The sequence below is a fragment of the Nocardia pseudovaccinii genome (genome assembly GCF_050942345.1).
Classification (GTDB): Bacteria; Actinomycetota; Actinomycetes; order Mycobacteriales; family Mycobacteriaceae; genus Nocardia; species Nocardia pseudovaccinii.
This window is the reverse complement of record NZ_CP192074.1, coordinates 1,722,741-1,779,120: the sequence shown is the minus strand read 5'-3', so window position 1 is coordinate 1,779,120 and position 56,380 is coordinate 1,722,741. Positions and strand designations below refer to the sequence as shown.

Below are 56,380 nucleotides of genomic sequence, written 5' to 3'. Positions count from 1 at the left end.
GTCGCGGCCTCGATGCTCTCGCACCTGGCCGCACACAACAGTGCGGCGGTGACGGTGGCCCTGTTCACCCTCGGCGCACTGCAATCGGCCGGATTCACCTTCCTGATCGTCGACCGGCTTATCCGCCCCACCATTCCGGTGGTGTCCGGGGTGCTCGGCCCGACCGCGCACTGGAGTTCCTCGGTGCTGATGCGGGTCGTGATGACCTGGGCGGTGGCAGGTGCGATGCCGCTGCTCATGCTGATCACGGTGCTCGCCGATCCGGCCTCCGGGGCACCGGACCGCGTCCGCGCCGCCATCTACCTCTCCATTGTCGGCATCGGATCCGGTGTGCTGGCGACCGCGATCCTGGCCCGTTCGGTCGCAACGCCGATGCGCACACTGCGGCGGGCGCTCGATCGGATCACCAAGGGCGAGTTCGATGTTCGGGTTCCCGTCGGCAGCACCAGCGAGATCGGGCGGCTGGAGAATTCGGTCAATGAACTCGCTGCCAACCTGTGTGAACGTGAGCGGATGCGGGTGGTATTCGGCCGTCACGTCGGCACGGAAGTCGCCGAGCGGGCATTGGCGGGCGGGGTCGATCTGACCGGCGATGTGCGCGAGGTGTCGGCGCTGTTCGTCGATGTCACCGGATCCGTCGAGCTGTCCAGCGGTCTGACGCCGCACGATTTCGTGGCCAAGCTCAATCGACTGCTCGCGATCGTGGTTGCGGCGACCGAGGAGAACAACGGCCTGGTCAACAAGTTCGAGGGCGATGCGGCGCTGTGCATCTTCGGTGCGCCGATCGCGTTGCGCGACAATGCGACCCCTGCGCTGCGGGCCGCGCGGCGCATTCGCGACGAGGTCACGGCCACCGGCGAACTCGATATCGGCATCGGCGTCGCACGTGGGCGGGTGTTCGCCGGTGATATCGGCTCCGATACGCGGTTGGAGTACACGGTGATCGGCGATGCGGTCAACGAGGCGGCCCGGCTGACCACCGAAGCGAAAGAGGTGCCGCGCCGAATCCTGGTGAGCGGTGCGATCATCGAGGCGGCGGCCGAGCACGAGCGCGCCAAATGGGTTCGCTACGACAGCATTCTGCTGCGTGGCATGCCCGAACCCACCGTCTGCTGGACCGACGTGGCGGCCACCCCGACTCCCAAAGGGATGGAACCCGATACCGATGCGGCGGCCATCAGCGCGATCGCCGAAGTACGAACTGCGACAACCGAATCCCCGTCGCAGAAGCATTGAGCGCCGGGGCGCCTCGGCAGGATTGAGAGCGATCAGCCGGTCAGATGACGATCGAATCCTGTCGCAAAATTCGCTGATCGCCGTCTCGCGGTGCCTTCAGCCGGAGTGCAGAACAATCAGGCCGTCAGCGCGACAATCGAATCCGCGTCCCAGAATCGCTGAGCGCCGGACCGCGACACGTTCCAGGGTTCAGAGCAGCCAGCCGGTCAGCGCGACAACCTCCGCGGCGATATCGGTGACCTCGCGGCCATCGGTGTCGACCCGATGCACCCACACCGGGGCCTCGGCATCCAGTTTCGCCGCCATCACCCGGCCACGCTCGACGTGCTCATCCAGCGCACTACCGATCTCCCGGCTTGCGAGCCGCTCGGCCGCTGTCGCGTCCGCACAGGTCAGGAGGACCGCGGTGACCTCCGGCTGCTCCCCCATCGCCGTGACGAGTTCACCGAGCACCCCCTCGAACACACTCGCGACATTAGTGTAGACCATCCGCCGATACCCGAGTGCACGGTAATTCGCCCACATCGCAGCAAGATTCCGCTCCGCCAGACCGTGCTCCCAAGGTGCGGGATACGCCAGATCCAGATTGTCCCCCTCGATCAAACAATGCCGCACCCGCGCCGCCGAAAGCCGCGCATGAACCTCGAACGCCACCGTCGTCTTCCCGACCCCGGACCGACCACCGATGAACAAAGCCTGACTGCGCAAGGTCACCCACCAACTCTGCCGCAAGCAGCCCGCCCACCGTGGGCGCATTGCCGCACCTCGCCCCCAACTGACGCATACTCGCCGATGTCCTCGCACAATGTGCATCCCGCGCACGCAATGGAGCCTGTGCACGGCGGGCTCGCGTTCGACATGCACCTGCGCCTGGCAAACAACCTCCGCTCGGCGTGCAGGACTCTGCCCGGCATGCGACAGGCAAGCTGCGTTCGACATGCAATCAGTGCGCTGCCCACACCCGGCGCGGGTGTGCAATCTGCGTGCGGCATATGACCGGCGCGCTGCGTGCGGCGGGCGACCTGTGCCCGGTGCGCAGGGAACTCGGCACGTGGACTCGACTGGCGGTTGGGTGGGCCCAACCGAGCGGGTGCGGCGGGGCTACGGGCGGTTCAGGGAGGCACGCAGCTCGGGTGGGGTCGTTACGGGGAGGTCGCAGACTGAGCCGCGGCAGACGTAGGCGGAGGGCATTCCGTTCACTGGGGTGCGGTCGGTCAAGAGGGGGACCGAGTTGGTCGTAGCGGCGATGATGACGGTGCCGCCTGGGGCTTCGGCGCGGGCGGTGGCGATCAATTCTGTTGCCGCGGTTGAGGTGTCGGGTAAGGCGATGGCAACTTGGAGGGGGCCGCGCAGAGCGGGTTCGGCCACGGTGAGCCATTGGCCTGCCGAGCGTGGTACGCGGGCGAGGACGACGGCGCCGCGTTGGAGGGTCTGGTCGGCCAGTTCGCGGTAGCGCAGGGCCGGTTCCGGGGCGCTGGTGGTGGCGGCGGCGGTGAGGAGGGCTTCGGCCAAGGCGGATGCGCCTGCGGGGGTTGCGCCGTCGATGGGATCACGGGGGCGGGCGACGAGGGTTTCGGCGTCGTCGGCGGTGTCGAACCAGCTGCCGGGCGCAGTGTCGTCAGCGAAGTGTTGAATTGCCTTGTCCAGCAGTCGTTGTGCGTGTTCGAGCCAGTCGAGTCGGCCGGTGGCCTGATGTAGGGCGAGCAGGCCGGTGACCAGCCAGGCGTAGTCCTCCAAGACGCCCGGAGACGTGCCGACCACGCCACCGAGCGACGCGCGGCGAACCCGGCCCTCGACCACGTGCTCGGTAAGCAGGAAGCGGGCACAGCGAGCGGCGGCTTCCACCCAATCATCTTGCCGCAGAGCCGAACCCGCCTCGGCTAGTGCTGTAATCGCCATGCCGTTCCAGGCGGTCACCACTTTGTCGTCGCGGTCCGGCTGTGGGCGTCGCGCACGGGCCTCGCGCAGTGTGGCGCGGGCACGTTCGAAGCGTTCACGGGCAGTCCCGTTGTCGGACAACGCATCAGGATCGGCATAGAGGGTGAGCACCGAGGTGCCCTGTTCGAAATTCCCGGCCGTAGTCACCCCGAAAACCTCTGCCGCCCAGGCGCCTTCGATAGGGCCGAGTTCGCCGATCAGCTCGGCGGGCGTCCAGACATAGGTCGCGCCTTCGACACCCGGTCCGCCCGGCTCCAAGTGGGTGTCGGCGTCCAGCGCGGACGCGAACCCACCGTGCTCGGTGCCGAGGTCGTCGAGAATGAACTGCACCGTCTCGTGAGTGACCCGGTGCGCCAGTGACTCTCGCTCAGGGCTTCGGCGGGCGAGATGCGCATAGGCGCGCAGCAATTGCGCATTGTCATAGAGCATCTTCTCGAAATGCGGCACCAGCCAGGCGGCATCGACGGAGTAGCGCGCGAACCCGCCGCGCAACTGGTCGTAGATACCGCCGCGCGCCATGGCTTCGGCCGTCCGATTCACTACATCGAACGTCCCGGCATCGCCGGTGCGCTCCCAACTGCGCAGCAGCCCCTCCAACAAGGCCGATGGCGGAAACTTCGGCGCACCACCGAATCCACCGTGTTCGATATCTTCATCACGCAGCACCGTGACGACCGCATGATCGAGCAGTTCGGCCGAAATCGTCACATCGGCATCGGGCAGCCCGGCGGCCTGTGCCCGCAGTGCGTCGGCCACCTGCGCGGAAGCCTTGTCCACCTCATCGCGCCGGGTGTTCCAGGTATCGGTAACGGCCGTGAGCAGCTGGGTGAACGACGGCATCCCACCGCGCGGCACCTTCGGGTAGTAGGTACCGCAATAGAAGGGCTCGCCATCCGGCGTGAGGAAGCACGTCATCGGCCAGCCCCCCTGACCGGTCATCGCCACCGTGGCATTCATGTAGACCGCGTCCAGATCCGGACGCTCCTCACGATCCACCTTGATGCACACGAAGTTGTCGTTCATCTGCGCCGCCGTCCGCTCGTCCTCGAACGACTCGTGCGCCATCACATGGCACCAGTGACAACTCGCGTACCCGACGGACAGCAGGATCGGGACATCCCGCGCCCGCGCCGCGGCCAAGGCCGCGGGATCCCACTCCCGCCAATGCACCGGGTTATCCGCATGCTGTCGCAGATACGGTGAGGTCGCGCTACCCAGCAGGTTCACCATCTCAGCCTCTCACGTCCACTCGAACCGGCCACTCGAGGAGGTACCCGATTCACACCGGCAATCACACTCGCAATGGTCACGCAGGCGGGGACCTCCAGGGCCGCTGGAACCGAGCCCACCGAAATGGACCTCTCGGTACGCTTTCCGCAAGAACGAATCCCCTGGAATCCGCTCCCGGGGCCTTATTCGTTCAGCGCTGAATTCCCTAGCGCAGCGCCGGTTCCGGAACCTCTGAGCGGAGGCCACGTCCCCGAGCGTGGAGTCCGCATCCGAATGCATCGGATCGAGGGCGGTCGCGATGCCGATTGCTTGCGCTAAGCAACTACCGTGCGCATCGACATCGAAAGGCAGGTATCGACTCGAACAGGATCTCGGCGCGCCGCCGGTGACATATGCGGCATGCTCGCGGCAACCTCGCGCCGCGATCGCAGCCCGAGCTTGGCGAGGATGTTCGATACGTGAGACTGAACTGTGCGGCGCGACAAGAACATCTGCGCCGCGATATCGGAGTTGGTGCAGCCTTCGGCGACGAGCGCGGCTACCTTGCGCTCGGTATCGGTCAGCGCCGCCCAGCCGGATTTGGGCCGGTTGCGTCGACCGCGTACACCTCGCCGAATGTCGTACGGTCGCACACGTGCGACCGTACGGGCGGTGTCCCACGATGCGCCGAGGCGGCTATAGATCCCGATCGCGGTGTCCAGCGAACGGCGCGCATCGACATCCCGTCCCGCGGCGGCGAGCAGCACGGCGGCGTTCTCGTGAGCCTGCGCTTGGTAGAGCAGCCGCCCGGACCGCCGGAAGGCCCGGGCCGCCGCCAGCAAGCTATCGGAATCGCGCTCGGCCATACCTCGGCACAGTAGCGCTGTCCCGATCCTGGAGGCGGTCGGCTGTCGCGCCACGAGCTCGTCGGCGCCGACCACTACCGACCGCGCCGCATCCGTATCGCCGAGGTCCGCGGCCAGTCGGGCGATATCCGGGAAGATGTAGTACAGCGTCGCCGCGGCCGAATGGTCGGCGAGTCGCTCATGGGTGTCGACGAGCAGCTTCAAGGCGAGGTCCGGATGGCCGTGTGCCTCGTGCGTCAACGCCTTGGCCCACAGGTGTAAGTGCGCGTACCCGGTGGTGCCCGCGAGGTCGTCCGCGATGGGAATACTGTCCACGTCCGGCAGGAACGTGCCGCGGTGAATACCGATGAGCGCCGCGAGGCTACCCGCGACCGTCGAGTACCCGAGCACGTCCGGCGCCGCGCCGGCGCCGCATTCGGCCACCGCGTCATCCCAGCGACCGTTCAGCAGGCAGAGCCGTGCTTTGGCAACGAGGTTCGCGGACAGGGATATGCCAGGGACACGGTGGTTGCGCGCTATCGCCTGATTCAGCACGTCTTCGGCATCGGTCAGGCGATCGAGTTCGATCAGACAAAGTGCCCGTAGCGCGTATGGATCGAACTGGTCCGGTCTGGTACCGACGGTCGAGGCGATGGGTATCCGCGTGCTCAACTCCAGTGCCTCGATGAGATCGCCTCGGGTGTACCGCACCGCGCCAACGGCGCTGAGGCCGTACCCGATAGTGCGGGGATCCCCATTGGATTCCCCTATCGCGATCGCAATTCGACCCGCTCGCTCGGCCGCATCGAACCGGTCGAGGAATACATTGTCCACCGCACACATGCCGTGGAAGCGACCCACCGCCTCGATATCGAGATCCATTGTGCTCAGCGCTGTTTCGGCGATATCGACGGCATCGGCGATTCGGCCCCCGGCTCGGCAGGCCTGGGCGAGCAGCCAGTGCATTTCGATATCTTCGCCGTACTCCGACCGCGTCGACAGCGCAACGCGCACTTCGGCCTCCGCCTCGGCAGTTCGACCGCTCCACAGCAGCACCTCGATATACCGGCGGATCAGCGGTAGGTCATCGGACTCCGTCATCGCGCGCCGCAACAGTCGCACCGCCAGCTCGGGCGCTCTGAAAGCCAATTTGTCGGCTACCGCTACCAGCCAATCGACGCCGGTGTCATCCAGTTCGTAGTCGGCAACCGCCAGATAGTGTGCGATCCGCTCGATCGGCGCGTTGGTCGTCCGCAGTACCCGACCAGCCGTGTGCAGTAGACCAGCGCGCACCGTGACAGGTAGCTGATCCGACAGCACCCGCCGGATCAGGTCATGCCGGAACACCACTTCGGAGTCGACGAGTGCGAGCACTCCGGTCGCCATCACGTCACTGACGACGCTCCATACCTCGAGGAGGGGGCGGTCCAGAACCGCTGCCAGTTCCGTGACGTCCACGACCGGGCCGAGCGCGGCGGCAGTCGCCAGCACGTGCCGGGTCCGGCGCGGCAGAAAGTCCAACCTCCGTGAAATCGCCTGCGCGAGTGTGGTGGACGGGCGCTCCCCAGCGACTGCCACGGGGATGTCGGCGGCGTCGGCGATCACCGTGATCGCCTGCTCACGCAACAAGGCGGCCACCAATTCGGTGATGTAGCGCGGATTTCCGCTCGCACCCGCCACCTCACGCAACAACGCCGGGCCGGGGGTGGCACCGACGATGTGCGAAACCAATTCCGCCGCTGCACCGGCGGATAGCCCGCCGAGTCGTATCAGCGGAGCGCGGCAGGCGCGGAGTTCGGCCGACAGTGCGGTGAACGCGGAGTCCTGAGGCTGTGAGCGGGCACCGAGCAGCAGCAGTAGCGGTAGCTCATCGATGCGGGTGCACAACCGCTGCAACACCGACACGCTCGACGCGTCGGCCCAGTGGACGTCGTCCATGATCAGCGCGAGCGGGCCGGTAGCGCACCAGGTCTCGATGTGATCCAGGATCGCCTCGGCGATGACGATCTCATGCCTTGCCTCGGTGTCGCTCGCCCGAACATCGCGGTCGAGCAAGGCAGGGAACGGATCTGCGCCTGGCGTGTCGGGGTCGAGCCAGGAGCGCACCGCGGCGAACGAGACGGTCTGCCGTAGTTCGGTGGCGACCCCGAGTCGAATATGCAGGCCCGCCGCCGCGCACCGCAGCTTGGCCGCGTCCAACAGAGACGTCTTGCCGATACCTGGTTCGCCCTGCACCAGCACGACGGCTCCCCGCCCGGCGGCGGCCCGTGCCACGAGCGCCGCCAGCATCTCGATCTCGCCATCACGACCGATGACCACAGGCGCGCCGGATTTCGGGGAAGGCAGCGTCAACGAACCGGGCATGCCGGAGCCCGATCACCGATTCCGGCTGAATCCGGACCCACGTCGACATACCCGGAGGGGGATATGGCAATGGATGGCAAATCCCATTGTCGCGCCGATTTTTCCGCGCGGCAGGCGACATTCCATCCGAACGGCATCAGGTGGACGCGTTCCCCGTATTGCCCCAGTTGCGCGGCAAGGTCCGAAAGCACATCCAGTGTGTCGGCGACGCAGGTGAGGACATCCAGTGGATCGGCCTCCGGCGTGCACCGACTACCCGAGGTTGCGCAGTGCGGGGTTCCGGCGATAACGATATGGGCCGCCTCGCTGACGAGGCACAGGTACCGGATCGCGCGGACGGCCTCGGCGGTCAGGGGACAATCGCCCGGTTCGACGACGACTCGCACTACCAGGCAATCGACGAACCTCTGCGTCGCCCCCACTGCCGCCGGGTCGACGGCCACCGCGCAGGGACCAGCGGCCACCAGGGCGTATTCGAAACTGCGCCACCGACTTCCGACGCCCCTCATCCAAGGGACCTCCCCTGCGGACGCTGCTGAAGGTCGGTCATGGCTGCGTCGGCACCTTCTGGTCGGCGACGCCGCAGAGGGTGTAACAGAATACGAACGGCACCGCACCGTCGTTGAACCATGCGTGCGGGGTGCCGTGCTGGATCACGCAATCGCCTGCGCGCAGCGATACTTCGACGCCGTCGCCGAGACGCAGGCGGCCCTCGCCGCTGAGCACGACGATGAAATCGATGCTCACGGTGCTGTGCATGCCGGGCGCGGCGGGGTCGAAGGCCGCCATCATCCCCGGCAGTTTCGCCTCCGCTTCCGCGACGACGGCCGCCATCGCCTCCTCGGACAGGTCGGCATCGGGCTCATAGGTCAGCCCAGGCGGTACCGAGATGAATCCGAAACGCAGCCCGCCCGGACCGGGAAAATAGCTCGTGCCGGTCTGCGCGGGCGTCTTGTCGACCGGCAGTTCGGGAAGTTCGTCGAGTTCCCACATCCGATGGATCTCGGCGCCTGGGAGCAGCGCCAATGTCAGCGGGGCGACAGTGTCGTCCGCCAGCACCTGTCCCTGTCCGGTTCCGTTGTCGCCGATCACGATTCTGCGCATGTGAACTCCTGAATATCGTCCGCAACCAGCCGAATCGGGTCGGCACCGGTGGCCGCACCGGCCGATCCGGGCCTCAGCTATCGGCGACCGTATCCGCCGCCCACGCGGACCCGCTTGTCCCGAAGCGCATGAGCATTGTCCGGATGCGCAGACCTCGAAACCCGGCAATGCCTGCTCCACCGGTGCTCCGCACGGTTCTGCACTAGGCTTCTTCCGGAGTTGGGGCCGACGCCCGGGCCACCGATGATCGTCGAATCGGAGGCGATATTCATGAACCGAGCGGCTATCGCCGACTCCACCACGACAAGTGTGGTGGATCCACATGAGCGAGCCGAGTACTGGGCCGATCTGATCAGCACATACCACTGTCGGCTCGGCTACAGATTCCCGAGCAGCGCCGACTTCCAAGGGCACACGCAGCTGCGGCGAACCGACGCCTACCAGCTCGTCGGGTGGAAATCGGATGCCGTCACCTACCTTCGCAACCCGAGCCATATCCGCGCCGACCCCGATGACGACTACCGGCTGATCGTTCCGTTCACCGGGCGACTGTCCTTCCGCACCGAAGACGGGTACGGGATCCTTGCCCCGGGAACAATGGCTCTGGTTTCCGTCGACCGCCCTTACGCGATGTCCATGTCCGACGGCACGCGCGGGATGATCATCACCATTCCGCGCAAGGAGATAAAGCATCGCCTCAACCGGGTCGTTCCACCCGACCACCCGCTGGATCTCACGGCCGGGCTCGGGCGGGTGACCGACGGGATACTCGGCGGCCTGCACAGCGAATCCGCCGCACTCACCGACCTCCAATTCGACAGCGTCTCCGAACGGCTGGTGGATCTGCTCTGCATGCAGATCCTCGGCGAACCGGCGAGCTCGCCCACCCAGCTCGCCCATGTCGAAGCGACCGCTCGCCGGTATATCCACGACCATGCCGGAGATCCGGACCTCAACGGCACGCGCGTCGCCGTTGCGCTCGGCTGGTCACTGCGGCAAATTCAACTGGCGTTCAGCAATGCCGGAACCACGCCCAGCGATGTCATCCGGGAAGAACGCCTGCGACTGGCGCGCGACCGCTTGCGCAGCCCGGCCTACCAGCATCGAAGTATTACCGATATCGCATCGGACCTCGGCTTCGGTTCGGTGAGCAGCTTCAGCAAGGCCTTCCGCAGACGCTTCGGCGCCACACCCGGCCAGCTCCGCGAGGACCGGCGGGCCGCATCCGACGACTGATTTCAGCAGCGACCGGCAAGCACGATCACGCTATCGTCGCTGCGTGGACTCCCTGCGCCAGCTGCGGTACTTCGTCGCCGTCGCCGAAGAACTGCATTTCGGGCGGGCCGCCGAACGCCTCGGCATCGCGCAGCCGCCGCTGAGCCAGCGCATCCGCAAACTCGAACAGGATCTCGGGGCCCGGCTCTTCGACCGGGACAGCCGACGCGTCGAACTCACCGAGGCGGGTCAGATCCTGCTCGTGGAAGCCCGCGATCTGCTGGCCCGCTGGGACCGCGCGCAACGGCTGGTGGGCAAGGCCCATCGAGGTGAGATCGATGCGCTGCGGGTCGGTGTCCCACCCGAACTGGCCGGACGGGTGCTCGCGGCGATCCTCACCACATTCGAAAGCCGTGACGTCCGAGTCGATCTGCAGGAACTGACCACCGCCGAGCAGATCCGACTGCTCGCCGACCGTCAACTCGACGCCGGGCTGCTGCAACATCCGGTAGATGTGGTCGGACTCGAGCTCGGCCCCGAGGTGGAGACACCGCTCGGCGTGGTGCTGCCACGCGACTCGCCGCTGGCCACGCGCTCCGCGCTCACCCTCGCCGACCTGGCCGGACTCGGTCTGGTGATCTTTCCGCGGGCCGCAGCGCCCGGACTCTACGACGCGACGCTGCGCACCTGCTGGGAGCACGGCTTCCGGCCCACCCGCGTGCAGCACGCGCGCAATCCCGAATTCGTCCTCGGCATGGTGCTTTCCGGCCGCGGCGTCGCCTTCGACCAGGGCATGGTCGCGCAAAAGGAACCGCGTGTCGTCTGGCGACCGCTGACCGACGCACTGAGCTGGCGGCTCTCGCTGGCCTGGCCCGCCGCGGCACCGCATCCGCTTGTCCGCGAACTGGCCGAGCTGATCGTGACGGTCATCCAGGGCGACGGCGCGTCGCGGCCAGCGCCCGCTCAGGAGGTGGCGCAGCGGCCGTGGAATGTCGTATTCGGCAGATCGTGACGGATGCGGTGAATCGCCAGCCGCGCGGCCTCGCCGATCGCATGATCCACCTCGGGCAGTCGCTGGGCCAGCGTATCCGCCCTGGTGAATACCGCTACGGCATAACGACTTCCACCGGGATAGGCCACCACCCCGATCTCATTGCGAATCGCGGGCAGTGATCCGGTCTTGCCCCACACCGACACCTCCGACGGGAAGGCCGCGGCGAGCCGGTGCCAGTTGAGCTGCTGGCCCATGAGCTCGCGCACCCAACGGCAGGCGGCAGGATCGCCCGCGCGGTCCTGGCCGAGCAGGGTGAGCAGCCGGGTCATATCGCGCGGCGTGCTCGCGGTCGTGCGCAGCGGGTCCATGGCCCGGGTGGCAAGTACTTCCGACACACTCAGGGTCGGGAAGCGACGCGCGAATTCGGCGGTGTCGGATGCGCCGATATCCTCCGCCATGGTCTGGACGACATACCTGGGCGAGCCGACGATCCGCGTCTCGGTGAGCCCCAATTCGCGCACCAGCGAGCGCACATTGTCCAGGCCGACGCGATCGAAGAGCAGGTCGGCGGCAGTGTTGTCGCTCACGGTCAGTGCGAAGAACGCCGCATCGCGCAGGCTGAATTCGACATCGTCCAGACATCCGGCGGTGCCGACGCCACCGAGCCGGTCCGCGGCGCCCGCCCGCACCCGATCGGTCGGGTCCAGCTGGCCCGCGACCACCTGGCGGGCGAACTCCAGCACCAACGGCACCTTCACCACCGACGCCAAAACCACCGGTTCATCGGCGCCGAGCCCCGCCGCACCGGCGCAATCGAAGCATCGGGCATGCACCCAACCGCGCACACCGACCTTACGGAAGATCTCCTCCACGATTGCCAAGCTTCCACACGAGACAGCTCCGGGTCAGCTTGACTCTCCCGCCGATGGAGGGTTCACGCTCGTCACCGTCCGATATTTCGATACCGAAGGGCTCACGATGAAACTCGATCTGGCCAAGAGCGACCGGCACTACTACGACGCCACCCGGGAACCCGAACTGCGCACCTTCGACGCCTACGGCTATCTGACGGTCACCGGCTTCGGCGCACCCGGCGGCGAGCGGTACACCGAGGCGGTGCAGACGCTGTACCGAACCGCTTACGGCGCCAAGAAGATCGCCAAGGCGGACGGCGAGGATTTCGTGGTGCCGAAGCTGGAGGGCCAGTGGTGGGTGAACTCGGATGAACCGCCGCTGTCGGTGCCACGCGAGCAGTGGCAGTGGAAGCTGATGATCCGCATGCCTGAGGTGGTGACCGCCGAGATGGTGTCCGGGGCGACATTCGAGCGGCTGACCGAGGGCGAGGCGATCCAGGTCATGCATATCGGACCGTATGCCACCGAACCGGAGACGCTGGCCAGGATGGAAGCGTTCATGACCGCCGAGGGATTGCTCATGAACGGCCGCCATCACGAGATCTACCTCTCGGATCCGCGCAAAGTCCCCGGCGCGAATACCCGCACGATCCTGCGTCATCCCGTGCGTCGCGCCTGAGATCTACCGCGCGGCAAGCGGTTACCAGGCTCGTCCGAGATAGCCGAGCAGTCGACGGTGTGCGGGCGCGTCCGCCGGTACCGTGACCTCCTCGTCGAACATCCCCGGCTTGCGGAACCCGTCGAGTCCGCCCATGGCGTGCATGGTGGTCAGCAGTTCGGCGCACAATTCGTCATCGGCGAGATCGGGGCGATCGATGGCCACCGCGATATCGACGCCGTGCGCGACGACCTCGGTGAGATGGACCATGGCGGCCGCCGGACCGGGGAGGTCGCCGAGTGCGATGCGCACGGTGCCGGTCAGGGCGTCGGGGCGATGCCAGGCGGCGCGGTCCACCTCGGCGGCCGCGGCGAACGCGCCCTGCGGATCGATGCCGAGCCAGTCGTCCTCGAGTCCGGCGCCCGCATCGGTCCCGCTCACTCCGGCCGCGAACCGGTGCATATTGCCGACGGCGTGATTGAGCACCGCATGCACATCCCAATCCTGACACGGCGTCGGCGCCGCGAGCCGGTCGCCGTCGACGGCGGCGATCACGATCGCACCCGTCATATCCAGTGCGCGGTCGATCTGTCCGATCACGTTGTCCATGGGCATCCTTCGCTCGAAGCGTCAGCAGAAGAGTTAGCACAACCGGGTGACATCCAAACTCGATCCAACGCCGGCCAGATCACGGAATCCAGCACGACAAGGACCCAAAAGTGTTGCGCCGATTCCTTTCCGGATCGAATGCACCGAGATGTGCACAGCCCTATCGAATTCCGCCCAGCAGTGCGGACCGCCAGCCGATAGGGCCGACGGTCCGCAGTGACGTATGCGAAATCCGTTATCCGAGAACCGGGTAATTGGCGCGGATCACCGACCGTGGGTCGCGCGCCCGCTTGGTCTCCCGCAACCGCGCCAAGGTCGACGAGTCGAATGCGGCGGCGGCCGTCTCCTCCGGAGTGAGGAAGGTGTAGGGCTTGAGCCCGCTGATGTGCGCGCCGATCGCGTCGACGATCTCGGCGCGTCGGGCCTTGACCGCGTCGACGATATGCGGAAGTCCGAGTCCCAACGCGTAGAGCAGATAGGGCTCGGTGACCGGTCCGCGCGCGCCACCGTCCGCGCCCGCCCTGGCGAATGCGCCGCCGAGATGGCGGATCTGGATATCGACCAGCGGTGCGACCGGCTCGTCGAGCAGAGTCTTCACGACCGCGTCGCCGAGGTCGGTGAGCAGTTCGGCGCGGGACAGCGACGGGCTGGGATCGGTTGGCTCCGCGGTGATTTCGCCGAGATTCGCCACCGACAACGCGCCGCGATTATCGGCGAGCGGCCCGTCGATCGCGTCCAACCGGGTCAGCAGGGACCGGCCGACCTCGGGATCGCCGAGGTAGGTGACATCCAACGCGACCATCGGCGGCGCGTCCGGAAACTGGAACCGGTGGAACCACACCGACAGTTCGTCGGGTGCGTCGGCGGTGATCTCCTGGAATGTCTCGAAGACCTCCGCCGTGCGCGCACCGTGCCACATCACCCGCCCGCCGTAGAGCCCCGGCGCGGGGAAGAGGTCGAATTCGAGCGCGGTTACCACTGCGAAATCGCCGCCGCCACCACACAATGCCCAGAACAGCTCCGGATCGTTCGCGGCGGTCACCCGAGTTCGTGTGCCCTCGGCGTCGACGATCTCGAAGGCGCGCACCGCATCCGAGGCCCAACCGTGCTTGCGGCCGAACCAGCTGAGCCCGCCGCCGAGGGTGTATCCGGTGACGCCGACCACCGGATTGCTGCCTGCGAGCCCGGTGAGTCCGTGTGCCGCGGCCGCGGCCTGCACCGAGCCCCAGTTCGCGCCCGCGCCCACCTTCGCCACCCGCCGCTCGGCATCGATCTCGACGCTGCCCAGTCCCCCGGTGCGCAGCAGGATCGCGTCCGCCACCCCGCCCGCGGCGCCGTGCCCGGTCGGCTGCGCGATCACCGGCACCCCGGCTCGACGTGCGTGGTCCACGACCGCCGCGACGTCATCCGCATCGCAGGCCCGCACCACCGCTGCGACCGGCTGGGTGACCGTCAAGGTCCACGGCCCCGCCGCCGCCTCGAAGCCCGCGTCACCCGGCACCAGCACCCGGCCGGATAGTTCAGCGCGCAGATCCCCGAATGTCATTGGTATTTCCTCACTTCGCAGCTGTGCTCGAAAGCACCTGCGGCCCGTGGATCGCGCCGCGACTACCCCAATGACGAAACAGGAGCGGCAAATGTAACAGCGGCCGCCCGAGCTTCTCGGACGGCCGCTGCGAAATCAGGTTTTATCAGGCCCTTCATCGGACTCGACGTCCTTCTTGTCGAGCCGGGCGATACCGGGTTCGGTGCCCTCGTCCGCCGCCTGATCCGGTTCCGGATGCTCGGGCTCGAAGGTCGCGGGCAGGCCCTTGATGTGCCGGTTCATCGACCGCACCAGCAGCACGGTCCCGGCGAGCAACACGAGGATGATCACCAGTCCGAGCGGCGACGCCTTGCCGAATTCGGGTCCGGTGGGCGTGCCGGGAGATTGCGCGAGGAGAACCAACATCACTGGTGCTCGTCTTCGATACCGGCGAACAGATCGGTCTCCGGCCGCGTGGAGTCGACCCTGGACTTGGCCAGTTCGAACTCCTCGGTCGGCCACAGCCGCTGCTGCATTTCCATCGGAATCGCGAAGAACGCGCCGTTGGGATCGATCTGGGTGGCGTGCGCGCGCAGGGCGTCATCGCGCTGCGGGAAGTACTTGGCGCACTCGATCTGGGTGGTCACCCTGGTCATGCCGTCCGGACGGCCCTGCCGGTAGGCGCGCGTCCGTTCCAACCACTCCTGCAGCGGAAACGGCTCACCGATCCGCTCGTATTCGGCGGCGAAGACATCCAGGCGGGCCATGGTGAAACCGTGGTCGTAGTAGATCTTCAGCGGCTGCCACGGCTCGCCCACATCCGGAAAACGATCCGGATCGCCGGCCGCCTCGAACGCGGCCATCGACACCTCATGGCAGCGGATGTGATCGGGATGCGGGTAGCCGCCGTTCTCGTCATAGGTGGTCATCACATGCGGCTTGAATTCGCGCACCACGCGGACCAGCGCCTCGACGGCTTCGTCCAGCGGGACCAGCGCGAAGCAGCCCTCGGGTAGCGGCGGCAGCGGATCGCCCTCGGGTAGGCCGGAGTCGACGAAACCGAGCCAGGTCTGGCGCACACCGAGTGCGGCGGCCGCGGCCTCCATCTCCTCGCGCCGGATCTCGTCGATCCGCTCCAGCACGCCGGGGGTGTCCATCGCTGGGTTGAGGATGCTGCCGCGTTCGCCGCCGGTCAGCGTGACGATGAGGACATCGTGGCCCTCGTCGGCATACCGTGCGGTCGTCGCGGCACCCTTGCTGGATTCGTCGTCGGGGTGCGCATGAACCGCCATGAGCCGAAAGCCACTCACGTCTCGTTCACCTCATCAACCACCGTCATACCTCGTACTCTCCGCCGCCGGGGTCCGATCTGCCTGTCCCTATAGTTCCATTCGACAGACTTTTGTTCCGACGTACCCCCCGGAGTGAGACGGCATGAGTGAAACGCCCGGTGACACGCCGATCGACCGACGTGCCGACCGGTACGGAACCACGCCACGCCCGACGCGCCGCTGGATTCCGTTCGCACTCGGCGCGGTCGTGCTCGCCGCGGGTCTCGGGGTCGCCTACGTCGGCTTCCAGAAGTACGGACCGGAGGACATAGACGCCGAGCAGCTCGGATACACCGTCGTCGACGACTCGACCATCTCGGTCCATCTCAAGGTCACCCGCAAGGATCCGCAGCAGCCGGTGGTGTGTTTCGTCCGCGCGATGGCCAGGGACGGGTCCGAACTGGGCCGCCGCGAGGTGCTGATCGAGCCGTCCGGTAGCGGCACCATCGAGCTGACGACCACCGTCCGCGCCTCCGCCCGCCCGGTGTCGAGCAGCGTTTACGGCTGCAGCGATGACGTGCCGAAGTATCTGCGGGCGGGCTGATCCCGGGCAATAAACAACCGAGGCGTCCACAAAATGAACGCCGACCTGCATGTTTGTGATTCATGCTAAAATGGCGTGATACACGGTTCCGGGGCTCGGAGCCGTGTTTGCTGCATTGGCGGCCAGCGCTGTCAGTTCCGGGTTAGTGAGTTTGCCGGACCTGAGGCCTGTCGGGGTTCGATGAACTTCCCCAGGATGGCACTAGCCGTCGGCTGGTGCGTGCCCGCCCCCTGTGGGCACTGCAGCGGATCAGGGAACCCGGCCTCGGCCGGGAACAACTACTAGGGAGTGATCGAGATGACTGAGACGCAAGTGACTTGGCTGACCCCGGAGTCGCACGACAGGCTCAAGGGTGAACTCGACGCGCTCATCGCCAATCGTCCGGTCATCGCCGCCGAGATCAACGAGCGCCGCGAAGAGGGCGACCTCAAGGAAAACGGCGGATATCACGCCGCGCGTGAAGAGCAGGGTCAGCAGGAAGCGCGCATCCGGCAGCTGCAGGAGCTGCTGAACAACGCCAAGGTCGGCGTCGCGCCCACCAAGTCCGGCGTCGCATTGCCGGGTTCGGTCGTCAAGGTTTACTACGACGGTGACGAATCCGACACCGAGACCTTCCTCATCGCGACCCGCGAAGAGGGTCTCAACGATTCCAAGCTCGAGACCTACTCGCCGAATTCGCCGCTCGGTGGCGCGCTCATCGATGCGAAGGTCGGCGATACCCGTGAGTACACGCTGCCCAACGGCAAGACCATGAAGGTCACGCTGGTCAGCGCCGAGCCGTACCACAGCTGATCTCAGGCCAGAGGCCATGAAGAACGGCCGCATCCGGAAAGTACGGATGCGGCCGCTCTTCGTTTCCATATCTAGTTCGCCAGTGCCTGTTCGACGTCGGCCAGCAGATCGCTGACGTCCTCGATGCCCACCGAGAGCCGGACCAGATCGTCCGGCACTTCGAGCTGCGAGCCCGCGGTGGAGGCGTGCGTCATGGCGGCCGGGTGTTCGATCAGCGATTCCACGCCGCCGAGCGATTCGGCGAGGGTGAAGATCTTGGTGCGCGAGCAGAACTCGTGCGCCGCGTCTTTGCCGCCGTTGAGCCGCACCGAGATCATGCCGCCGAAGCGCTTCATCTGCTTGTCGGCGATGGCGTGGCCCGGGTGCTCGGCCAGGCCTGGGTAGATGACCTGTGAGATGGCCGGATGCCTGGTCAGGAATTCGGCAATGGTTTCGGCGTTGTCGCAGTGCCGATCCATCCGCACCGCGAGGGTCTTGGTGCCACGCAGGGTGAGGAAGGCGTCGAACGGGCCGGGCACCGCGCCCGCACCGTTCTGCAGAAAGGCGAATGCCGCATCGAGTTCCGGATCGTTGGTGATCAACGCACCGCCCACGACATCGGAGTGTCCACCAAGGTACTTGGTCGTCGAATGCGTGACGATGTCGGCGCCGAGCAGCAGCGGCTGCTGCAGGTACGGCGTCGCAAAGGTGTTGTCCACCACCAGTTTCGCGCCAGCGACGTGCGCGACCTCGGCGAGTGCCGGAATATCGCCGATGCTCAGCAGCGGGTTGGTGGGGGTTTCGATCCAGATCAGCTTGGTGTTCGGACGGATCGCGGCGCGCATCTCGTCGACATTGAATACATGCGCGGGCGAATGCTCGATGCCCCACTGGCTGAAGACCTTGTCGATCAGCCGGAAGGTGCCGCCGTAGGCGTCGTCGGGGATGACGATGTGGTCACCGGGGCGCAGCGTCGCCCGCAGCGCACAGTCGGTGGCGGCCATGCCGGAGGCGAATGCGCGTCCGTAGCGGCCCGATTCGAGCGCGGCGAGGTTCGCCTCGAGTGCGGTCCTGGTCGGGTTGCCGGTACGGCCGTATTCGTAGCCTTCGCGCAACCCGCCCACCCCGTCCTGGGCGAACGTCGAACTCGCGTAGATGGGCACGTTCACCGCACCGGTCCGCGCTTCGGGTTCATATCCGGCGTGCACGGCCCTGGTGGAGAATCCCAGCTCACTCATGGGATCAGCCTAAACCCGGGCGATCGGCGGGCTATCGGCCGGATCATCTGTTGTGACCCGATCCCGGCTTTCGCGGCGGCGACGGCGGTAGGTTGAGCTCATGCTGAGCGTTGATGAACTGTTCGCGATCGATGCCTTGTTGACCGAGGACGAGCGCGAGATCCGCGATACCGTCCGCACGTTCGCGAATCATCGGTTGCGGCCGCAGATCGCGGAATGGTTCGAGGCAGGGACGTTCCCGGCCCGTGAGCTTGCGCCGGAACTCGGCAATGTCGGGTTGCTCGGTATGCACCTGGAGGGCTACGGATGCGCGGGCCTTTCGGCGACCGCCTACGGTCTGGCCTGTCAGGAGCTCGAGGCGGTCGATTCGGGTGTGCGGAGCATGGTTTCGGTGCAGGGTTCGCTGGCCATGACCGCGATCCACAAGTTCGGTTCCGAGGAGCAGAAGCAGCAGTGGCTGCCGGATATGGCGGCCGGGCGCGCGCTCGGCTGTTTCGGTCTCACCGAGCCGGATTTCGGCTCGAATCCGGGTGGCATGCGAACCAGGGCCAAGCGCGACGGCACCGACTGGGTGCTCAACGGCTCCAAAATGTGGATCACCAACGGATCGGTGGCCGATATCGCGGTGGTGTGGGCGCAGACCGAGGACGAGGGCAGGCAGGTGGTGCGCGGCTTCCTGGTCCCGACGGACGCGCCCGGATTCACCGCGCGCGAGATGCATCACAAGTTGTCGTTGCGCGCGTCGGTGACCGCGGAGTTGGACTTCGACGACGTGCGGCTGCCCGCCGATGCGGTGCTGCCGCAGTCGCGCGGACTGAGTTCCCCGCTCGCGTGTCTGAGCGAGGCGCGGTTCGGCATCATCTTCGGCGCGCTCGGCGCGGCGCGCGACTGTCTGGCCGCGACCATCGAGTACGCGCGGACCAGGGAGGTCTTCGACAAGCCGCTGGCCGCCTACCAGCTGACCCAGGCGAAGCTCGCCGATATGGCGCTCGAATACGGCAAGGGCCAGCTGCTCGCGCTGCAGGTCGGCAGGTTGAAGGATCGTGGCGAAGTGCTGGCCGAGCAGATCAGCGCGGGCAAGTTGAACAGCACCCGGGAGGCCATCGCCATCGCCCGCGAATGCCGGACCATCCTCGGCGCCAACGGCATCACACTGGACTATCCGGTGCTGCGGCACGCGAACAACCTCGAGTCGGTACTCACCTATGAGGGCACGGCGGAGGTGCACCAATTGGTGCTCGGAAAAGCACTTACGGACTCGAACGCGTTTCGATGACAAACTCAGGAGTCAGCGCAGGTCGCGGGGGTCGTCGTAGCGCATGTATTCGCCGGTGTGGGAGAAGCCACCCTGATGGGAGTAGTCGTCTTGTATGGCGTCTGCCCAGCCCTGGCCGCGGGCGGCTTGCTGGTCCATCCAGATTTGTTCGCGGACGGCGTCTTCGCGGCCGCGATGGCAGGGCTGGCCGTGGCCCCTGACGGCGGGCATTTCGCTTTCGAGATCGCTCATCCAGCCCTCCCAGCGCCGCCGCATGGGGCGGATCAAGCCGCCGCCGACGCCGACCACCAGGATGCCGCCGATGGTGGCGAGCACGGTGATGAGGATCGGCATGGTCACCGAGGTCGCCACCCCGATTTGGTCGAGTGCGGCGACGATGCCGACACCCCAGATGAATACCGCCGCGATCCGGCCGATAATCGCGCCGTAGGACAGGCCACCGAGCATATTCGCGACCATGTCGCGCACGGCATGTGCGAGGGCGCCGACGATCACCACGATGACGATCGCGACGGCGGCCTTGGGTAGCCAGGAGATGATGCCGTTGAGCATCGCGCTGACCGGATTCGGGCCGAACACCCCGAAGCCGAGTTGCAATGCGATCAGCAGAATCGCGTAGTAGCCGAGTTTCGCGAGCAGATCCGAGGCGCCATAGCTGCTGCGCGCGAGCATCTGCTCGAGTCCGCCATGCTCGACCAGTCGGTCGAAGCCGACCCGATCCAGCGCGCGAACCACGATCGCCGCGACCATCTTCGCGATGATCCAGCCGATGAGCATGATGACCAGGAATCCGGCCAACTTGGGGACGAATGTCGCGATTGAGCTCCAAGCGTCGGAGAACCCTGTCTGGAAATCGATAGCCGAACTGGAGGTGTGCATAGCCCTTCCCTTCGCTATCCGATTACGCCGAGGCGGTTTGCCGAAGCGGCTTCGAGGCCGGTTATACCCCGCGCCCACCACCAGAATTGTCTAGTTTGCGAAGAATTTGCCAAATTCAGACAATCGGAGCACAACAGTCAGGGATTGTCCGATAAATTCCTAGCCACTCATAGTCCGAACCGGATCAGCCGCCCCGGACGCGCACCGCGATGACCGCCTGCGAAGTTCCGAATTCCGAAGAAGGATGCGGTAGTTGGGAGAACATTCGGTCAGGCCGGACTGCCGCAGCATGCCGACCCTCGCCACACCCCGATGCCACGAATCCTGGTGCACGACCGGCACATTCACCATCGCAGACTGGTCGGCCTACTTTCACAACGCGAATTGCACCGTGTAGAGAACATTGTTACTGCCTGTCATCGCTGTGCCATCTTGATGTCACCGAATCGGCAAGGGACGAGGCGCAAGCTTGATCGCATCGAAATGTCCGTGGAGGTACACGATGTACGCGCTCTCTTCCGACCCCGCCTGCCGGTTGCTCTCGATCCCGTTGGGAGCCAGCCATGTTCGTGCGTAGTAGCGGCCCGATCATCGAGGGCGCGCGAGCGCTGCCGGATCAACGTGAATTGGTCGCCGCCTTCGGCGGACATCCGGTCGAGCCGGGACAGGATCATCCGCTCATTCCGCTGGCACACGCGCTCGCCGACCTGCACCGGCAGCGGCACGGCGATCCGCTCGCCACCGCCGGAATCGATTGCCGCCGAGCCGAACTCGTCTCCGCCATCGATACCTGGGTGATCACGCGAGTGCCGCAGCGGCGCTCGACCGCACATATCCGCGCCGAATCCATCGGCGCGACCATGGATCGGATGGCCGCCGCCTACGTGCACGCCAGCCACCTATTGCATACCGCCGAGAAGGTCACCGACGATCGCGTGCACGCGGCCTGGTACCGCCTCGCTCTGCTCGCCGATCAATGGAGCGACCTCATTATCGGTGCCGCCCAAGTCAATTCGCGCCCCCGCCGAACCGCATGACGGGAACGCGAACGCTCAGATAGAGCCCGTGCTCAGGAATCCGAGCAGATCGTGGCGAGTGATCACACCGACGGGCTTGCCGTCCTCGACCACCATCAACGCATCGGTATCCGACAGCGCCTTGGTCGCTGCCGAAATGGGCTCGCCCGAGCCGATCAGCGGGAACGACGGGCTCATGTGCTTGGCGACCGAATCCGTCAGGTGCGCACGGCCTTCGAAGACCGCCGACAGCAGGTCACGCTCGGTCACGCTGCCCGCGACCTCGCCCGCCATCACCGGCGGCTCGGCGCCGACGACCGGCATCTGTGAAACCCCGTACTCGCGCAGGATCTCGATCGCATCGCGCAGGGTCTCCGACGGGTGGGTGTGCACCAGATCCGGCAGCGCACCCGACTTGCCGCGCAGCACATCGCCGACCAGCGGCTCCGCCGCGCCGTCCATCCGATCACGCAGGAAGCCGTAGGAGCTCATCCACTGGTCGTTGAAGATCTTCGACAGGTAGCCGCGGCCGCCGTCGGGCAGCAGTACGACCACGATTGCGTCCGGATCGCGCCGGGCGACCTCGATGGCCGCGATCACCGCCATACCGCAGGAGCCGCCGACCAGCAGCCCCTCCTCGCGCGCGAGCCTGCGGGTCATATCGAACGAGTCGGCATCGGAGACGGCGATGATCTCGTCCGGCACGGCCGGGTCATAGGCCGAGGGCCAGAAGTCCTCACCGACGCCCTCGACCAGATACGGCCGACCGGTGCCGCCCGAGTACACCGAACCCTCGGGATCGGCGCCGACGATCTGCACCTTGCCGCCGGAGACTTCCTTCAGATACCGACCGGCGCCGGTGATGGTGCCGCCGGTACCGACACCGGCCACGAAATGGGTGACCTTGCCGTCGGTATCGCGCCAGATCTCCGGGCCGGTGGTCTCGTAGTGGCTGTCCGGGCCGCCCGGGTTGGAGTACTGGTCCGGCTTCCACGCGCCATCGATCTCGCGGACCAGCCGGTCCGAGACGCTGTAGTAGCTGTCCGGGTGGTCCGGGGGCACCGCGGTCGGGCACACCACGACTTCGGCGCCATACGCGCGCAGCACGTTGCGCTTGTCCTCACTGACCTTGTCCGGGCAGACGAACACGCACTGGTAGCCGCGCTGCTGCGCGACCAGCGCGAGCCCGACACCGGTATTGCCGGAGGTCGGCTCGACAATGGTGCCGCCCGGCCGCAGCGCGCCGGAGGCCTCGGCCGCCTCGATCATCTTCACGGCGATGCGGTCCTTGGAGCTACCGCCCGGATTCAGATATTCGATCTTGGCCGCGACAATGCCTGCATTGGGGCCCACCACCGAGTTCAATCGAACCAGCGGCGTATTGCCGATGAGGTCAACGACGTGATCAGCGATGCGCATGCCCCTATCGTTGCAGAAGGGGTCGGTATCCGTGCGCGCGCGTCCAGCCCGACAAATCGCACATGACGGCGATCACTTCCCTAGGATCGCAAATATGAAGCAGCCGAACATCGCTCGCGCCGCGACAGTTCTGGCCGGAGCGGCAGTGGCCGCCGGAGTCGTCGGGGCCGCCCCCGCCCAGGCCGCGACAGTTCAGTTCCCGCAGGTGCCGACACTGGCGCACGGTGGCCTCTGCTGGACGACCATCCGCACCTGGGCCGACACCAGTGCGCAGTGGCCGGGCCGGGCCGTTCTCAATGTGCGCGCGGATCCTGCGCTGGGTCTCGGACCCGGTGACTATCCGCTCGCTCCGCTGTGTGAGGTCCGCACCACCGTCGCGTGGCGCAATCTGAATACCGGCGCGACGGGCAGCTACGACAACAACGTGGTCACCGGCCTCTACGGCAGCATTCAGTACGCCCTGTTCCAGGACACCGGTCCGGGACGCGTCGAGGTCACCGTCAGCACCGACACCGCGAGCGTCCCCGCGCACGGGTGGTTCGACGTTCCCGGCGACCCGCCCGCCTGAGCCGCGCAACAAGTCTGCTCCCTGGCTACTGCAGAGCCCGAGCGTGGCGGCTCATCTCATATTGCCTCCGAACGCAACAACTGATTTCGTATGTACATGGGTAACTCATCGGGCACGCCCAGAAGCTGTGGCGTACCGAACCGCCGGCCCGGAACGCAACTACCGTGACTCCCAACGACCGGCAAAAGGTGCGGGGAGGCGGGGCAGCATGGAAGACCGCGGCAGTGACGGGTGCCGCAACTGTATTGGCCGGTTCCGGCGCCGGGACCGCATGGTGGGCGACCTATCGGCTGCTCATGGCACAGGCCGGTGTCGCGCGCGGGGTCATCGGGCGTGATACGTCGAAACCGCCCGAAGCCGACGGGATCTACACCGCGGGCTGCCTCGCGCCGCAGCCGTGGCGCACCGGGCTGCATGCCGACGTACACCTGATGATCTTCGGCGATTCGACCGCGGCCGGAGTCGGCTGCGTATCACCTGAGGAAGTCCTCGGCGTGCGCATTGCACGCGGCCTCGCCGAGACCACCGGACAGCGAATCCGGTTGAGTACCAAGGCCATATCCGGTGCGACCTCGAAGGGGCTGGCCGGACAGGTCGACGCGATGTTCGTCGCCGGACCGCCGCCGGATGCCGCGGTCATCCTCATCGGGGCCAACGACGTCACCAAGAAGCACTCCATCCGCGCCTCCGCGCACCGGCTCGCCGCCGCGGTGGCCCGCCTGCGCCGTGCCGACAGCATCGTGGTGGTCGGCACCTGCCCGAATCTCGGCACCGTCGTGGCAATTCCGCAGCCGCTGCGGACGGTGGTCCGTAACTGGAGCATCCGCTTGGCGCGGGCCCAATCGGTCGCGACCACGATGGCCGGTGGCATCCCGGTGGCAATGGGTGACCGGCTCGCCTCGGAGTTCCGTGCGGCACCCGAGCAGCTGTTCTCCGAGGACGGATTCCACCCCTCGGCGGCGGGTTACGAACGGGCGGCCGCGCTGCTGCTCCCGGTCCTGATCGAGGCACTCGAGGAGACGACCCCCGGTTCCCGCCCAACAGGACGCGACGTAGATTCGATTCGAACGCACAAGTAACAAACGGTTCGAAGACCGCGTTTCGGACACCGTCCGGACGCACAATGACCGTCCAACAAAGGAGTCCTCATGCCCGAGGCCGTCATCGTTTCCTATGCTCGCTCGCCGATCGGCCGCGCCGGAAAGGGCTCGCTGGTGAGCATGCGGCCGGATGACCTCGCGGCCCAGATGGTCCGCGCGGCCCTGGACAAGGTTCCCGGCCTCGACCCCACCCAGATCGACGATCTGATCCTGGGCTGCGGCCAGCCCGCCGGTGAGGGCGGTTTCAACATGGCCCGCAACGTGGCCGTGCAACTCGGCTACGACACCCTGCCCGGCGTCACCCTGAACCGCTACTGCTCCTCCTCGCTGCAGACCACCCGGATGGCCTTCCACGCCATCAAGGCCGGTGAGGGCGACGTGTTCATCTCCGCCGGTGTCGAGACCGTGTCGCGGTTCCCGAAGGGCACCGCAGACGGCTGGCCGGACACCCACAACCCGGAGTTCGCCGAGGCCGAGGCCCGCACCGCCAAGCGCGCCGAAGGCGGCGCCGACCTGTGGACCGATCCGCGTGCGGCGGGCATCCTGCCCGACGTCTACATCGCCATGGGCCAGACCGCCGAGAACGTCGCCCAGTACACCGGCATCACCCGTGAAGACCAGGACCATTGGGGCGTGCGCTCGCAGAACCGCGCCGAGGAGGCCATCAAGGCCGGGTTCTTCGAACGGGAGATCACCCCGGTGACCCTGCCCGACGGCACCATCGTCACCACCGACGACGGCCCGCGCGCCGGCACAACCTACGAGAAGATCTCGCAGCTCAAGCCGGTGTTCCGCCCGGACGGCACCATTACCGCCGGTAACGCCTGTCCGCTCAACGACGGTGCTGCCGCGCTGGTCGTCATGAGCGACACCAAGGCCAAGGAACTGGGCCTGACCCCGCTGGCGCGCATTGTCGCCACCGGCGTCTCCGGGCTGTCCCCCGAGATCATGGGCCTCGGCCCGATCGAGGCAGTCCGCAAGACCCTGAAGACCGCCAAGATGACCATCGACGACCTCGACCTGTACGAGATCAACGAGGCATTCGCCGTCCAGGTCCTCGGTTCCGCCCGTGAGCTGAATATGGACCTCGACAAGCTGAACGTGTCCGGTGGCGCCATCGCCCTCGGCCACCCGTTCGGCATGACCGGCGCCCGCATCACCGCCACCCTCATCAACAACCTCCAGACCCACGACAAGCAGTTCGGCCTGGAGACCATGTGCGTCGGCGGCGGCCAGGGCATGGCCATGGTCATCGAGCGTCTCAGCTAGCTTCCGGGCCCTCGGGGCGACCCACGAAAACCGTTGACCGGCTCCCTATCCGGCCTGATAGGAAGCCGGTCGATGTTTCATCGGTTGAGCCTCGCAAAGAACGGCTCCCTTCCCGATCGGGAAGGGAGCCGTTCTCGGTCGAATCACTAATCGTTGTTGAAGTAGCTCAGCAGGCGCAGGATTTCGGTGTAGAGCCAGACCAGGGTGACTGTCAGGCCGAGGGCGACGCCCCAGGCGGCCTTCTCCGGGGCCTGGGCGCGGATGAGCTGGTCGGCGGCGTCGAAGTCGACCAGGAAGCTGAAGGCCGCGACCGCGATCACGACCAGACTGAAGATGATGGCGAGGGGGCCGCCGTCACGCAGGCCGAGGCCGCCGTCGATGAAGAAGCTTGCGATCAGGTTGCCGACGATCAGGACCAGAATGCCGACGATCGCGCCGAAGATCATCCGGGTGAAGCGCGGGGTGACGCGGATCGCGCCGGTCTTATAGACCACCAGCATGCCCGCGAAGACGCCGAAAGTGCCGAGTACGGCCTGCGCGATCAGCGGTTTACCGCCGACGCCGCCGAATTCGATGTTCGTGAAGATGAACGAGAACGCGCCGACGAACAGACCTTCGAACACCGCGTACGAGAGCACGACGACCGGATTGTCCATCTTCCTGGCGAAGCCCGCGACCAGCACCAGCACGAAGCCGATCAGGCCACTGCCGTAGACGAACAGCGGTGCCAGCGCATTGTTCGCGTCGGTCAGGCCGTAGGAGATGATCGCCGACAGCGCGAGCACACCGAGGGTGATGGCGGTCTTGGTGACCACATCGTCGATGGTCATGGCCCGGGTGGCCGGGGCCTGCTGATACTGGGGGTACTGCGGGTACTGACCGGCCTGCTGGGTCATCTGGCCCGCGCCCGCCACCCCTGATCCGAAGTTGGCATAGCCACTGCCCTCTTGCCGAGGCAGCTGTCTGAAAACCGGATTGCTAGTGGTACGCAACGTCGATGCCTTTCTGGAGTTGTGGCTCACGTCGCCGTGGCCGGCCGCTAGCGACTGCTTGCAGGTCGCTCGAAAAGATCAGTCCCGAGCCGTCTCATGCGAGCCGGTCGCTCGATATCCAACTAGGTTGTCCAACGTGTATCGACCCGGCCGAGTTCCCGAGCGACCCTTCGGTACGGACAATTCGGACTCTACTACCGCTGAACGTCGCGCAGTCCACGCACGGATCGCGTCACCGTGAATTTCCGATTGCGACCGATCACCTCGGTCTGGCCGACCATCCGCTGGACCACGCCGCGATAGTTCAGATGTGAGTTGTAAACCGTCCACAGTTCACCGCCGGGACGCAGCACTCGACCGGTTTCGGCGAACATCTTGATCGCCGATCCGGTGTGCACGGCGGCGCCGACATGGAACGGCGGATTGCACAGCACCAGATCGGCGCTGTTGTCGGCGGCGCAGGACATGGCGTCGTCGCGCACCACGGTCACTCGATCGGCGACCTCGTTGACCACCGCGGTCGCCCGCGCCGACGCCACCGCGGCGGCCGACTGATCGGTGCCGACCACCCGGATGCCTGGCCGGGCCTTGGCCAGCGCGACCGCCAGAATGCCGGTACCGCAACCGAGATCGATGGCATCGCGGGCATCGGGCTTCATCCACTTGAAGTGCTGCAACAGGAATCGGGTTCCGATATCCAATTTGGCGCCGGAGAACGCGGCGCCGTGCGCGACCACGTCGATATCGATATCGTCGATCCGCTCGCGCACCGGAAACGGCGGCGCGGCAACCGGTTTCGGCCCACTCACCAATAGCGTGCGGGACTTCTGCCGACCCCGGCTCGCGCGCACCTGCGAGAACGATTCGGCCAGTACATCGTTCATGGACTTGGTCAGATATTTGTCGCGCCCGCCCGCGAATACGGTCACCTCGGGATCCGCGTAGCGGGCGATGGCATCGGCGACCTCGGTCAGTCCGGCGAGCATGCGCGGTAGTCGCAGCAGCACGACCTCGGCGTCGGCGAGCAATTCTTTGGAAAGCGCGTGTGCGGTATAGCGATCCGCGAGACCGAGCGCGCGGGCATTGTTGGCCAACGCGAGTTCGCCGGTGAGCAGGTCCTGATGGACACGGATATCGCACAGATCGTGTCCGGCGATCGCGCCGAGGGTGAGCGCGCCGTAGGCGTCGCCGATCACCGCGATCCGGCCGCTGCCAGCGGTATCGATGGCCTCGGCGGCGACGTCGAGAATCAGCCGGTCGGCGGCATCGACGGCGTAGAGGTTCAGCGCCTCCACATCCGGGTACCGCCGCAGCCGGCCAAGTACGTCCTCGACATCTTCCACACCTCAAGTGTGCTAGATCGTTGCCGATGGATCGCGTCCACCCCGGCATGTCTGCGACACTCCGGTGCCAAACACCGGGTCATCGCAAATGCCCGACGGCGTGAACCGCGGCCAATACCATCAGCCACATGCGTAACAGGATGGTGCTGTTGGTCGCCGCCGTGGCGACGGTGCTCGTCGGCTGCGGCGACGGCGGGTCCAGCTCGAATACCACGACCACCGCGCCGACCACGACCGGCACCTTCACCGATGCACCCGACACCGCACCGCGCGATGCGGGGCCCAAGCGCGGGACCCCGTCCACCGACGCGGGCCTGACCGTGTCCGGCATCCGGATCGGGCACCATGCGGGCTTCGATCGCGTGGTCTACGAACTCGGCGGTGCGGGCACGCCCGGCTGGATCGTGCAGTACACCGAGCAGGCCGTCCAGGACGCCAGCGGCAAGGTCGTCGATGTCGCGGGCCGCTCGATTCTGGAGGTCCAGATCACCGGGTCGGCGTATCCGTTCGACAATGGCGTGACGCCGTATTCGGGTCCCGATCCGGCCACCGATCCCAGTGCGCCGGTAGTCGCGGGGGTGTACCGGAGCGGGGTCTTCGAGGGCACGACCCAATCGTTCATCGGGGTGAATACCGATCGTCCGGCCTTCGAGGTCAGCACCCTGACCAATCCCACTCGGCTGGTCATCGATATCGCGAATACCTAGCCGGTGCCCGATACGGCCACGGGGTATCAGCCGGCGACGCCGGGGCGCTCTCTAGAATGACGCTGTGGTCGAACCGCAGCCGCCTTCGCGCACCACCGGACTCGTCCGGGTGCTCGGCGTATTGGTGCTGCTCGCAGGCATTGTCGCCATGCACGCCGGAGTTTTCGCGGTCGCTCCCGCCCATGACCACCACACGATGGCGACGATGGCACTGCCCGTCGACCACAACGCTGCCGCCGAACCGGACTGCACCGATGACGGTTGCGGCCACGCACACGGCGGCATGCACGCCTGCGTTTTCATCCTGACCGCCGTCGCGGTCGCCCTGATGTTCGTCCTGCTCTACTGGATCACCCTCGATCGACCGGGTGGCGGTACGTCGAAAACGCGCCAGTGGCGGCCGATACGCGAACGCGCACCACCGTGGACCGTGCTGTCCCTGGCCGAATTGTCGATTCTGCGGATCTGACAGACCCCACCGCGCCCGTAACAACGGACGCGGCTGCAACCTGCCCGAAAAACCGTTCATTCGCAATTCCTCAGGAGCACAGACATGTTCAGCACCCGTAGCCGAATCACCGGCGCCATTGCCGCAATGTCCACCGCCGCCGCGCTTTTCGCCGGAGGTTGTGGCAATGACGACTCCATGCCGGGGACGGATCACGGCTCCGCGTCGGCGAGCTCCGGAAAGCCCGCTGCCCGAAGCGATTTCAACGACGCGGACGTGACCTTCCTGCAGATGATGTACCCGCACCACGCGCAGGCGGTCGAGATGGCGCGGCTGGTGCCGAGCCGCACTCGGAACGAGCAGGTGCGCGCGCTCGCCGCGGATATCGAGAAGGCGCAGTCACCGGAGATGGAACAGATCACCAAGTTGCTGGAGAGCTTCGGTAAGCCCGCGCCCACCAGTTCCGGCCATGGCGGGCACAACATGGAGATGACGACCAGCATGAATATGCCCGGCACGACCACAATGCCCGGCATGATGTCGAACGAGCAGATGAACAAGCTGGCAGCGGCTTCCGGCGCCGACTTCGACCGGCAGTGGCTCGAGCTGATGATCGAGCACCACACGGGAGCGATCGCCATGTCGAACACCGAACTCACCGGCGGCGTCAATCCGGACGCGAAGGCTCTCGCCACCGCCGTCGTCGCCGCCCAGCAGGCCGAAATCGGCACCATGCGCGGGTTGCTCGGCCAGCGCTGACACCGCGTCGCGGAGCACACCGGGACCATCGCGTTCCGGTGTGCTCCGCACCGACCACGCGGTTCTGACCAGCGCTTTTTCGGCCGTTCGATATCGGTTGGTCATCGATATCGGTTCGGTCGGCTGACGTCGACGGTCGCGAACAAGTACGGTCTTTACGTCCGGCTTCCTACGCTCCTCCAGCGGCCGGATGTTCGGAGGGGAAGAGGGGAACCGACATGCGACGACTAGAGCGGACGGGCCTCGTCGCCGCGGCGGCAGCGACCGCGGTGGGTGTTCTGACCATCGGCGCGTGCTCGAAACAGATCAACGGCAGCGCGCAGGTCAACCAGACCGAACTGGCCGCATACGCCTCTGAGGTCACGGCGTCGTCGGTGGCCGCGTCCTCCTCCCGCGCGGCGGCGGCCGAACGTGCGGCGGGCACCGCCTGCGACACCTTCACCAGCGCGAACAGCAGCTCGATCCGGAGCTTCAACGATTACATCGACGCGAGCAACAACAAGGGCGTCAACGATCCGGAGACCAACGCCAAGGCCAATGACGCCGTCACCGCGCTGCGCAACAACGCCCGGACCATCGACTCGAAGGTGACCTCCGACGTGCCGTTGGCCGTCGCCGGCCCGCTGCGCAGTTACCGCGACGACACCAACGCCCTGGCCGACACGCTCGACCGGCGCGCGCCGACCGATACCCTCAACGCCGCGATCGACAAGTTCAACGCCACCAAGAACGTCGCCGAGGACGCCTGTAAAGCCCACTGACACAGTCTATTTCGCGTTCCCGTCGGCACGGTTGAAGAAGTCTTCGAGCAGTTCGTTGAACGGGGCGCCGGTGTCGGGCACCAGATGCCCCATACCGGGGCAGACGGCGCGCTCGGCGTCGGTGCGCTCGGCGAGCGCGTCGCAGATCGCCTCGTAGACCGGCCGGTCACCGCCCGAGACGACCAGGATCGGAAAGGAGGCGGCGCGCAACGCGTCCAGCGGCGGTTCCGCTTCGTCCGGCGGGCGCGCACCCTGTAGTTGCCGCATGCCGTCCAGTAGCACCTGCGGGATGGGGTCGCTCAGCGTTATGGGCACGCCCGCGACCGGGAAGAATCGCGCCAAACCGGCTTCCGGCGAGGCCGACGTGTCCTCGATGATGTCGCGCGTCACCTTACTCGTGGCATCGACTTCCGGATTGCCCCTCGCGACGGCGAACAGCGGCGGTTCGACGACGGTGAGCGATCGGATGTGCTCCGGCCGCAGCGCGGCAGCGTACAGCGAGACCAGTCCGCCGTAGGAGAAACCGACCAAGTGCACCGGCCGGTCCAGGAGCTGGTCGGCGACGAGCCTGGCTTCCGGCTCGAAATCCTGTCTGGCAGCGGGAGTTTCGCCGTGACCGGGCCGATCCGGCGCGAGCAGGGTCCACCGCTCGGTGAGCGGCCGTTGTCCCCGCCAGGTCTCGCGTCCACCGAGGATCCCGCCGTGCACGAGCACCACCGGCGGACCGGCACCCCAACTGTGTACATGCAGGTCGATCTCGGGCCCACCCGTCACCCGACCACCACCCCTGTCGAATCGCTACGCGATGCCCTCATATCTACTCCTCACAGTGTCGGTGCGAGCAGCAATTGCGCCAGCGTATCTGCGACCCACGCCTCGGCATCAGCGGCGCTCCAGCCGCGTCCTCGATGAGCCTGCCGAAACGCCGGTGTGGCACAGGCGGTTTCGCCGGATCTGATCTCGCCCGAGCGCGTCAGGCACGGTGTCGAATCGCTGTTGAGCGAGGATACCGCCCGACGCGCGGCCACGGCGCTGAGCGACGAAATACGGCAGCTGCCGACGGCGGCGATGGTTGCCAAGGAGCTGTGTCAGGGATGAATCAAGCGCCGGGCGGGACGGTCGGCTGCCAGGGGGCGGGCTGCTCCGGGGTGCGCGGCTGTGGACGGCGGCCGCGCCGCTCGAAGAGCACGAGGGCGATACCGGTCAGCGAGGCGGCGACGGCGACGAGCGCGAAGATGAACGCGGTGCCCGGAAAGCCGACCGCCCCGATCACCGCGGCGACGATGGCGACGAGTCCGCCGATGATCAGCAGGACGAACCCGGGCCAATTTCTGGCGTCCGCCAAGGTAATTCCCGGCTGCGGCTCGGTCGCGCGGGCGATATCCGGAGCGTCGTCGAGCGGGGGAATCTCCCACGGCCCTTCCGCTGTCATGGTGGTACCTCACATTTCGCTGTCAGGCTGGGTGCTTATGCCTGATGCCTATAAGGTGCCCCCGATGTGACGATCCGAAACAGGCAGGCGGGCCAGCCGATGGCACGAGCAGACGGATGGCAACCTCATGAAGTCAGCGACTCCGGAAGGCGGTTCGGTAGGTGTGCGGGCTGGTGCCGACCACCCGTTTGAAGCGGTCGCGGAAGGCGGTGGGCGAACCGAACCCGACCTGGCTGGCGATGCGGTCGACCGGATGGTCGGTGGCTTCGAGCAGGTATTGGGCTTGGCGAATGCGGGCGCGGTGCAGCCATTGCAGCGGGGTGGTGCCGGTCTGTTCGCGGAAGCGGCGGTTGAGCGTGCGCGGACTCATACCGGCTCGAGCCGCGACATCTTCCAGGGTGAGAGCGTTCGCGGCGTGCTCCTCCAGCCAGCGCAGCAGCGGTTCCATCGACGCACCCTGCGGGGTCGGCGGCTGGTCGTGCACGATGAATTGCGCCTGTCCCCCTTCGCGTTCCAATGGCATGACCGCGAGTCGGGCGGCGTCCGCGGCCACCGCGGAACCGTGATCACGGCGAATCATGTGCAGGCACAGGTCGATTCCGGCGGCGGCACCGGCGGAGGTAAGGAATTGTCCGTTGTCGACGTAGAGCACGTCGGGGTCGACATCGATGGCGGGATAGCGGGCGGCGAGGGTCGGGGCGGCGATCCAGTGTGTGGTGGCGCGCCGCCCGTCGAGCAGACCGGTGGCGGCGAGGATGAATGCGCCGACGCAGATCGAGGCGATGCGGGTGCCGTTGGCCGCCGCCGCGCGCAGTGCCTCGATGACCTCGTCCGGGACCGCGACGGTGGGGTCCGCGCAGCCGGGAAGCACGATCGTGTCGGCCTCGGCCAGTGCCTCCAGCCCCCAACGCGCCTTGATGGTGAACAGTTCGGTCTCGACCGTCGGCGTGGCCGCGCAGACGCGAACCCGGTAGGCGGGTCGGCCGTCGGGTAGGCGGCTGCGGGTGAAGGATTCGATCGGCGTGGACAAGTCGAAGGGCAGGACCTGGTCCAGCGCGAGAACGGCCACGGTGTGCATGCCGATACCGTAGGTGATCGCGAGGTTCCCGCCAATGGCTGTGACCTGTGGCATTGCCAATCCTTGCAGTTCAGAGCACCTGGCGAGAATCCGTTGACATATGGCAATTCCGCCAGTTCCGGCACCGCTCGGCGATCATTACCGTCGGCAGCACCGACAAGATGAAGGAGCTGACACGGTGCTCGCCCAGTTCGTACTATTCGACGGATTCGATCCGCTTGATGTCATCGCACCGTTCGAGGTGCTCGATGCCGGACATCTCCTTACCGACAGCGAATCAACGATCGAATTCGTCTCCGCCGAGGGCGCGCGCCGGGTGCCGAGCGGCATCCCCGCGATCTCACTCGACGCCACCGCCCGACTGGATCCGGATCGCGCGGACCTCGTCGTGATCCCAGGCGCGGCCGGCAACCTACCCGATGGGCCGAATGATCAACGGCCGGACACCATTCCGATGATTCTCGCCCGCAGCCTGGGTACCGATCTGCCCGCCCTACTGCGAGAAGCAGTCGAGCGCACGGATACGACTGTGGCCACGGTATGCGGCGGCTCCCTGCTCCTCGCAATGGCGGGCCTGATCAAAGGGCGTTCCGCGACAACACATCGCCTCGCGATGGACACCCTCACCACCACCGGCGTCGATGCCATCGATGCCCGCGTGGTCGACGACGGCGACCTGATCTCCGGCGCCAGCGTCACCTCCGGCCTCGACCTCGGCCTGTATCTGGTGGAACGCGAATTGGGGCCGCGCATCGCGAATGCGGTGGAGAAGCTCATCGCCCATGAGCGCCGCGGCACGGTCTGGCGCAACACGGGCCACGTCCCCGCCATCGCTATCTGAGCGCCGCACGTGACGAAACTTCTACTCTCCCTGCATGTTCTGGCGGCAATTATCGCCATCGGCCCGGTAACGGTGGCGGCCAGCATGTTTCCCGCCACCGTCCGCCAGGTCCAGACCGACCCACATCGCTTGGCCATCGCACGCAACCTGCATCGCATCTGCCGCGTCTACGCCACCATCGGCATCGCCGTTCCGGTCTTCGGGCTGGCCACCGCCGCAGGCCTCGGTGTCCTCACCGATACCTGGCTCACCGTATCCATTGCCCTGACCGGTGTGGCCGCCGGAATCCTCGCGCTGGCGATCCTGCCCGACCAATCCCGTATCCTCGCCGCCTTGCCGCAGACCATCCCCGCCACCGCCCAATTGGCCATGCTCACCGGCATCTTCAACCTCCTGTGGGCCGTGGTCACCGTCCTGATGATCGTCCGCCCCGGCTCGACGACCGGGGCGTGACCAAAGATTCAGTGCGGCAGTGGGTTTCCGGGCACGAGGACGACTTTTCCGGTGACGGTGCCGGATTCGGCGAGCTCCATCGCGCGGGCGGCCTCGGTCAACGGAATACGAGCGGCCACCTGCGCACGCAGGCTGCCCGCCGCGGCCAGCTCGAATACCGCGCCGAGATCCGCGGCGATCGCGGCGCGGAACCGGGTGCGGTTGCGCTGGCCCGACCAGATATTGAAGAAGTGCGCATTCCGCTTGTTGGGCAATAGGTTCCACCAAATCAATCGGCCCACCAGCGCGAGCACCGGGAGGCGCGAGTTGCCCGGATCGTCTTTGGTGGACGCGGTGCCGTAGGAGACCAGCGTGCCGTGCGATGTGAGCAGGCGGAACGAATCGACGATCCCGGGCCCACCGACATGATCGAACGCAGCGTCGACCCCGCCCGGCGCAAGCGCTCGAACCTGTGCCACCACATCGCCGCGGTAGTCGATCGCCTCCGCGCCCAATGCCGCGACCGCATCGGCATGCCGTGCGGACGCCGTGCCGATCACCCGGATACCCGCGTGGCGGGCCAGTTGCACCAGCGTCGAGCCGACGCCGCCGTTGGCGCCGTGCACCAGAATGGTCTGACCTGCGCGAACCTTGGCGATGCGATGCAGCATCTGCCATGCGGTAATACCGTTCACGACGAAGGTCTCGGCCGCGGCGGGATCCAGGCCATCGGGCACCGGAACCAGATCCGCGGCGGCCAGCACGATATGACTCGACCAACCACCGATCTTGGTCAGTGCGGCGACGCGTCGGCCGAGCAGTGCCGGATCCACGCCGGGTCCGATCGCGGTCACCGTGCCGACCAGGTCATAGCCGGGCACGAACGGGAAGGGCGGCTGGTCGTAGTACTTCGCGCGGCGCATCTGCTGTTCGGCGAAGGAGACGCCACTGGCCTCGACCGCGATCATGGCCTCACCGTCGGCCGGTGCGGGCAGTTCACGGTGCGTGACCTGCAAGCCCGCCGGGTCGACTGGGCCGGGCAGCAGAATCTGGGTTGCCTGGCTGTTCATCGGTTTGCCTTTCGATGCAGAGTGAGTGATCGAACAGTCACTCTATGGTTAAAAAGAGTGCCCCCGCAGGGGCAACGGTCGTTTGAAACAACTACTCCTCACGTCGTCGGATCGACGTGCCGAATACCGGCACTCAGCATTCGCGCCCAGTCGGCATCGAGACCATCGAGCCCGAGCGTGGTGATGAGATGACAGAGTTGGCCGTAGGCGATGAAGCGCTGCACGGCCGCGTCATCGGCACCGGAGCGCGTCTTCGCGAAGCTCGCCACGCGCTCGAGCCCACGACGCACCGCATCGGCGACCTCTGGAATATCGACCGCCGATTGCGCATGCACCTGCAGCAGCAACAGATTTCGATCGGCGATCAACTCCGCATACGCCGCACCCATTTCGTGCAGGATGGCATCGGGTTCGGCACCATCGACCCGCGCGGCACCCGCGGACAGCGCTCGCTCCACCAGTTCGTAGCACCGGTCCAGCGCCGCGATGAACAACGCGATCTTGCCGGGAAACAGCTTGAATACGTAGGCGGGCGAGATATTCGCCCGCGCCGCAACCGCATTGATGGGCGTCCCGTGGTATCCGGTCTGCGCGAATTCGGCGATCGCGGCATCGACCACCGTATCGCGCCGGATCTCCGACGTAGAAAGGACAACACCGCGTCTGCTCATGTGAGTGACTATACACTCACTCTCCCCGCCGCTGTCAATTCGCACGTCTCCTCAGACCAGCGCCGAATCCAAATCTGAAGTGGCACAATGATTTCAACCAGATCAATTCCGTCGGCGGTGCGGCGACACCCCTTCGAATCGGTCTCGGCAATGTTCATCTCGCGCAGCCGATCCGCAGGACACGGGCCGAAACCCGCCGCCCCATGGGCGCGGCGGGTTCCGGCGGGGACCCTCAGTTCGGTGTCGCGGCCAAGTCGTAGACCGCGACATTGCCGATGTGGACGGCCTGGTAGTGCGCGGCGACCCAGTCGCCGATGTCCTTGTGGCCGATCGGTCGCCACGGCTCGTCTTCCGGGGCCGGGGTCGCGGCATCACCCTGGTTGCGCACGCGCCAGGAATCGGGCAGTTGCACTTCCTGTGCCAGGTAATAGCGGACCTGGTGAGTGCGGACCAGTTCCTGGAACTGATCGAGGGTAGGCACCGGATCCTCGGAGGTGAAGCCGCCGATCGCGATAACCGCTGTGCGGCTGGCCAATTCGAGGGTAGCCGCGGTCGAGGAACGGTCCACGGCCGCCGACCAGCGGGTCGTGGTGTCGCTCAGCATGTTCACCACTTGCGGCTCCGCGAAGTTGCCGCCCATGATCCGGCCCACCTGGGATTGCTGTTGCGAATCGGGCTTGCGCGCCTTGGCCGGGCCGACCGTCGGGCCGCCGCCGGTATGCGACTGCGGTAGCGTCACCACCGCATATGCCGTCGAACCAGCCAGACCGGCGATGACGCCCGCGATGACCAGCACGGAGGTCACCCGGTCCCGCGCGCGACGTCGTCCGGCCGCCGGAAGCGATGCGATGAGCAGACCGACCGCCGCGAGCACCGAGAGCACGATGATCGTCCAGCGCAGCCACGGCTGCCAATCCGAATTCCGCTGCAGGACAACGAATGCCCAGACACCGGCGGTAAGAATGAGTGCGGCGGAGCCGATTCGACCGAATGCGTCGGCACGGCGACGCCACATTTCGTGCACACCGAGTGCGAACATTCCCGCCACGGCGGGCCCGATCGCCAAGGTGTAGTACGCGTGCATGCCGCCCTTCATGGTCGAGAAGGCGATGCCGTCGATGATCAGCCACAGGCCGAAGGTCAATGCCGCGCCACGAACCAGATCGGTGCGTGGTGCGCGCCACCGGGATGCCAGCACCAAGACGAAGGCGAGGATCGCCGCGGGCAGCAACCAGGAGATCTCGTAGCCGATTTCGCCGGTGAACAGCCGGTCCGGACCCGAACCGAACCCGCCGAAGCCTTGTCCGCCTCCGGCATTGTGCGGCATCTCGTAGCCGGGTGGCAGCTCGAAGCGGTTGCCGCCCTTGTGGTTGCGGCCGAGGAAGCGGGCGAAGCCGTTGTAGCCGAGCACCAGATCCATGAAGGTGTTATTCGTGGATCCGGCCAGATACGGCCGCGAGGATTCCGGCCACAGGATGGTCAGCACCACGTACCAGCCGGAGGAGAGGACCAGCGCGCCCGCCGCGGCCAGCAGATGCCACAGCCGCGTACGCAGCTTGGTCGGCGCGACGATCAGGTAGGCGATGCCCAATGCGGGCAGAACCATCAATCCCTCGAGCATCTTCGCCAGGAATGCGAAGCCGAGCGCGACACCGGCGAGCATCAGCCACCGCACACTCGCCTGCCGCAGTGCTCGGATCGTGCAGTAAGCGCCCGCCGTCATCAGCAGGACCATCACCGCATCGGGATTGTTGAACCGGAACATCAACGCCACCACCGGTGTCACCGCGAAGACGGCACCGGCGAGCAGCCCCGCGCCGCGGCTTTGCGCCGCCCTGGTCACCGCGCCGTACATCAGCGCGACCGTCGCGACGGCCATGAGTGCCTGCGGTATCAACATGCTCGCACTGCTGAAACCGAACAGCTGGCCGGAAAGCCCCATCACCCACTGCGATACCGGCGGCTTGTCGACCGTGATGAAGTTCCCGGGATCCAGCGAGCCGAACAGCAGCGCCTTCCAGTCCCGCGAACCAGACCAAGCCGCCGCGGCATAGAAGCTGTTGCCCATGGCATTGACGGTGATATTCCACAGATAGGCGACCGCCGTCGCGATCAGCAGCACCGCCAGCCCGATGCGCTCCCACCGTCTGATCGGCGGCAGCGCTGTCGCGGGTGCGGGCGGGGTCGTATGGGGCGGCGTCGTATCTGGTGGGGTCGTGTCGGGCAGGGACGCCGGGGCACTGGTCACTGTCACCTGGGGAGTATCACAGCCGTCCCGGTGGACCCCCTTTGCGTTTCCTGTCAGTCCGCTGTGAGCCTGCCCCTAAACGCTGTGACCAGGAGATTCAGGTCGCTCAGCGCGGTAACTGTTCAGCTCGCCGGAATTTCGCGTCGGAACCAGTCGAGGATTTGCGGGAGCGCGACGCGCGCGGTGGCGGAGTGGTCGATATCGCCGAGATCGGTGAGGGTGGCCCGGTCGGTGCGCATGGCTTGCAGACAGTGTTCGGCATTGGCGTAGAGCACATTTCGATCGCCGGTGGCAGCGTATAGGTGGACCGGAACGCGCGGGGTCCAGTCGCAGGTGCCGTCGCTGGCGGCCACCGCCTCGCGCGCGGTTCCGGTCGGATCTTGTGCCAGGGCAAGGAACTTCGGCGTCAGCAACATTTCGGGACGCACGGGCAGGGCGGTGCCGATGGTGATCTCGTTCTGCTGTCCGTCGAAGAGTTGTTCGATGCGATCGGCAATCGGTTCCTGGAAGGCGGCGGCGGGCTGGTCGTAGAGGTGGTAGATCCGGTTCATCGCGGTGATCCAGTAGGCGAGATAGAAGACCGCGACCGCCGGGAGGACCCGGCCCGCGATGGCGCCGGGCGTCTCGACGTGCTGAACGTCGTAGGGGCCGCTGATCGGCGCCAGCGCGGCCAGTCCGAAGCCGGGCGCGTCACCGCCCTGTAGCGCCTTGCCCAGTGCGGTCGCGGCCTGACCGCCCTGGGAGAACCCGGTGACCAGGACGTCGGGGTCGAGGTCGCGCTGCTGTCCGGCGGCCATGGTGCGGGCGGCGCGCAGCAGATCGACCGACGCGCTGACCTCCGAGGGCGCATGGGTGTAGGGATGCGCGCCCGGGCCTACGCCGAGGCCGAGGTAGTCCGGTGCGACGGCCGCGTAGCCCGCCGCGGCGAACATGATGGTGCGGGCCCGATCGGCACGCGTGTCGTTCACCGAGGGCGCGTCACTTTTCAGCACCAGCGTGCCGTGCTCATAGGTGACGACGCGCAGCCGCCGCGACTCGGTGCGCGGCAGCACGACAAGGCCGCTCGCCGTGGTCGGGTCGCCCTCCGCAGTGACGGTTCGGTAGACGACACGATAGGCGTCGACGCCGTTGCGCGCGGGGGTGCCGATATTCGCGCTGGCCAGATAGGTCGTTGTCTGTTCCGCCGACAACTGCGTGACCGGCGTGGTGCTGACAACTTCGCCGCGCGCGACCGCCGGTGCGTTATCGGACCCGCAGGCAGGGACCACGAGCAGTGCCGCGGCGAGCAGTGCGATTACCGATCGCGGTGTGCTGCGCATGAATTCGGGTTCCTCTCGAACGACCACACGGACCATCGTGACACCGCCGACTCGTATTTCCGCGACTCGCCACCCGACCGAGGGTATTTGCTCCGCATTCGCTGCCGTGTTATTAACCAGGCGATTGTCAGCCGTTTCGGCCCAGATCACCGAGCCGATGGCGTGTTTCGTTTGCAGGTCCCGAATTGTGAGCGAAGGAGCGTTTGCGGTGTTTGCGAAAAGTTCGCGTGTTCTCCTACCGATTATCGTGCCCGCGGTACTCATCGGCACCCTGTTCGGCGTGTGCACCCCGGCGCACGCCGACGAAGCACGTCCGGACGGAAGTGTGCCACCGGCCGGTGCCAACGATTGGACCTGCCGCCCGTCGGCGGCGCATCCACAACCCGTTGTCCTGGTGCACGGCACCTGGGGGAATCAGAACTCGTGGGATGTGCTCGCACCGCAGCTGAAAGCGCAGGGCTACTGCGTATTCTCGCTGAGTTACGGGCGCGCGATCTCCAGTATGCGAGGTGCACAACCGGGGGTCTACGGCACTGCGGATATGCGCAACTCGGCCAGGGAAATCGCGCGATTCGTCGACGAGGTGCGTGCGGCCACCGGTGTCCCGAAGGTGGATATCGTCGCGCATTCGCAGGGCGGTCCGCTGGTTCGGCAGTTCATGCGCTTCGACGGCGGCGCGAATCAGCGGGATCCCGCGGAGAACAAAGTGGACCATCTGGTCACCATCGCGGCGACCAATCACGGCACCACCGCCGAAGGGCTCGGCTTCCTCCTGCCGACCGGAAGTGCGCAGGCGCCGATCCTCGGCCTGATCGCGAGATATCTGGGCACGGCCGCGGCGCAACAGCTGATCGATAGTGAATTCCTGCGCAGCCTCAATGCCGGAGGCGATACCGAGCCGGGAGTCAAGTACACGGTTATCGCCAGTCGTCTCGATCGGGTCGTCACCCCGCCCGAGACCACCTTTCTCATAGCCGGAATCGGGGCCACGGTCGACAATGTCTGGGTGCAGGACCTGTGCCCGGACGACGAATTCGACCATGGCGCGCTGCCGGAATCCCCCACCGTCGGCTACGTCGTGCAGAAAGCCCTCGATCCGGCGTACAGCGGTCCCGCCTGCCAGGGCTGACCTGCGCGGATTACCGGCACCGACGCACTGTCGTCAACGCTGTTATCGTCGATAACGCCCATGGTGCTCCGGTGGTGGGACCGTGCGCCGCACCGTCCCCCGCGAGGAATGAACTTTCGTGAAATACGTGCCGCGTATCGTCCTGTTTCTGGCGATTCCCGCCCTGCTGTTCCTGGTCCCATGGTGGACCTTGATCGGCGCAACGACCGATGGGGCGCTGTTCTGGCTCGGCTCGGCGGTATTCCTCGCCGGTTTCGTTTGCCTGCCCGCGGCGATGTTTCTCGGTCATGGTCCGAAGCAGCACGATGCGGCGTCCATCGTCGGCGACACGCTACTCGGACTGATGTGGGTGGTTTTCAGCTGGTCGGTGATCGGCAATGTGGTCGGGCTCGGATTGGCCGTGAGCGGGGTGGACGATCCGGCGCGATCCAGGATCGTCGCCGCCGGGGTATTCGTGATCGCCGCCGCGCTGTCGGTCTTGGGGGTGATCGAGGCGCGCCGGGTGCCTCGGGTGCGCACCCTGGATGTCGCGATCCGCGGACTCGGACCGGCGCTCGACGGACTGCGCATGGTGGTCATCACCGATACCCACTACGCCGCACTGGACCGGTTGCGCTGGTCGGAAAAGGTCGTCGATGTGGTGAATGCGCAGCGGCCCGATATCGCTTGCCACGCAGGCGATCTCGCGGACGGCTCGGTCGAGAAGCGGCATCCGCAGGTCGATCCGCTCGGCAAGATCGAGGCTCCGCTCGGCAGGTTCTACATCACCGGCAATCACGAATACTTCGGCGACGCGGCGGGCTGGATCGAGCACATGACCACGATCGGCTGGCAGCCGCTGCACAACCAACACGAGACGATCACCCGCGGCGACGACCGGCTGGTGCTGGCAGGCATCGACGACCCCACCGGCGTCGGTCTGCCCGGACACGGGCCCGACCTCCCGGCCGCCCTCGCGGGCGCGGACCAGGACGCACCGGTTGTCCTGCTGGCCCATCAACCCAGGCAGGTCATCGAGGCCGCCGCGGCCGGGGTGGCGCTGCAGATCTCCGGTCACACGCACGGCGGCCAGATCTGGCCGTTCCACTATCTGGTCCGCCTCGAACAACCCGTGGTCGCCGGTCTCAGCCGCCACGGCGAGCACACCCAGCTCTACACCAGCCGTGGCACCGGGTTCTGGGGTCCGCAATTCCGGGTCTTCGCGCCCAGCGAAATCACCGTCCTCGTCTTGCGCAGCGCCTGAACGAGAGTCGCCCCGCAGGGGTATAGCTTCGCGTGGTGGACGCTATCTGGCACGCGCTATCCCTGGCCGGGTCGATGACCTGGGAGATCCTCTGGGCTCTTGTTCTCGGCTTCGCGCTGTCGGCAGTCGTGCAGGCGGTGGTGCGCAAGTCGACCATTCTGCGGCTGATGGGCGATGATCGGCCGCGCACCCTCGCCATTGCGGCGGGGCTCGGCGCGGCCTCCTCGTCGTGCTCGTATGCGGCTGTGGCGCTGGCGCGTTCGCTGTTCCGCAAGGGGGCGAATTTCACCGCCGCGATGGCGTTCGAAATCGGTTCGACCAATCTCGTCATCGAACTCGGCGTCATCCTGGCGCTGCTGATGGGCTGGCAGTTCACCGCGGCCGAATTCGTCGGCGGGCCCATTATGATCGTGCTGCTCGCGGTACTTTTCCGATTGTTCGTGCGGTCCAGGCTCGTCGAGGAGGCCCGCCGCCAAGCCGACCGTGGACTCGCCGGATCGATGGAAGGCCATGCCGCCATGGATATGGCGGTCGCCGCCGAAGGCTCCTTCGTACACAGGCTGCTGTCGCGGTCGGGGCTTACCGCGGTCTCCCATGTTTTCGTGATGGAATGGGCCGCGATTCTGCGCGATCTCGTCATCGGTCTGCTCATCGCGGGGGCGATCGGCGCATGGGTGCCGGAGACGTTCTGGCAGCACTTCTTCCTCACCGATCATCCACTGCTGTCGGCCATTTGGGGACCGATCGTCGGGCCGCTGGTGGCGATCCTGTCCTTTGTCTGCTCGATCGGCAATGTCCCGCTGGCCGCGGTGCTGTGGAACGGCGGCATCAGCTTCGGCGGCGTGATCGCCTTCATCTACGCCGACCTGCTGATCCTCCCGATCCTCAATATCTACCGCAAGTATTACGGCACCCGCATGACCCTCACCCTGCTCGCCACCTTCTACACCGCCATGATCGGCGCCGGATATGTCGTCGAAATCCTCTTCGGTACAACAAATCTCATTCCCACCGAGCGCAACGCCATGGTGATGACAGAAGGAATTCGGTGGAACTACACCACCTGGCTCAATATCGCCTTCCTCATCCTCGCGGCCGTCTTGGTCACGATCTTCATGCGCACCGGCGGAATCCCGATGCTGCGCATGATGGGCGGCTCCCCCGACACCGAGCACGATCACGACCAGCATGAGCACGACCGTGACCACGGATCACCGCACGGCGGTAGGTAATCCGTTCGCCGAGACGATAACGCTGCCGCATGTAGTCGTGGGCGGGATGGGTCGGGTCGGAGGCGGCGGCCTCACCCCAGCCCTGCTCACTGGTCGACGCGGCGGCCAGCTGCACCGACCCGGTCACTGTTCCGCGCTGAACGCAATACGACTTTTCAGCAAGGCGGCGGTGGCGGCGCTGTACGCGTGACTCGCTTCCACCGGACGCAGGGTCGGGTAATTCGATCGATGGGTGACGATCACGCCGTTCGGGAGGGTTACGGTGCGATCCGGGATAGTGGCAACGCAATTGCCGCCGGATTTGGCGACGAGGTCGACGATCACCGTCCCGGTTCGAAGTGTGTCCAGTGCGGTGGCGTCGAGCAGCAGTGGGCCGCGGGAGCCGCGGTGCACGGCGGCGCAGATGATGAGGGCGGGCGGGTCGGCGGCGAGGTGGGCGAGTAGCCCGTCCGGATTCGGCAGGAATGCCTTGGCACCGTGCCGGATTGCGGTGGACTCCTGTTCCCTGCGGTTACCCGATGCGGTCGGCTCGTCGCCGTGGGCGGCCGCCGCGGCGATGGCGGCGAGTCCGGCCTGCCCGCAGCCGAGGATCAGGGCGCGCACCGGCCCCTCGGTCGAAAGGAGTTGTCGCCCTTGCTCGTAGGCGACTTCACCCGCTATCCGGCTCATCGCGGAGAGCGCATCGATATCGGGGCGGGAGTGCGGAACGGTTTCATAGCCGACGGATTCGATACCGCGTGCGCGCAGTTCCGCGATCACGTCGCGGCGATGCAGCGGGTCCTGGAATCCGATGAGGGTCATACCCGGTCGCACCGAATCCAGCTGGTATGCCGGAGGTTTCACCCACACGATCACATCGCAACGCGCGAAGATCTCCGCACGCTCGCCGACCTGTGCCCCGGCCGCCACGTAGTCCGCGTCGTCGAATCCGATGGACCGGCCCGCATTGTGCTCCACGATGACCCGCACGCCCGCGAGCCCGCGCACATCGTCCGGTATCAGCGCGACGCGCCGCTCCTCGGCAGCGGTCTCCCGTAGAACTCCGAGAATCATTGTTGTCCGATGACCGGCAGACCGCACCCGGCCAGCACTTTGGGATAGGTCAGCCCACTCCGGATCTCATACAGGAGCTGTTCGAGCCGGTCGAACAATTCGTCGACCAGATCCGCCGACTCGCGTCCCGGCGCCTTGCGGGGCGCGAGCACGTTGAATCGGACACCGAGTCGTTCGGATCCGGTCCGGTCCAGCGCGACACTATCGATTCCGGCACCGGCGAGCAGCAGATCCTCTATCTCCGCACTGGTTTCGACGCCTGCCTGGTCGAGGACCGCCTCGTCGAAGACCACGGTGAGGAACATGCCCTGCCGACTGCCCAGCGGCCGAATGACTTTCACACCGCGCCGAGCATTGATCGCATCGATGTGGCCGTGCGCGCGATCCAGCTGGTCGAGCATCCGCACACGGTTCTGCGCGAAGTAGCTCTCGGGCGTGTGCTCGACAATCGCCCGCGCCAGATGCGTCGACTCGCGCTGGAACGAAATGGTCAGCCGGTCTCGGATCCTGGCCAACCATTCGGCATCTCCCGAGCAGGCCGCGCCCAGTTTGCACGGTCCGAAGGCATTGTAGCCCTTGGAGTTTCCGGTAATGGTCAACACCTGGTCGTACAGCCGACGCATGCCATCGTCGGTCGCGATCCGCACTGCGGCAATCGGAATGTGCTGTTCCACCATGCAATCGAAGGCCATATCGCAGATGACCGGTACCCCACTGGCAACCAGCACCCGGCCGATCGCCAGCAACTCGTCGGCCGAATAATCGGTGAATACCGGATTCCCGGGCAGCGTGAGCAGCACCCCGCACAGTTCGTCACGGTCGGCGAAGTAGTCCAGGCAGGATGCCAGCAGATCCGGGTCGATCTTGAAGGAGTCATCCGGCGCGACCGGGCACGCCTCCATCCGCAGACCGTACTTCTCCACGTGAATGCCCGAACTCTTGTACAGGCCTTCCGGATACACGATCACGCCGCCGGGGCGGGCCAGGGTCGCGACCGCCTCCTCGAGCAGCATGGTGCTCGAGTACGGGCAGACAATGACCTCCTCCGGCGATACCCGGACTCCGGCTATTCCGTCGACCGGCTCTGCCAATCGCCCGAACAGCTTGTGCGCCGCCAACTCTCGCAATACCAGCGGCTGTCGCTTGTGATACATCGTGCCGTCGGCGTATTCGTCCGGAGGTTGGGTATGCATCAGTTCGCGCCATGCCAGATCCAGTGCGGCGACGGCACTTTCGGCAAGCGGTAGACCGGTCTCGCCGTGGTAGGCGTCCAGCACATCCGAATACGTCCGGTCGCCCGTCCCCGCGAACTGCGGCCGCGCACCCAGATGCCTGCGCACTTCCCGCTTGCGCTCCTCGGAGCGATTGGTGCGGGCGGCGAGGCTGGGTGCCGGTGTCCGCCAAGGCAGCCGATCGTTGTCAGCCTGCCGAGTCACGACACCTCACTTTCGAAGGACGGCTCTCCCGGCGCGGTCATCTCTCGCCAACTCTGTTCCAGCGCCGCACGGAACAGACCGCGGCAATCGCCCTCGGTGAGGCGCTCGTAACCGGCCAGTTCCGGTGACGCGACGATGTCGTCGACGACAATGCCCGAACCGGCGACCTTCAGCTCATAGAGGCGCTCGAACCGGCGCACCGCGAATGCGACATCGTGCTTCAACGCCGAGAACCGGGTCGCCACGCGCGCCTGCCGGGAATAGTCGTATTCACCGACGGCGACGTACTTTTCGTCGACGATGAGCATGCTCTGCGCATTGCGCGCGTGCTCGCGCTTGACCAGCACGCTCTCCACCCCGGCACGCGCCTGTTTCCACAATTTGTCGTCATAGGGCCACACATCCTCGATCGTGTCGAGGACATACATGCGTCGCACATCGATTCGAGGCGGATGGGTCGTATCGGCCAGGCGCAGAATCGCGGCGTGATAGTCGTCGCCGACGTCGCCGCCGATGGTGCCCAGATCAGCGGTGTGGATCGCGCGGACCGACGCCTTGGCCTGCTCGAGGATCATCAACCAGTCGCTGACGGTATTCCATTCCCAGACCGTCGCGCTGCGCGAGGGGATCTGCGCCAGGATTTCCTCGGCCCGCTCCAACTGCCGATCCGCGATCATGCGCAGCGGTTCGATCTCCTCCCGCGCGAAGGTCGCATCGATCAGGCTGCCCGCGATGCCGAGCGCCCGCTCGACGAGTTCAGGGTCCTTGCCGAGCAGAACATTGAAGCGCATGCGCAGATCGTGATATCCGCCGCTGGCGAGATCGTCGGCGATACCGTCGGTCGAGGGCAATTCCTGGCCGAGCGCCAGGCTGAGACGTTCGCGCAACGGTAGCGGTGGCACCCGAGTCCCGTTCTCGATCTGCTGGATCAGGCTGCGCGAACAACCTGTCTTGGCCGCGAGTGCGGCCTGGGTGAACCCGCGTTCCGTGCGGAGCCGACGGACCAGATCCCCGACCTGCTCACCGTCCGGCCCTGAGCCAGCCATGCCGCGCCTCCATCCCTACGCTCGGATTTTCAATGCTCACGATGTGTCATCCGACGTCATCATAGCCACGTTACGCCGCGAGGCAGTGATAGCGACGATGGAAGTTTTCTGAGCGATCGCTGGAAACCGTACGGGCGGGCGGATATTGCGCAAGGCCAGTCCGATACCTACGACCCCGAACGCGCGTAGCTGCACTCAAAGCTGCTCTCACGGAGCGGATTCCAGATACGTAAAGCTGAATTTGCTTAAATCGAAGCAATATTGATTGAGAAATATCTTCAGATAGCTTCTATGCTTAGTTGACATCCAGAAGTGGCGATCCATAGCATTGTTGTCAGCGTCACATCTGATCCGGAGCTCGCGCTCCGGGACAGATGGTTTCGATCGACCAAGGGAGGGGTCATGACACTGAAGCTGGCCGACTGGTTGATCACCAGCGACATCACCCCCGAAACCGCCCGCTACACCGGCAGCGGCTGGGTCCTGAGCTGGCTGCCCGGCCGATTGCTGACACGGGAGCAGGCCATGACCGGCATGGTGCTCGACGAGACCCTGAGCGATCCGGATCCCGAGGACTACGTGCTCGCCATGGAGATCGCCGCCATCCGGGCCGCTGATCTCGGCCTCGAATTGGCTCAGGCGGTCGTGCTGCTGCACGCCCGCATCGTCGAACGAGACCGGCGGCAAGCCGGCGCCAACTGCCGCATCGCGGTACCGACCACACCGGCCGCGTAACGGCAGTTGGCGCCGCGGAGGGGTCGGCGCCACCTGACGTCGCGCCGAAACAGGGTCCGGCGAGCACCGCCCGCCGGACCCTGTTTCACGAGCCGGAAACGCCGAATATGCTTGGCGGAGCACCACTTTCGCTCGATTCGCGGGCGGCGGCCGGATGCACATCGACCGTGCGCGCGGTGATACGCGGCCGCGGAATGCGAACCCGCGCTACGGCACCGAGCCGAACGCCTGCTTGAAGTCGGGGCACTCGACCAGCGGTTGGTGGGTGCAGGTGGCGGCGTGGCGAAGGCTGTCGCGCATGCGAGTGAGTCTGGCGATGTCCTCGTCCAATTGCCGGGCCTTCTCCGCCATATGACGGCGGAGTTCGGTATCCGCTGGCGTGGCCACGAGGAACCGCGCGATCTGCGCGAGTGTGAAACCCGCTGCGCGAGCACAGGATACGAGCGCCAGGCGGTCGATCACCTCGGGCCGGTAGGTGCGCCGCAGACCGTTGCGCCCGTCGGGTTCGATGAGCCCGCGCTTCTCGTAGTACCGCAGCGCCGACGGCGCCAATCCGGACCGCTCGGCCACTTCCGCGATATCGAGCACCATCACTTACTCCTTGACTTGAAGCATGCTTCAAGTCAGACGATAGGCCAATGAGCGAAACAAAAGAAGAGCTGCACCCCCAAGTTCAGGCGTATCTTGACCGTCTCGCGCGCGCGGATTTCGGCTCGGTGCACACCTTTACCCCGGAGCAGGCACGCGGGGGATGGCGGCGACAGATCGCCCTACTCGGTGAACCGGAACCCGTTGCCGACATCCAGAACCGCACCGTCCCGGGCATCGGCGGGCTCCGGATCTACACCCCGGATGGCGAAGGTCCCTTCCCCGCATTGGTGTTCTTCCACGGCGGCGGCTTCATGCTCGGCGATCTGGACACCCATGACGGACTGTGCCGCAGTCTGGCCAACGGTGCGGAATGTGTCGTGGTCTCGGTCGACTACCCCCTGGCTCCGGAACACAAGTTTCCCGCCGCACCCGACGCCTGCTTCGCGGCGACGCGGTGGGTCGCCGAGCATGCGACGAGCATCGGCGTCGACGCCGCTCGCATTGCCGTCGGCGGCGACAGTGCGGGCGGCAATCTGGCGGCGGTTGTCGCGCGCATGGCACGCGACAGCGACGGTCCGGCACTGACCTTCCAACTGCTGATCTATCCCGATCTCGATTTCCGCAGAACGAATTTCAGCATCACGGAGTACGCGGGCAAGTACGGAAATATCAGCCGCGATGCCCAGCACTGGTTCATGGACAGCTACTTGAACAGTTCCGAGGAAAAGCTCGACCCGCGGGTCTCCCCACTGCTCGCCCCCGACCTGGCCGGGCTGCCTACGGCACTCATTGTCACGGCCGAATACGACGCCCTGCGCGACGAGGGCGAAGAGTACGGTCAGCGACTCGAGGAGGCAGGGGTTCCGGTCACGGTCGCTCGCTATACGGGGATGATCCACGAATTCGTCCGGCATCCCTTCGACGACAGCAAGCGCGCCCGACTCGATGCGGCGACGGCGCTGCGGAAGGCATTCGCCCGGTAGCGAATTGCGTCAGTCGTCGTTCGACGGTGCTCGGGAAAGAACAATGGGCATCCGCCACGACAGGCGGACCGGATTGTCGGTCGCGCGACGCAAGAGCAGCCATTGTGCGATGGCCGCCATGGTCGAACCGAGCGAAGTCACCACGGCGAGAAGTCCCCAGTGGGTAAGACCGGCGGATGAGTAATTGGAGGTACCGGTGCCCGGGACGACGAGTTTGCCCCTACCGGTGGCCCAGTTCAATATCTGCCCGATCTGACCGCCCATGTCATATGTCCGAGAGGTCATCGCCTTGAGTTCGGCGCCTTTGCTATTGAGATAGATCAGGCAGAGAATCACGGAAAACGCGGCGCACGCCAGCGAAAACGTCGTCAGGCGGGCGAAAATCTCGTTGCGAAGGCGGATGTTCAGCACTATTGCGCAGAGTGCGACGATGATGGCGGCACTGGCGAGGATGGCCCAGAAGCCGGTGACCGGCGGGGTTTTGGGCTTCGTTTGCGACCAGACGTTCAGGTAGTTCGTGGTTATTTCGAGGCGGCCGAAGGCATTGGCGGCGACCTTGCCGTCGGGCCCCTGCGCGGTGATCCACGACTGAAACAGCAGGATGAGGGTGGCCGTACTGCCGACCGCGGCCACTATGTAGCCCCAATAACATCGGAGTGGCCCCAGCCGCGCCCGGAGCTCTGCCAGCTCCGCGGCGCGGCCCTGTGTCGTTCGCGCCCCCGCCGGAGCGGTCCCGTGGCGAGATGTAATGGCTCGGGCGGAGTTCGGCTGCTCCATCAGCTCAGCATAAGTGGCGAAGAACACGCAAATTCACCTCCAGTGGGAACCTCGGTCGGTGGTGGCCTGGGAACAGATCCGGTACCCGAACTGTTGCCAACCCCGGGGGTTCGAACGAGAGCGAGGTCGACCGTGCGGGTCGAGATCTGGACCGATATCAATTGCCCCTTCTGCTACCTGGGCAAGAAGCGGTTCGAACAGGCATTGACCGACTTCCCGCACCGCGGCGACGTCGAGGTGGTGCACCGTTCGTTCGAACTGGATCCGACGCTGCCCGCCGACGAATCCGGACCGGTGATCGCCAAGATCGCACACAAGTACGGCATCAGCGAGGCGCAGGCGGCCGCCAATGAACGCGGCATCGGCGCACAAGCCGCCGCGATCGGTCTGCCCTATCTGACCGAAGGCCGCGATTACGGCAACTCCTTCGATATGCACCGCCTGCTGCACTTCGCACTCGCCGAAGGCAAACAGGACGCCCTCCTCGACGCCCTCTACCGCGCGAATTTCGCCGAAGAACAGTCCCTGTTCGCCGATAACGAGCGCCTGGTGCGACTCGCCGTCACCGCTGGACTCGACGAATCAACCGCACGCACCGTTCTCGACGACCCGAATGCCTACGCCGACGCCGTCCGCGCCGACGAACAGGAAGCCGCCCAACTCGGCGCCCGAGGCGTCCCATTCTTCGTCTTCGACCGCAAATACGGTGTCTCCGGCGCCCAGCCCTCCGAAGTCTTCGCCCAAGCCCTGGACCAGGCCTGGGCCGATCGGGAGCCGGTCATTCAGACCATCGGCGGAGCCGAGGTCTGCGGGCCGGACGGATGCGCGTTGCCCGCGCGCAATTAGCCTGCGGCGCAGTCCTATTCGGTCTCGTCAGTCACCTTCGCGGCAGGACCGAGCCGCACCACACCGGCGTCGAGATCGATCTCGACGCGCGGGCGGTGGACCTGACCGTCGCTGTCCTCACTACCTTCGTCGGCCAGCTTCTGCCCGGGGAACAGTTCACCCATAACGCCCATAGTTCGACGATAGTCCGCGCAGCTGTCACGCTTCGAAAGTCGTCGATAGACGTGGGTCGACCGGCAGTTCGCGAATCCGGCGCAGCTCCTCGAGAACCAGATGGACGGCGGCACGTGGCGGTGCGCCGCGGCGGACGACGGCGGTGATCGTGCGGGTGACGGGATTGGCCAGTTCCCGGGTCGCGACGCGATAGCGCGGATCGACCGCCAAGCCGGGGAGCAGAGCGATCGAAAGTCCGGCCTCGACGTGCTGCAACGTCATCAGGTAATTGCTGAACCGGCACACCACCCGCGGTTCGAATCCGGATTCGCGGCACAGCCGGGTGGCCAGATTCGCCATATACGACTTCGGCATATCGAAGGCCCACGGCTCGTCGGCGTAGGCGGCGAGGTCGGCGGGTCCGCGGAGGGCGCGCTCCGGTGGCAGGACGAGCACGATCGGATCGGTGGCCAACGGCACGATATCCACATCCGAGCCGAGCGGATGTTCGACGAAATCGGTTGTGGTGATGATGATGTCGGCGTCGCCGACCCGCAGCGCGGGCATACTCTCGTGCGGTTCCAGCTCGACCAGTTCGACATCGAGATGCGGATGCGTCTGCGCGAGGCGCGTCACCGTCGGCACACACAGCGAATGGATGGCGCTCTGGAATGCGCCGAGCCGGACCGACCCGACCGGTTCCTCGCCGAGGCTGCGCAGCTCCGCCTCGACGCTGTCCATCTGATCGAGGATGCCCCTGGCGCGGCGCGCCAGCATGAGCCCGGCGGGGGTGAGCCGAACCCGTCGGCCGGTGCGTTCCAGCAGCTGGGTGTGGGTTTCGGCCTCCAGCACCGCGAGCTGCTGGGACACGCTGGACGCGCTGAGGTGGGCCGCCTGCGCGACCGCGCGGACGGTGCCGAGCGAGTCGAGCTGGCTGAGCAGGCGCAGTCGCCAAGGATTCAGCATGGGTCCATTGTTGTGCGGCTCAGCCGAACAGCACAGCCGGAAACGTGAGATGGACCCGATGCTCGGACGGCCCTTACCGTCGAAAATATGGCCGCTCCAATCACCGCAGCACTGTCCACCGACGACTTCTGGGCCGACGCCGATCGGCACCTCATCCGCTATGCGGGTGCTGGCGAATTCACCCGCGAAATCATCACTCGCGCCGCAGGTAGCTTTCTGTATACCGAAAGTGGCAGGGAGATACTGGATTTCACCTCGGGCCAGATGAGTGCCATCCTCGGACACGCGCATCCGGACATCGTCGCGACGGTTCGACGCCAGGTCGGTGAGCTCGACCATCTGTTCAGCGGCATGCTGAGTCGTCCGGTCGTCGACCTGGCCCGGCGACTGGCCGAGACCTTGCCCGAACCTTTGGAAAAGGTTCTGCTGCTGACCACCGGCGCGGAGTCGAATGAGGCCGCGATCCGAATGGCCAAGCTGGTCACCGGAAAACACGAGATCGTATCGTTCGCGCGCTCCTGGCACGGTATGACGCAGGCGGCGGCGAGTGCTACCTACAGCGCGGGGCGCAAGGGCTACGGCCCCGCCGCACCAGGGAATTTCGCCATCCCCGTGCCGAATTCGTATCGTCCCGATTTCACCACGGCCGCCGGCGAACTCGACTGGCGGCGGCAACTCGACTTCGCGTTCGATCTGATCGACGCTCAGTCGGTGGGCAGCCTCGCGGCCTGCCTGGTGGAGCCGATTCTCAGTTCCGGCGGCGTCGTCGAACCGCCGCCCGGCTACTTCGCCGCGCTGCGGGACAAGTGTCGCGAGCGCGGCATGCTGCTGATCCTGGACGAGGCGCAAACCGGTCTGTGCCGTACCGGATCGTGGTACGCATTCGAGCGCGACGGCGTCGTGCCGGACATGCTGACCCTGTCCAAGACACTCGGCGCGGGGCTGCCGCTGGCGGCCGTGATCACCAGTGCCGAAATCGAGCAGCGGGCACACGAGCGCGGGTTTCTGTTCTTCACCACCCACGTCTCGGATCCGCTGGTCGCGGCGGTCGGCAATACCGTGCTGGATGTCCTCGTTCGCGACCGTCTCGACGAGCGTGCGGCGGAACTCGGCACGTTCCTCCGTCGCGGCCTGGAGCGAATCGGCCAGCGGCACAGCGTCGTCGGTGACATCAGAGGCCGCGGCCTGCTCGTCGGATTGGAACTCGTCCTCGACCGCGAAACCGAACAGGGCTCCGACGAACTCGGCGCACTCGTCACGCGGCGCTGTTTGGAGCTGGGACTGCACATGAATATCGTGCAGCTCCCAGGAATGGGCGGTGTCTTCCGCATCGCCCCGCCCCTGACCGCCACCGAAGACGAACTGACCCTCGGCCTTTCCATCCTCGATCAAGCCATCGGCGACGCAGTCACCCGCGGCTGAGGCTCAATTGCCGTTGACGCCGGTGTTGATCCGAACCACGACCTTGTCATCGGTGACGTCCTGCACCGTCGCGCTGAACCCGTTGGTGGCTTGGGTCTGCCCGACCGGAATATCGACCTGCTGACCCGCCACCTTCAGCGTGACCGTATTGCCTTTCACCGCGACGAGTTCCGCTTCGATGCCGAGCACACTGGCCTTCGCGTTCACGCCACGCGTGAAGGTGACCGTACAACCGCTGACCTGACACTCGGACTTGTACCCGGCCCCTTCGGACGTGCACGCCGCCACCGCGAGGGGCGTGATCAGGGCGAACGCGGACAATGCGAGCATCCGTGGCACAGACATGCGGGCCAGTGTAGGTGGCGATGGTCGCCGCTGGCCCGCGATGGGAGTCGTTGCCGATGTTCGGATCGCTCACCACGGTCTGCTTCGGCACCGAGCCCGGGGACCGGCCCCACCACTTGGCTTGGTGTGGCCGGTCGCCGGTATCACACGAGTCTGCGCTCTGGTCAGCGGCCGAGCATCTGCAGGTGCCTGGTCTGCTGCCGGAGATGGTTCAGCTGCATGTCCGCCTGATTGGCCCGGTCCTCCGCCCGCGCGGCCAGATCCTCGGCCCGCTGCGCCAACTGGGTGGCCTCATCGGCCTGACCTTGCGCACCGGCCGACCGCTGCTGCAGCTGGTTGGCCTCCCCCTGAGCTTGCTGCGCCAAACTTTCGGCCTGCTGCGCCTGGCTCTGCGCCCGATCCGCCTCACTCTGGGCCTGCTGCGCCTGATGGGTGGCCTGCTGCGCCTGATGACGAGCCTGCTGCGACTGCTGAACCGCCTGGATCGCGCTCTGGTGCGCGATCTGGGCCTGATTGTTCACCTGCCGCGCCTGCCCCTGCACCTGACGTGCCAGGGCCGCAGCCTGGCTCGCGGCCTGGCGGGCATTCTGTGCGTCTATGCGCGCCTCATTGCAGAAGGCCTGGCACTGGATCTGCGCCATTTCCGCATCCCGCCTGGCCACATCGATCTCGTCGCCTGCGTGGACGCCTTCCATCGACCGCTTTTCAGCTACGTCCTGTGCTGCCATATTCGAGCTCCCTTCCAGAAAGTGTGGGTGTTGCCGGGAAGAACTCGCATACCAACGGGTCTTATCCTGGCCGAAGCCGAGTAACACCGCAGCAACTTCCACGCAATCAATAGCGGAAGCGGGAACACCCGAGGCTCGACGCCCGCGACGTGGCGCAGATCTAAGTGCCCGCCATCTCGGTGACCGGGGTCGGCTGGTTGAACAGCCTGTTCCAGTAGACCAATGGCATTCGATTGCTGACATAGGTCGAATGGACTCGGCCGGTCAGGATGCTGTGGTCGCCGCCGTCGACGACCTGCACGAGTTCACAGGCCAGGCGGGCGGCGGCGTCGGGGAGGCCGGGTAGGTCGAGCTCGCAGGGTCGCATGTCGCCCGCGGCGAAACGGTCGACGCCGGATTTCGCGAACCGCATCGCGATATCGGATTGATCGGCGGCCAGGACATTGATCAGGAAGAGCTGTGCCGAGACAAAGGTTGCGTGGGTGCTGGCCGATTTGTCCAGGCAGATCAGTGCCATGGGTGGGTCGAGGGACAGCGAGCTGAACGAGCTGCCGGTGAAGCCTGCGGGGCCGGATGGCCCGATCGTCGTTGCAACGGCGACCGGGCTCGGGATCCGGGACATGGTGGCCAGAAAATCGGCTCGATCGATGGTCATGGTCGGCCCTTCGCTATCGGCGCATCTTCAGCGGACCGCCCAACAGATACTGGCCGACCATTTCGTAATTCGTCGGCGACAGCGTCATATGCTTCACCGCCGCGTGCACATCGCGGAATGCGCGCTCGAGCCTGCTGCTGGTGTAGAGCGAACTGGTGCCTGCCATGGCGTGTGCGATATCGACCGCGGCCACGGCCTGTTCCCCAACGGTCGAGCTGGTCAGCCGCACCAGCGCGCTGAGTGCGTCGCCGCCGGTTTCGCCGAACGCCGCAACCTGTTGTGCCGCATCGTCGAGCAGCAGCCGGGAGGAATGCACGAGCATCTCCGCTCGGCCCAGTTTTTCCTGCGCGGTATGGCTGGCCGCCAGCATGCTCGTGCCGCCCGCGGGTGTCTTCTCGATCGCGACCTTCTTGATCGAGTCGAGGGCATCCTGTGCAATGCCGACCGCGGTCGAGGCGGTGGTGAACGGTCCGAAGTCGTAGTAGCCCACCGGATATGCGCGCGTGGCACGCGCCGATGGCGGACGCAGCAAGTCGGCCTGATCAACGGTGAAGTCGTCGGGTACGAAAACATCTGTGACGCGGTAGTTATTGCTGCCGGTGCCGCGCAATCCGGTGGTGTGCCAGGTATCGCTGAATTCGGCGTCGGCGCTCGGCACGAAGACCATGCGCATTTCCGGGCCGCTCTCCCGTTTTACCGGCGCACCGCCTTCGGTGACGAACGCCGCGCATACCAGCCACTCGGCATGTGCACCCGCGCTGGCGAACCCCCATTCGCCGCTGAGCCGGAAGCCGCCGGACACCCGCTCGGCACGGCCACTCGGGTTGATACCGCCGACTACCAATTCGGTGTTCTCCCCGAACAGCTTTCGCGCGGTCGGCTCGGGAAGATAGTCCGACAATCGGCCGATGGCACCCTGCACACCGACCTGCCAGGCGATCGATGCGTCGATGCGCGCCAGCGCCCGCAGCACCAGC

58 protein-coding genes (2 of these 58 only partly in view) are annotated in these 56,380 nt (G+C 66.1%); 25 read left to right on the top strand and 33 right to left on the bottom strand.

Features of this window, described 5'->3' with window-relative positions; translation table 11 throughout:
• Positions 1-1,236 carry the 3' portion of an adenylate/guanylate cyclase domain-containing protein gene (locus ACQPZ2_RS07965; RefSeq protein ID WP_433524963.1) on the top strand. 345 nt of this gene lie to the left of the window's left edge, so 1,236 of the gene's 1,581 nt are visible here — the last part of the coding sequence; its start codon lies beyond the left edge, outside the window; it ends in the stop codon at positions 1,234-1,236.
• A gap of 189 nt (positions 1,237-1,425) precedes the next feature.
• Here ACQPZ2_RS07965 and ACQPZ2_RS07960 read toward each other — a convergent pair whose 3' ends face one another.
• From ACQPZ2_RS07960 to ACQPZ2_RS07940, 5 genes are all read right to left on the bottom strand, one after another.
• On the bottom strand, positions 1,426-1,950 hold the full coding sequence (locus tag ACQPZ2_RS07960) for an AAA family ATPase (RefSeq protein WP_433524962.1): 525 nt from the start codon (positions 1,948-1,950) through the stop codon (positions 1,426-1,428).
• Between the two features lie 387 nt (positions 1,951-2,337).
• The gene (locus ACQPZ2_RS07955) at positions 2,338-4,404 is read right to left on the bottom strand and encodes a thioredoxin domain-containing protein (RefSeq protein WP_433524961.1); all 2,067 of its coding nucleotides are present in this window, start codon (positions 4,402-4,404) and stop codon (positions 2,338-2,340) included.
• Between the two features lie 314 nt (positions 4,405-4,718).
• Entirely contained in the window at positions 4,719-7,592 is a 2,874-nt protein-coding gene (locus tag ACQPZ2_RS07950; RefSeq protein WP_433524960.1) for a helix-turn-helix transcriptional regulator, read from the bottom strand.
• Complete coding sequence (locus ACQPZ2_RS07945) at positions 7,577-8,101, bottom strand: hypothetical protein (RefSeq protein WP_433524959.1); 525 nt, start codon at positions 8,099-8,101, stop codon at positions 7,577-7,579. The genes ACQPZ2_RS07950 and ACQPZ2_RS07945 overlap by 16 nt, the downstream gene beginning before the upstream one ends.
• A 37-nt stretch (positions 8,102-8,138) precedes the next feature.
• Positions 8,139-8,696 (bottom strand): cupin domain-containing protein, encoded by a 558-nt coding sequence (locus ACQPZ2_RS07940; RefSeq protein ID WP_433524958.1) that lies wholly within the window; start codon positions 8,694-8,696, stop codon positions 8,139-8,141.
• 270 nt (positions 8,697-8,966) lie between these two features.
• On the opposite strand from ACQPZ2_RS07940, the gene ACQPZ2_RS07935 reads away from it, so the two are divergent.
• Positions 8,967-9,932 carry a helix-turn-helix domain-containing protein gene (locus tag ACQPZ2_RS07935; RefSeq protein WP_433524957.1) on the top strand — a complete coding sequence of 322 codons (966 nt, stop codon included), beginning with the start codon at positions 8,967-8,969 and terminating at the stop codon, positions 9,930-9,932.
• Between the two features lie 43 nt (positions 9,933-9,975).
• A complete protein-coding gene (locus tag ACQPZ2_RS07930) occupies positions 9,976-10,923 on the top strand; it encodes a LysR substrate-binding domain-containing protein (protein ID WP_433524956.1) in 948 nt (315 codons plus the stop codon).
• Here ACQPZ2_RS07930 and ACQPZ2_RS07925 read toward each other — a convergent pair.
• Positions 10,875-11,777: a serine hydrolase gene (locus ACQPZ2_RS07925; protein ID WP_433527354.1), complete on the bottom strand. Its 903-nt coding sequence runs from the start codon at positions 11,775-11,777 to the stop codon at positions 10,875-10,877. The two genes, ACQPZ2_RS07930 and ACQPZ2_RS07925, sit on opposite strands and share 49 nt — an antisense overlap.
• A gap of 106 nt (positions 11,778-11,883) precedes the next feature.
• On the opposite strand from ACQPZ2_RS07925, the gene ACQPZ2_RS07920 reads away from it, so the two are divergent.
• Positions 11,884-12,438: a GyrI-like domain-containing protein gene (locus ACQPZ2_RS07920; RefSeq protein ID WP_433524955.1), complete on the top strand. Its 555-nt coding sequence runs from the start codon at positions 11,884-11,886 to the stop codon at positions 12,436-12,438.
• 21 nt (positions 12,439-12,459) lie between these two features.
• Here the strand turns inward: ACQPZ2_RS07920 and ACQPZ2_RS07915 are convergent, their stop codons facing one another.
• From ACQPZ2_RS07915 to mca, 4 genes are all read right to left on the bottom strand, one after another.
• Entirely contained in the window at positions 12,460-13,026 is a 567-nt protein-coding gene (locus tag ACQPZ2_RS07915; protein WP_433524954.1) for a TIGR03086 family metal-binding protein, read from the bottom strand.
• Positions 13,027-13,261: 235 nt separating this feature from the next.
• Positions 13,262-14,572, bottom strand: a complete 1,311-nt coding sequence (locus tag ACQPZ2_RS07910; RefSeq protein WP_433524953.1) for an FAD-binding oxidoreductase — start codon at positions 14,570-14,572, stop codon at positions 13,262-13,264.
• A 135-nt stretch (positions 14,573-14,707) separates the two neighbouring features.
• Entirely contained in the window at positions 14,708-14,977 is a 270-nt protein-coding gene (locus ACQPZ2_RS07905; protein ID WP_433527353.1) for a hypothetical protein, read from the bottom strand.
• A complete protein-coding gene (gene mca / locus ACQPZ2_RS07900; protein WP_433527352.1) occupies positions 14,977-15,843 on the bottom strand; it encodes a mycothiol conjugate amidase Mca in 867 nt (288 codons plus the stop codon). Before mca ends, ACQPZ2_RS07905 begins: the two co-directional genes overlap by 1 nt.
• Positions 15,844-15,985: 142 nt before the next feature.
• On the opposite strand from mca, the gene ACQPZ2_RS07895 reads away from it, so the two are divergent.
• Together ACQPZ2_RS07895 and greA are read left to right on the top strand one after the other, a co-directional pair.
• Positions 15,986-16,426 carry a DUF4307 domain-containing protein gene (locus tag ACQPZ2_RS07895; protein ID WP_433524952.1) on the top strand — a complete coding sequence of 147 codons (441 nt, stop codon included), beginning with the start codon at positions 15,986-15,988 and terminating at the stop codon, positions 16,424-16,426.
• Between the two features lie 297 nt (positions 16,427-16,723).
• Positions 16,724-17,218 (top strand): transcription elongation factor GreA, encoded by a 495-nt coding sequence (greA, locus tag ACQPZ2_RS07890; RefSeq protein ID WP_040695247.1) that lies wholly within the window; start codon positions 16,724-16,726, stop codon positions 17,216-17,218.
• 71 nt (positions 17,219-17,289) lie between these two features.
• Here the strand turns inward: greA and ACQPZ2_RS07885 are convergent, their stop codons facing one another.
• On the bottom strand, positions 17,290-18,435 hold the full coding sequence (locus tag ACQPZ2_RS07885; protein WP_063036519.1) for a cystathionine gamma-synthase: 1,146 nt from the start codon (positions 18,433-18,435) through the stop codon (positions 17,290-17,292).
• Between the two features lie 100 nt (positions 18,436-18,535).
• Here ACQPZ2_RS07885 and ACQPZ2_RS07880 point away from each other — a divergent pair, with 100 nt between their 5' ends.
• The gene (locus ACQPZ2_RS07880) at positions 18,536-19,711 is read left to right on the top strand and encodes an acyl-CoA dehydrogenase family protein (protein ID WP_433524951.1); all 1,176 of its coding nucleotides are present in this window, start codon (positions 18,536-18,538) and stop codon (positions 19,709-19,711) included.
• Between the two features lie 12 nt (positions 19,712-19,723).
• On the opposite strand, the gene ACQPZ2_RS07875 is transcribed toward ACQPZ2_RS07880, so the two are convergent.
• A complete protein-coding gene (locus tag ACQPZ2_RS07875; RefSeq protein ID WP_433524950.1) occupies positions 19,724-20,590 on the bottom strand; it encodes a mechanosensitive ion channel family protein in 867 nt (288 codons plus the stop codon).
• 563 nt (positions 20,591-21,153) lie between these two features.
• Here ACQPZ2_RS07875 and ACQPZ2_RS07870 point away from each other — a divergent pair.
• A complete protein-coding gene (locus ACQPZ2_RS07870) occupies positions 21,154-21,627 on the top strand; it encodes a DUF4254 domain-containing protein (protein ID WP_433524949.1) in 474 nt (157 codons plus the stop codon).
• Between the two features lie 15 nt (positions 21,628-21,642).
• On the opposite strand, the gene ACQPZ2_RS07865 is transcribed toward ACQPZ2_RS07870, so the two are convergent.
• Entirely contained in the window at positions 21,643-23,025 is a 1,383-nt protein-coding gene (locus ACQPZ2_RS07865; protein WP_433524948.1) for a cystathionine beta-synthase, read from the bottom strand.
• Between the two features lie 94 nt (positions 23,026-23,119).
• On the opposite strand from ACQPZ2_RS07865, the gene ACQPZ2_RS07860 reads away from it, so the two are divergent.
• From ACQPZ2_RS07860 to ACQPZ2_RS07850, 3 genes are all read left to right on the top strand, one after another.
• Entirely contained in the window at positions 23,120-23,593 is a 474-nt protein-coding gene (locus ACQPZ2_RS07860; RefSeq protein ID WP_433524947.1) for a hypothetical protein, read from the top strand.
• A gap of 224 nt (positions 23,594-23,817) precedes the next feature.
• The gene (locus ACQPZ2_RS07855; protein ID WP_433524946.1) at positions 23,818-24,672 is read left to right on the top strand and encodes an SGNH/GDSL hydrolase family protein; all 855 of its coding nucleotides are present in this window, start codon (positions 23,818-23,820) and stop codon (positions 24,670-24,672) included.
• 69 nt (positions 24,673-24,741) lie between these two features.
• The gene (locus tag ACQPZ2_RS07850) at positions 24,742-25,962 is read left to right on the top strand and encodes an acetyl-CoA C-acetyltransferase (protein WP_063036539.1); all 1,221 of its coding nucleotides are present in this window, start codon (positions 24,742-24,744) and stop codon (positions 25,960-25,962) included.
• A 146-nt stretch (positions 25,963-26,108) separates the two neighbouring features.
• On the opposite strand, the gene ACQPZ2_RS07845 is transcribed toward ACQPZ2_RS07850, so the two are convergent.
• Both ACQPZ2_RS07845 and ACQPZ2_RS07840 read right to left on the bottom strand, forming a co-directional pair.
• Positions 26,109-26,954, bottom strand: coding sequence for a Bax inhibitor-1/YccA family protein (locus tag ACQPZ2_RS07845; protein ID WP_433524945.1), 846 nt, complete (start codon positions 26,952-26,954; stop codon positions 26,109-26,111).
• Positions 26,955-27,148: 194 nt separating this feature from the next.
• Complete coding sequence (locus ACQPZ2_RS07840) at positions 27,149-28,297, bottom strand: class I SAM-dependent methyltransferase (RefSeq protein WP_433524944.1); 1,149 nt, start codon at positions 28,295-28,297, stop codon at positions 27,149-27,151.
• Positions 28,298-28,425: 128 nt separating this feature from the next.
• On the opposite strand from ACQPZ2_RS07840, the gene ACQPZ2_RS07835 reads away from it, so the two are divergent.
• The 4 genes from ACQPZ2_RS07835 (at position 28,426) to ACQPZ2_RS07820 (ending at position 30,972) form a co-directional block, all read left to right on the top strand.
• Entirely contained in the window at positions 28,426-29,004 is a 579-nt protein-coding gene (locus ACQPZ2_RS07835; protein ID WP_433524943.1) for an AMIN-like domain-containing (lipo)protein, read from the top strand.
• Between the two features lie 64 nt (positions 29,005-29,068).
• Entirely contained in the window at positions 29,069-29,473 is a 405-nt protein-coding gene (locus tag ACQPZ2_RS07830; RefSeq protein WP_433524942.1) for a DUF6153 family protein, read from the top strand.
• An 84-nt stretch (positions 29,474-29,557) separates the two neighbouring features.
• Positions 29,558-30,211 (top strand): DUF305 domain-containing protein, encoded by a 654-nt coding sequence (locus ACQPZ2_RS07825; protein ID WP_433524941.1) that lies wholly within the window; start codon positions 29,558-29,560, stop codon positions 30,209-30,211.
• Between the two features lie 269 nt (positions 30,212-30,480).
• Positions 30,481-30,972: a hypothetical protein gene (locus ACQPZ2_RS07820; protein ID WP_433524940.1), complete on the top strand. Its 492-nt coding sequence runs from the start codon at positions 30,481-30,483 to the stop codon at positions 30,970-30,972.
• A 6-nt stretch (positions 30,973-30,978) separates the two neighbouring features.
• Here the strand turns inward: ACQPZ2_RS07820 and ACQPZ2_RS07815 are convergent, their stop codons facing one another.
• Complete coding sequence (locus ACQPZ2_RS07815) at positions 30,979-31,746, bottom strand: alpha/beta fold hydrolase (RefSeq protein WP_433524939.1); 768 nt, start codon at positions 31,744-31,746, stop codon at positions 30,979-30,981.
• A 156-nt stretch (positions 31,747-31,902) separates the two neighbouring features.
• Between ACQPZ2_RS07815 and ACQPZ2_RS07810 the strand changes: the two genes are divergently transcribed.
• Positions 31,903-32,070 (top strand): hypothetical protein, encoded by a 168-nt coding sequence (locus ACQPZ2_RS07810; RefSeq protein ID WP_433524938.1) that lies wholly within the window; start codon positions 31,903-31,905, stop codon positions 32,068-32,070.
• Position 32,071: 1 nt separating this feature from the next.
• On the opposite strand, the gene ACQPZ2_RS07805 is transcribed toward ACQPZ2_RS07810, so the two are convergent.
• Both ACQPZ2_RS07805 and ACQPZ2_RS07800 read right to left on the bottom strand, forming a co-directional pair.
• Positions 32,072-32,404: a hypothetical protein gene (locus tag ACQPZ2_RS07805; RefSeq protein WP_433524937.1), complete on the bottom strand. Its 333-nt coding sequence runs from the start codon at positions 32,402-32,404 to the stop codon at positions 32,072-32,074.
• 133 nt (positions 32,405-32,537) lie between these two features.
• Positions 32,538-33,482 carry a GlxA family transcriptional regulator gene (locus ACQPZ2_RS07800; protein ID WP_433527351.1) on the bottom strand — a complete coding sequence of 315 codons (945 nt, stop codon included), beginning with the start codon at positions 33,480-33,482 and terminating at the stop codon, positions 32,538-32,540.
• Between the two features lie 178 nt (positions 33,483-33,660).
• On the opposite strand from ACQPZ2_RS07800, the gene ACQPZ2_RS07795 reads away from it, so the two are divergent.
• Entirely contained in the window at positions 33,661-34,323 is a 663-nt protein-coding gene (locus ACQPZ2_RS07795; RefSeq protein WP_433524936.1) for a DJ-1/PfpI family protein, read from the top strand.
• A gap of 9 nt (positions 34,324-34,332) precedes the next feature.
• Positions 34,333-34,776 (top strand): hypothetical protein, encoded by a 444-nt coding sequence (locus ACQPZ2_RS07790; RefSeq protein WP_433524935.1) that lies wholly within the window; start codon positions 34,333-34,335, stop codon positions 34,774-34,776.
• Positions 34,777-34,784: 8 nt separating this feature from the next.
• Here the strand turns inward: ACQPZ2_RS07790 and ACQPZ2_RS07785 are convergent, their stop codons facing one another.
• The 4 genes from ACQPZ2_RS07785 to ACQPZ2_RS07770 all read right to left on the bottom strand — a co-directional run bounded on the left by ACQPZ2_RS07785 (position 34,785) and on the right by ACQPZ2_RS07770 (position 40,090).
• On the bottom strand, positions 34,785-35,825 hold the full coding sequence (locus tag ACQPZ2_RS07785; RefSeq protein ID WP_433524934.1) for a medium chain dehydrogenase/reductase family protein: 1,041 nt from the start codon (positions 35,823-35,825) through the stop codon (positions 34,785-34,787).
• 98 nt (positions 35,826-35,923) lie between these two features.
• Complete coding sequence (locus tag ACQPZ2_RS07780; protein ID WP_433524933.1) at positions 35,924-36,496, bottom strand: TetR/AcrR family transcriptional regulator; 573 nt, start codon at positions 36,494-36,496, stop codon at positions 35,924-35,926.
• 232 nt (positions 36,497-36,728) lie between these two features.
• Positions 36,729-38,750, bottom strand: a complete 2,022-nt coding sequence (locus tag ACQPZ2_RS07775; RefSeq protein ID WP_433524932.1) for an ArnT family glycosyltransferase — start codon at positions 38,748-38,750, stop codon at positions 36,729-36,731.
• A 116-nt stretch (positions 38,751-38,866) separates the two neighbouring features.
• Positions 38,867-40,090 (bottom strand): hypothetical protein, encoded by a 1,224-nt coding sequence (locus tag ACQPZ2_RS07770; RefSeq protein ID WP_433524931.1) that lies wholly within the window; start codon positions 40,088-40,090, stop codon positions 38,867-38,869.
• A gap of 181 nt (positions 40,091-40,271) precedes the next feature.
• Between ACQPZ2_RS07770 and ACQPZ2_RS07765 the strand changes: the two genes are divergently transcribed.
• The 3 genes from ACQPZ2_RS07765 to ACQPZ2_RS07755 all read left to right on the top strand — a co-directional run bounded on the left by ACQPZ2_RS07765 (position 40,272) and on the right by ACQPZ2_RS07755 (position 43,667).
• Entirely contained in the window at positions 40,272-41,192 is a 921-nt protein-coding gene (locus ACQPZ2_RS07765; protein WP_433524930.1) for an esterase/lipase family protein, read from the top strand.
• A gap of 118 nt (positions 41,193-41,310) precedes the next feature.
• Entirely contained in the window at positions 41,311-42,435 is a 1,125-nt protein-coding gene (locus tag ACQPZ2_RS07760; RefSeq protein ID WP_433524929.1) for a metallophosphoesterase, read from the top strand.
• A gap of 32 nt (positions 42,436-42,467) precedes the next feature.
• On the top strand, positions 42,468-43,667 hold the full coding sequence (locus ACQPZ2_RS07755; protein WP_433524928.1) for a permease: 1,200 nt from the start codon (positions 42,468-42,470) through the stop codon (positions 43,665-43,667).
• A gap of 123 nt (positions 43,668-43,790) precedes the next feature.
• Here the strand turns inward: ACQPZ2_RS07755 and ACQPZ2_RS07750 are convergent, their stop codons facing one another.
• From ACQPZ2_RS07750 to ACQPZ2_RS07740, 3 genes are read right to left on the bottom strand one after another with little or no spacing between them, the layout of a single operon-like run.
• Positions 43,791-44,720: a hypothetical protein gene (locus ACQPZ2_RS07750; protein WP_433524927.1), complete on the bottom strand. Its 930-nt coding sequence runs from the start codon at positions 44,718-44,720 to the stop codon at positions 43,791-43,793.
• Positions 44,717-46,156 (bottom strand): pyridoxal phosphate-dependent aminotransferase, encoded by a 1,440-nt coding sequence (locus ACQPZ2_RS07745; protein ID WP_433524926.1) that lies wholly within the window; start codon positions 46,154-46,156, stop codon positions 44,717-44,719. The genes ACQPZ2_RS07750 and ACQPZ2_RS07745 overlap by 4 nt, the downstream gene beginning before the upstream one ends.
• Positions 46,153-47,202 (bottom strand): helix-turn-helix domain-containing protein, encoded by a 1,050-nt coding sequence (locus tag ACQPZ2_RS07740; RefSeq protein WP_433524925.1) that lies wholly within the window; start codon positions 47,200-47,202, stop codon positions 46,153-46,155. The genes ACQPZ2_RS07745 and ACQPZ2_RS07740 overlap by 4 nt, the downstream gene beginning before the upstream one ends.
• A 402-nt stretch (positions 47,203-47,604) precedes the next feature.
• Between ACQPZ2_RS07740 and ACQPZ2_RS07735 the strand changes: the two genes are divergently transcribed.
• On the top strand, positions 47,605-47,937 hold the full coding sequence (locus ACQPZ2_RS07735) for a hypothetical protein (protein ID WP_433524924.1): 333 nt from the start codon (positions 47,605-47,607) through the stop codon (positions 47,935-47,937).
• Between the two features lie 207 nt (positions 47,938-48,144).
• Here ACQPZ2_RS07735 and ACQPZ2_RS07730 read toward each other — a convergent pair whose 3' ends face one another.
• Entirely contained in the window at positions 48,145-48,528 is a 384-nt protein-coding gene (locus tag ACQPZ2_RS07730) for a MerR family transcriptional regulator (RefSeq protein WP_433524923.1), read from the bottom strand.
• A 47-nt stretch (positions 48,529-48,575) separates the two neighbouring features.
• Between ACQPZ2_RS07730 and ACQPZ2_RS07725 the strand changes: the two genes are divergently transcribed.
• Positions 48,576-49,511, top strand: coding sequence for an alpha/beta hydrolase (locus ACQPZ2_RS07725; RefSeq protein ID WP_433524922.1), 936 nt, complete (start codon positions 48,576-48,578; stop codon positions 49,509-49,511).
• Between the two features lie 9 nt (positions 49,512-49,520).
• Here ACQPZ2_RS07725 and ACQPZ2_RS07720 read toward each other — a convergent pair whose 3' ends face one another.
• Positions 49,521-50,144 (bottom strand): hypothetical protein, encoded by a 624-nt coding sequence (locus ACQPZ2_RS07720; RefSeq protein WP_433524921.1) that lies wholly within the window; start codon positions 50,142-50,144, stop codon positions 49,521-49,523.
• A 276-nt stretch (positions 50,145-50,420) separates the two neighbouring features.
• Here ACQPZ2_RS07720 and ACQPZ2_RS07715 point away from each other — a divergent pair, with 276 nt between their 5' ends.
• Positions 50,421-51,134: a DsbA family oxidoreductase gene (locus ACQPZ2_RS07715; RefSeq protein ID WP_433524920.1), complete on the top strand. Its 714-nt coding sequence runs from the start codon at positions 50,421-50,423 to the stop codon at positions 51,132-51,134.
• A gap of 14 nt (positions 51,135-51,148) precedes the next feature.
• On the opposite strand, the gene ACQPZ2_RS07710 is transcribed toward ACQPZ2_RS07715, so the two are convergent.
• Both ACQPZ2_RS07710 and ACQPZ2_RS07705 read right to left on the bottom strand, forming a co-directional pair.
• Positions 51,149-51,307 carry a hypothetical protein gene (locus tag ACQPZ2_RS07710; RefSeq protein WP_433524919.1) on the bottom strand — a complete coding sequence of 53 codons (159 nt, stop codon included), beginning with the start codon at positions 51,305-51,307 and terminating at the stop codon, positions 51,149-51,151.
• Positions 51,308-51,332: 25 nt separating this feature from the next.
• A complete protein-coding gene (locus tag ACQPZ2_RS07705; protein ID WP_433524918.1) occupies positions 51,333-52,253 on the bottom strand; it encodes a LysR family transcriptional regulator in 921 nt (306 codons plus the stop codon).
• Positions 52,254-52,340: 87 nt separating this feature from the next.
• On the opposite strand from ACQPZ2_RS07705, the gene ACQPZ2_RS07700 reads away from it, so the two are divergent.
• Positions 52,341-53,675, top strand: a complete 1,335-nt coding sequence (locus ACQPZ2_RS07700) for an aspartate aminotransferase family protein (protein ID WP_433524917.1) — start codon at positions 52,341-52,343, stop codon at positions 53,673-53,675.
• Positions 53,676-53,678: 3 nt separating this feature from the next.
• On the opposite strand, the gene ACQPZ2_RS07695 is transcribed toward ACQPZ2_RS07700, so the two are convergent.
• The 4 genes from ACQPZ2_RS07695 to ACQPZ2_RS07680 all read right to left on the bottom strand — a co-directional run.
• Positions 53,679-54,020 carry a hypothetical protein gene (locus tag ACQPZ2_RS07695; RefSeq protein WP_433524916.1) on the bottom strand — a complete coding sequence of 114 codons (342 nt, stop codon included), beginning with the start codon at positions 54,018-54,020 and terminating at the stop codon, positions 53,679-53,681.
• A gap of 164 nt (positions 54,021-54,184) precedes the next feature.
• Positions 54,185-54,748 carry a hypothetical protein gene (locus ACQPZ2_RS07690; RefSeq protein ID WP_063036588.1) on the bottom strand — a complete coding sequence of 188 codons (564 nt, stop codon included), beginning with the start codon at positions 54,746-54,748 and terminating at the stop codon, positions 54,185-54,187.
• Between the two features lie 160 nt (positions 54,749-54,908).
• Positions 54,909-55,403, bottom strand: coding sequence for a flavin reductase family protein (locus ACQPZ2_RS07685; protein ID WP_433524915.1), 495 nt, complete (start codon positions 55,401-55,403; stop codon positions 54,909-54,911).
• 13 nt (positions 55,404-55,416) lie between these two features.
• A protein-coding gene (locus ACQPZ2_RS07680; protein WP_433524914.1) for an acyl-CoA dehydrogenase family protein crosses the window boundary here: on the bottom strand, positions 55,417-56,380 show its 3' portion. Its footprint extends 254 nt past the window's final position; the window shows 964 of its 1,218 coding nt (coding positions 255-1,218); its start codon lies beyond the right edge, outside the window; it ends in the stop codon at positions 55,417-55,419.

Coding starts and splice junctions, on each gene's coding strand:
- ACQPZ2_RS07935 (WP_433524957.1), top strand. CDS start 8,967: ATGAACCGAGCGGCTATCGCCGACTCCACCACGACAAGTGTGGTGGAT.
- ACQPZ2_RS07730 (WP_433524923.1), bottom strand. CDS start 48,528: ATGGTGCTCGATATCGCGGAAGTGGCCGAGCGGTCCGGATTGGCGCCG.
- ACQPZ2_RS07690 (WP_063036588.1), bottom strand. CDS start 54,748: ATGGCAGCACAGGACGTAGCTGAAAAGCGGTCGATGGAAGGCGTCCAC.
- ACQPZ2_RS07915 (WP_433524954.1), bottom strand. CDS start 13,026: ATGGACAACGTGATCGGACAGATCGACCGCGCACTGGATATGACGGGT.
- ACQPZ2_RS07895 (WP_433524952.1), top strand. CDS start 15,986: ATGAGTGAAACGCCCGGTGACACGCCGATCGACCGACGTGCCGACCGG.
- ACQPZ2_RS07910 (WP_433524953.1), bottom strand. CDS start 14,572: ATGACATTCGGGGATCTGCGCGCTGAACTATCCGGCCGGGTGCTGGTG.
- ACQPZ2_RS07860 (WP_433524947.1), top strand. CDS start 23,120: ATGAAGCAGCCGAACATCGCTCGCGCCGCGACAGTTCTGGCCGGAGCG.
- ACQPZ2_RS07920 (WP_433524955.1), top strand. CDS start 11,884: ATGAAACTCGATCTGGCCAAGAGCGACCGGCACTACTACGACGCCACC.
- mca (WP_433527352.1), bottom strand. CDS start 15,843: ATGGCGGTTCATGCGCACCCCGACGACGAATCCAGCAAGGGTGCCGCG.
- ACQPZ2_RS07705 (WP_433524918.1), bottom strand. CDS start 52,253: ATGCTGAATCCTTGGCGACTGCGCCTGCTCAGCCAGCTCGACTCGCTC.
- ACQPZ2_RS07695 (WP_433524916.1), bottom strand. CDS start 54,020: ATGTCTGTGCCACGGATGCTCGCATTGTCCGCGTTCGCCCTGATCACG.
- ACQPZ2_RS07825 (WP_433524941.1), top strand. CDS start 29,558: ATGTTCAGCACCCGTAGCCGAATCACCGGCGCCATTGCCGCAATGTCC.
- ACQPZ2_RS07685 (WP_433524915.1), bottom strand. CDS start 55,403: ATGACCATCGATCGAGCCGATTTTCTGGCCACCATGTCCCGGATCCCG.
- ACQPZ2_RS07885 (WP_063036519.1), bottom strand. CDS start 18,435: ATGAGTGAGCTGGGATTCTCCACCAGGGCCGTGCACGCCGGATATGAA.
- ACQPZ2_RS07945 (WP_433524959.1), bottom strand. CDS start 8,101: ATGAGGGGCGTCGGAAGTCGGTGGCGCAGTTTCGAATACGCCCTGGTG.
- ACQPZ2_RS07725 (WP_433524922.1), top strand. CDS start 48,576: ATGAGCGAAACAAAAGAAGAGCTGCACCCCCAAGTTCAGGCGTATCTT.
- ACQPZ2_RS07955 (WP_433524961.1), bottom strand. CDS start 4,404: ATGGTGAACCTGCTGGGTAGCGCGACCTCACCGTATCTGCGACAGCAT.
- ACQPZ2_RS07865 (WP_433524948.1), bottom strand. CDS start 23,025: ATGCGCATCGCTGATCACGTCGTTGACCTCATCGGCAATACGCCGCTG.
- ACQPZ2_RS07700 (WP_433524917.1), top strand. CDS start 52,341: ATGGCCGCTCCAATCACCGCAGCACTGTCCACCGACGACTTCTGGGCC.
- ACQPZ2_RS07880 (WP_433524951.1), top strand. CDS start 18,536: ATGCTGAGCGTTGATGAACTGTTCGCGATCGATGCCTTGTTGACCGAG.
- ACQPZ2_RS07940 (WP_433524958.1), bottom strand. CDS start 8,696: ATGCGCAGAATCGTGATCGGCGACAACGGAACCGGACAGGGACAGGTG.
- ACQPZ2_RS07950 (WP_433524960.1), bottom strand. CDS start 7,592: ATGCCCGGTTCGTTGACGCTGCCTTCCCCGAAATCCGGCGCGCCTGTG.
- ACQPZ2_RS07875 (WP_433524950.1), bottom strand. CDS start 20,590: ATGCACACCTCCAGTTCGGCTATCGATTTCCAGACAGGGTTCTCCGAC.
- ACQPZ2_RS07780 (WP_433524933.1), bottom strand. CDS start 36,496: ATGAGCAGACGCGGTGTTGTCCTTTCTACGTCGGAGATCCGGCGCGAT.
- ACQPZ2_RS07835 (WP_433524943.1), top strand. CDS start 28,426: ATGCGTAACAGGATGGTGCTGTTGGTCGCCGCCGTGGCGACGGTGCTC.
- ACQPZ2_RS07905 (WP_433527353.1), bottom strand. CDS start 14,977: ATGTTGGTTCTCCTCGCGCAATCTCCCGGCACGCCCACCGGACCCGAA.
- greA (WP_040695247.1), top strand. CDS start 16,724: ATGACTGAGACGCAAGTGACTTGGCTGACCCCGGAGTCGCACGACAGG.
- ACQPZ2_RS07735 (WP_433524924.1), top strand. CDS start 47,605: ATGACACTGAAGCTGGCCGACTGGTTGATCACCAGCGACATCACCCCC.
- ACQPZ2_RS07805 (WP_433524937.1), bottom strand. CDS start 32,404: ATGACAGCGGAAGGGCCGTGGGAGATTCCCCCGCTCGACGACGCTCCG.
- ACQPZ2_RS07800 (WP_433527351.1), bottom strand. CDS start 33,482: ATGCACACCGTGGCCGTTCTCGCGCTGGACCAGGTCCTGCCCTTCGAC.
- ACQPZ2_RS07750 (WP_433524927.1), bottom strand. CDS start 44,720: ATGATTCTCGGAGTTCTACGGGAGACCGCTGCCGAGGAGCGGCGCGTC.
- ACQPZ2_RS07870 (WP_433524949.1), top strand. CDS start 21,154: ATGTTCGTGCGTAGTAGCGGCCCGATCATCGAGGGCGCGCGAGCGCTG.
- ACQPZ2_RS07785 (WP_433524934.1), bottom strand. CDS start 35,825: ATGAACAGCCAGGCAACCCAGATTCTGCTGCCCGGCCCAGTCGACCCG.
- ACQPZ2_RS07710 (WP_433524919.1), bottom strand. CDS start 51,307: ATGGGCGTTATGGGTGAACTGTTCCCCGGGCAGAAGCTGGCCGACGAA.
- ACQPZ2_RS07850 (WP_063036539.1), top strand. CDS start 24,742: ATGCCCGAGGCCGTCATCGTTTCCTATGCTCGCTCGCCGATCGGCCGC.
- ACQPZ2_RS07740 (WP_433524925.1), bottom strand. CDS start 47,202: ATGGCTGGCTCAGGGCCGGACGGTGAGCAGGTCGGGGATCTGGTCCGT.